The organism is Marinactinospora thermotolerans DSM 45154 (genome assembly GCF_900167435.1).
Lineage (GTDB): Bacteria > Actinomycetota > Actinomycetes > Streptosporangiales > Streptosporangiaceae > Marinactinospora > Marinactinospora thermotolerans.
The window spans coordinates 1-57,671 of the sequence record NZ_FUWS01000008.1; the positions used below are offsets into that span (position 1 = coordinate 1).

At 72.0% G+C, this 57,671-nt stretch carries 50 protein-coding genes and 1 rRNA gene (1 of these 51 running past the window's edge); 39 read left to right on the forward strand and 12 right to left on the reverse strand.

Going from position 1 to position 57,671, the window contains the following annotated elements:
• Positions 1-44: 44 nt before the first annotated feature.
• The 4 genes from rrf to B5D66_RS14980 all read left to right on the forward strand — a co-directional run bounded on the left by rrf (position 45) and on the right by B5D66_RS14980 (position 3,277).
• A 5S ribosomal RNA gene (gene rrf / locus B5D66_RS14965) occupies positions 45-161 on the forward strand.
• 539 nt (positions 162-700) lie between these two features.
• Positions 701-1,513, forward strand: a complete 813-nt coding sequence (locus tag B5D66_RS14970) for a hypothetical protein (protein ID WP_144390146.1) — start codon at positions 701-703, stop codon at positions 1,511-1,513.
• A complete protein-coding gene (locus tag B5D66_RS14975; RefSeq protein ID WP_235001014.1) occupies positions 1,486-2,424 on the forward strand; it encodes a tetratricopeptide repeat protein in 939 nt (312 codons plus the stop codon). Before B5D66_RS14970 ends, B5D66_RS14975 begins: the two co-directional genes overlap by 28 nt.
• 379 nt (positions 2,425-2,803) lie before the next feature.
• Positions 2,804-3,277: an NUDIX domain-containing protein gene (locus B5D66_RS14980; protein WP_078762368.1), complete on the forward strand. Its 474-nt coding sequence runs from the start codon at positions 2,804-2,806 to the stop codon at positions 3,275-3,277.
• 1,042 nt (positions 3,278-4,319) lie between these two features.
• Here the strand turns inward: B5D66_RS14980 and B5D66_RS14985 are convergent.
• Entirely contained in the window at positions 4,320-5,312 is a 993-nt protein-coding gene (locus B5D66_RS14985) for an MBL fold metallo-hydrolase (RefSeq protein ID WP_394330059.1), read from the reverse strand.
• 213 nt (positions 5,313-5,525) lie between these two features.
• Between B5D66_RS14985 and B5D66_RS14990 the strand changes: the two genes are divergently transcribed.
• Entirely contained in the window at positions 5,526-5,987 is a 462-nt protein-coding gene (locus B5D66_RS14990) for a single-stranded DNA-binding protein (protein ID WP_078762369.1), read from the forward strand.
• Here B5D66_RS14990 and B5D66_RS14995 read toward each other — a convergent pair.
• The 3 genes from B5D66_RS14995 to B5D66_RS15005 all read right to left on the reverse strand — a co-directional run bounded on the left by B5D66_RS14995 (position 5,967) and on the right by B5D66_RS15005 (position 9,090).
• Positions 5,967-6,971, reverse strand: coding sequence for an HAD-IIA family hydrolase (locus B5D66_RS14995; protein ID WP_078762370.1), 1,005 nt, complete (start codon positions 6,969-6,971; stop codon positions 5,967-5,969). The two genes, B5D66_RS14990 and B5D66_RS14995, sit on opposite strands and share 21 nt — an antisense overlap.
• Positions 6,972-7,018: 47 nt before the next feature.
• Positions 7,019-8,341 (reverse strand): DUF1015 family protein, encoded by a 1,323-nt coding sequence (locus B5D66_RS15000; RefSeq protein ID WP_078762371.1) that lies wholly within the window; start codon positions 8,339-8,341, stop codon positions 7,019-7,021.
• Between the two features lie 398 nt (positions 8,342-8,739).
• Positions 8,740-9,090 carry an SCP2 sterol-binding domain-containing protein gene (locus B5D66_RS15005; RefSeq protein ID WP_078762372.1) on the reverse strand — a complete coding sequence of 117 codons (351 nt, stop codon included), beginning with the start codon at positions 9,088-9,090 and terminating at the stop codon, positions 8,740-8,742.
• A 153-nt stretch (positions 9,091-9,243) separates the two neighbouring features.
• Between B5D66_RS15005 and B5D66_RS26475 the strand changes: the two genes are divergently transcribed.
• The 14 genes from B5D66_RS26475 (at position 9,244) to B5D66_RS15075 (ending at position 26,842) form a co-directional block, all read left to right on the forward strand.
• Positions 9,244-10,227 (forward strand): accessory factor UbiK family protein, encoded by a 984-nt coding sequence (locus B5D66_RS26475; protein ID WP_078762373.1) that lies wholly within the window; start codon positions 9,244-9,246, stop codon positions 10,225-10,227.
• Positions 10,224-10,505, forward strand: a complete 282-nt coding sequence (locus tag B5D66_RS15015; RefSeq protein ID WP_078762374.1) for a hypothetical protein — start codon at positions 10,224-10,226, stop codon at positions 10,503-10,505. Before B5D66_RS26475 ends, B5D66_RS15015 begins: the two co-directional genes overlap by 4 nt.
• Before the next feature lie 48 nt (positions 10,506-10,553).
• A complete protein-coding gene (locus B5D66_RS15020) occupies positions 10,554-11,354 on the forward strand; it encodes a TlyA family RNA methyltransferase (protein WP_078762375.1) in 801 nt (266 codons plus the stop codon).
• Between the two features lie 120 nt (positions 11,355-11,474).
• Entirely contained in the window at positions 11,475-12,461 is a 987-nt protein-coding gene (locus B5D66_RS15025) for an NAD kinase (RefSeq protein ID WP_078762376.1), read from the forward strand.
• Positions 12,462-12,527: 66 nt separating this feature from the next.
• On the forward strand, positions 12,528-14,228 hold the full coding sequence (gene recN / locus B5D66_RS15030) for a DNA repair protein RecN (RefSeq protein WP_078762377.1): 1,701 nt from the start codon (positions 12,528-12,530) through the stop codon (positions 14,226-14,228).
• Positions 14,229-14,444: 216 nt separating this feature from the next.
• A complete protein-coding gene (steA, locus tag B5D66_RS15035) occupies positions 14,445-15,650 on the forward strand; it encodes a putative cytokinetic ring protein SteA (protein ID WP_078762378.1) in 1,206 nt (401 codons plus the stop codon).
• Positions 15,647-16,720: a copper transporter gene (locus tag B5D66_RS15040; RefSeq protein ID WP_078762379.1), complete on the forward strand. Its 1,074-nt coding sequence runs from the start codon at positions 15,647-15,649 to the stop codon at positions 16,718-16,720. Before steA ends, B5D66_RS15040 begins: the two co-directional genes overlap by 4 nt.
• Positions 16,717-17,679: a hypothetical protein gene (locus B5D66_RS15045; protein WP_078762380.1), complete on the forward strand. Its 963-nt coding sequence runs from the start codon at positions 16,717-16,719 to the stop codon at positions 17,677-17,679. Before B5D66_RS15040 ends, B5D66_RS15045 begins: the two co-directional genes overlap by 4 nt.
• A 116-nt stretch (positions 17,680-17,795) precedes the next feature.
• Positions 17,796-19,445 carry a murein biosynthesis integral membrane protein MurJ gene (gene murJ, locus B5D66_RS15050; protein ID WP_235001015.1) on the forward strand — a complete coding sequence of 550 codons (1,650 nt, stop codon included), beginning with the start codon at positions 17,796-17,798 and terminating at the stop codon, positions 19,443-19,445.
• 5 nt (positions 19,446-19,450) lie between these two features.
• Entirely contained in the window at positions 19,451-20,545 is a 1,095-nt protein-coding gene (locus B5D66_RS15055) for a glycosyltransferase family 4 protein (RefSeq protein WP_078762576.1), read from the forward strand.
• Between the two features lie 328 nt (positions 20,546-20,873).
• Positions 20,874-21,899 carry a TerC family protein gene (locus B5D66_RS15060; RefSeq protein WP_078762381.1) on the forward strand — a complete coding sequence of 342 codons (1,026 nt, stop codon included), beginning with the start codon at positions 20,874-20,876 and terminating at the stop codon, positions 21,897-21,899.
• A 255-nt stretch (positions 21,900-22,154) separates the two neighbouring features.
• Positions 22,155-24,989 (forward strand): excinuclease ABC subunit UvrA, encoded by a 2,835-nt coding sequence (gene uvrA / locus B5D66_RS15065; RefSeq protein WP_078762382.1) that lies wholly within the window; start codon positions 22,155-22,157, stop codon positions 24,987-24,989.
• Positions 24,990-25,731: 742 nt separating this feature from the next.
• The gene (locus B5D66_RS15070) at positions 25,732-26,319 is read left to right on the forward strand and encodes an RDD family protein (protein WP_144390148.1); all 588 of its coding nucleotides are present in this window, start codon (positions 25,732-25,734) and stop codon (positions 26,317-26,319) included.
• 103 nt (positions 26,320-26,422) lie between these two features.
• Positions 26,423-26,842 (forward strand): Rieske (2Fe-2S) protein, encoded by a 420-nt coding sequence (locus B5D66_RS15075; RefSeq protein ID WP_235001016.1) that lies wholly within the window; start codon positions 26,423-26,425, stop codon positions 26,840-26,842.
• Positions 26,843-26,933: 91 nt separating this feature from the next.
• On the opposite strand, the gene B5D66_RS15080 is transcribed toward B5D66_RS15075, so the two are convergent.
• On the reverse strand, positions 26,934-28,061 hold the full coding sequence (locus B5D66_RS15080; protein WP_078762385.1) for a mechanosensitive ion channel family protein: 1,128 nt from the start codon (positions 28,059-28,061) through the stop codon (positions 26,934-26,936).
• Positions 28,062-28,245: 184 nt separating this feature from the next.
• Between B5D66_RS15080 and uvrC the strand changes: the two genes are divergently transcribed.
• From uvrC to B5D66_RS15125, 9 genes are all read left to right on the forward strand, one after another.
• Positions 28,246-30,285, forward strand: a complete 2,040-nt coding sequence (uvrC, locus tag B5D66_RS15085) for an excinuclease ABC subunit UvrC (RefSeq protein WP_078762577.1) — start codon at positions 28,246-28,248, stop codon at positions 30,283-30,285.
• Between the two features lie 4 nt (positions 30,286-30,289).
• Positions 30,290-31,174, forward strand: a complete 885-nt coding sequence (rapZ, locus tag B5D66_RS15090) for an RNase adapter RapZ (RefSeq protein ID WP_078762578.1) — start codon at positions 30,290-30,292, stop codon at positions 31,172-31,174.
• A 161-nt stretch (positions 31,175-31,335) separates the two neighbouring features.
• Positions 31,336-32,325 carry a gluconeogenesis factor YvcK family protein gene (locus B5D66_RS15095; RefSeq protein ID WP_078762386.1) on the forward strand — a complete coding sequence of 330 codons (990 nt, stop codon included), beginning with the start codon at positions 31,336-31,338 and terminating at the stop codon, positions 32,323-32,325.
• Positions 32,326-32,555: 230 nt separating this feature from the next.
• The gene (whiA, locus tag B5D66_RS15100) at positions 32,556-33,536 is read left to right on the forward strand and encodes a DNA-binding protein WhiA (protein ID WP_078762387.1); all 981 of its coding nucleotides are present in this window, start codon (positions 32,556-32,558) and stop codon (positions 33,534-33,536) included.
• 239 nt (positions 33,537-33,775) lie between these two features.
• On the forward strand, positions 33,776-34,783 hold the full coding sequence (gene gap / locus B5D66_RS15105) for a type I glyceraldehyde-3-phosphate dehydrogenase (RefSeq protein ID WP_078762388.1): 1,008 nt from the start codon (positions 33,776-33,778) through the stop codon (positions 34,781-34,783).
• A gap of 86 nt (positions 34,784-34,869) precedes the next feature.
• The gene (locus tag B5D66_RS15110) at positions 34,870-36,060 is read left to right on the forward strand and encodes a phosphoglycerate kinase (RefSeq protein WP_078762389.1); all 1,191 of its coding nucleotides are present in this window, start codon (positions 34,870-34,872) and stop codon (positions 36,058-36,060) included.
• 9 nt (positions 36,061-36,069) lie between these two features.
• Positions 36,070-36,855 carry a triose-phosphate isomerase gene (gene tpiA / locus B5D66_RS15115; protein ID WP_078762390.1) on the forward strand — a complete coding sequence of 262 codons (786 nt, stop codon included), beginning with the start codon at positions 36,070-36,072 and terminating at the stop codon, positions 36,853-36,855.
• Between the two features lie 200 nt (positions 36,856-37,055).
• Positions 37,056-37,292: a preprotein translocase subunit SecG gene (gene secG, locus B5D66_RS15120; RefSeq protein WP_078762391.1), complete on the forward strand. Its 237-nt coding sequence runs from the start codon at positions 37,056-37,058 to the stop codon at positions 37,290-37,292.
• Positions 37,293-37,410: 118 nt separating this feature from the next.
• The gene (locus tag B5D66_RS15125) at positions 37,411-37,773 is read left to right on the forward strand and encodes an RNA polymerase-binding protein RbpA (protein WP_078762392.1); all 363 of its coding nucleotides are present in this window, start codon (positions 37,411-37,413) and stop codon (positions 37,771-37,773) included.
• A gap of 25 nt (positions 37,774-37,798) precedes the next feature.
• Here the strand turns inward: B5D66_RS15125 and B5D66_RS15130 are convergent, their stop codons facing one another.
• Positions 37,799-38,608: an IclR family transcriptional regulator gene (locus B5D66_RS15130; protein WP_078762393.1), complete on the reverse strand. Its 810-nt coding sequence runs from the start codon at positions 38,606-38,608 to the stop codon at positions 37,799-37,801.
• A 120-nt stretch (positions 38,609-38,728) separates the two neighbouring features.
• Between B5D66_RS15130 and B5D66_RS15135 the strand changes: the two genes are divergently transcribed.
• From B5D66_RS15135 to B5D66_RS15170, 8 genes are all read left to right on the forward strand, one after another.
• Entirely contained in the window at positions 38,729-39,685 is a 957-nt protein-coding gene (locus B5D66_RS15135; protein WP_078762394.1) for a ring-cleaving dioxygenase, read from the forward strand.
• A complete protein-coding gene (locus B5D66_RS15140; protein ID WP_078762395.1) occupies positions 39,682-40,317 on the forward strand; it encodes an alpha/beta hydrolase in 636 nt (211 codons plus the stop codon). The genes B5D66_RS15135 and B5D66_RS15140 overlap by 4 nt, the downstream gene beginning before the upstream one ends.
• A 286-nt stretch (positions 40,318-40,603) precedes the next feature.
• Positions 40,604-42,142: a histidine ammonia-lyase gene (gene hutH / locus B5D66_RS15145; protein ID WP_078762579.1), complete on the forward strand. Its 1,539-nt coding sequence runs from the start codon at positions 40,604-40,606 to the stop codon at positions 42,140-42,142.
• 20 nt (positions 42,143-42,162) lie between these two features.
• Complete coding sequence (hutU, locus tag B5D66_RS15150; protein ID WP_078762396.1) at positions 42,163-43,824, forward strand: urocanate hydratase; 1,662 nt, start codon at positions 42,163-42,165, stop codon at positions 43,822-43,824.
• A 136-nt stretch (positions 43,825-43,960) separates the two neighbouring features.
• A complete protein-coding gene (locus B5D66_RS15155; RefSeq protein ID WP_235001017.1) occupies positions 43,961-45,178 on the forward strand; it encodes an allantoate amidohydrolase in 1,218 nt (405 codons plus the stop codon).
• Positions 45,175-46,584: a formimidoylglutamate deiminase gene (locus tag B5D66_RS15160; protein WP_078762398.1), complete on the forward strand. Its 1,410-nt coding sequence runs from the start codon at positions 45,175-45,177 to the stop codon at positions 46,582-46,584. The genes B5D66_RS15155 and B5D66_RS15160 overlap by 4 nt, the downstream gene beginning before the upstream one ends.
• Entirely contained in the window at positions 46,581-47,789 is a 1,209-nt protein-coding gene (gene hutI, locus B5D66_RS15165) for an imidazolonepropionase (protein WP_078762399.1), read from the forward strand. Before B5D66_RS15160 ends, hutI begins: the two co-directional genes overlap by 4 nt.
• A gap of 158 nt (positions 47,790-47,947) precedes the next feature.
• Positions 47,948-49,060 (forward strand): GNAT family N-acetyltransferase, encoded by a 1,113-nt coding sequence (locus B5D66_RS15170; protein WP_078762400.1) that lies wholly within the window; start codon positions 47,948-47,950, stop codon positions 49,058-49,060.
• 57 nt (positions 49,061-49,117) lie between these two features.
• Here B5D66_RS15170 and B5D66_RS15175 read toward each other — a convergent pair whose 3' ends face one another.
• Both B5D66_RS15175 and B5D66_RS15180 read right to left on the reverse strand, forming a co-directional pair.
• On the reverse strand, positions 49,118-50,602 hold the full coding sequence (locus tag B5D66_RS15175; protein ID WP_078762401.1) for an amino acid permease: 1,485 nt from the start codon (positions 50,600-50,602) through the stop codon (positions 49,118-49,120).
• A 542-nt stretch (positions 50,603-51,144) separates the two neighbouring features.
• Entirely contained in the window at positions 51,145-51,438 is a 294-nt protein-coding gene (locus B5D66_RS15180) for a hypothetical protein (RefSeq protein WP_078762402.1), read from the reverse strand.
• 337 nt (positions 51,439-51,775) lie between these two features.
• Here B5D66_RS15180 and B5D66_RS15185 point away from each other — a divergent pair, with 337 nt between their 5' ends.
• From B5D66_RS15185 to B5D66_RS15195, 3 genes are all read left to right on the forward strand, one after another.
• Positions 51,776-52,204, forward strand: a complete 429-nt coding sequence (locus B5D66_RS15185) for a DoxX family protein (protein ID WP_078762403.1) — start codon at positions 51,776-51,778, stop codon at positions 52,202-52,204.
• A gap of 202 nt (positions 52,205-52,406) precedes the next feature.
• Positions 52,407-54,014, forward strand: a complete 1,608-nt coding sequence (locus B5D66_RS15190) for an alkaline phosphatase D family protein (RefSeq protein ID WP_078762404.1) — start codon at positions 52,407-52,409, stop codon at positions 54,012-54,014.
• Positions 54,011-54,859, forward strand: coding sequence for a polysaccharide lyase family protein (locus tag B5D66_RS15195; RefSeq protein ID WP_078762405.1), 849 nt, complete (start codon positions 54,011-54,013; stop codon positions 54,857-54,859). Before B5D66_RS15190 ends, B5D66_RS15195 begins: the two co-directional genes overlap by 4 nt.
• Positions 54,860-54,921: 62 nt before the next feature.
• Here the strand turns inward: B5D66_RS15195 and B5D66_RS15200 are convergent, their stop codons facing one another.
• The 4 genes from B5D66_RS15200 to B5D66_RS15215 all read right to left on the reverse strand — a co-directional run.
• Entirely contained in the window at positions 54,922-56,016 is a 1,095-nt protein-coding gene (locus tag B5D66_RS15200) for a Gfo/Idh/MocA family protein (RefSeq protein ID WP_078762406.1), read from the reverse strand.
• Positions 56,016-56,777: a sugar phosphate isomerase/epimerase family protein gene (locus tag B5D66_RS15205; RefSeq protein ID WP_078762407.1), complete on the reverse strand. Its 762-nt coding sequence runs from the start codon at positions 56,775-56,777 to the stop codon at positions 56,016-56,018. Before B5D66_RS15205 ends, B5D66_RS15200 begins: the two co-directional genes overlap by 1 nt.
• 365 nt (positions 56,778-57,142) lie before the next feature.
• Entirely contained in the window at positions 57,143-57,436 is a 294-nt protein-coding gene (locus B5D66_RS15210) for a TFIIB-type zinc ribbon-containing protein (RefSeq protein WP_078762408.1), read from the reverse strand.
• Between the two features lie 120 nt (positions 57,437-57,556).
• Positions 57,557-57,671 carry the 3' end of an arginase family protein gene (locus tag B5D66_RS15215; protein ID WP_235001018.1) on the reverse strand. The gene runs 773 nt beyond the window's last position, so 115 of the gene's 888 nt are visible here — the last part of the coding sequence; its start codon lies off the right edge, out of view — the gene reads right to left on this strand; the stop codon is at positions 57,557-57,559.

The following is a 57,671-nucleotide window of genomic DNA, read 5'->3' on the forward strand; positions in this document are numbered from 1 at the left end:
GGCTCTTGGTTTTCCCGCCCCTGTGTGGGGGTTGGGGTGAGGGTTACGGCGGTGATGGCGGGAGGGAAACACCCGGTCCCATTCCGAACCCGGTCGTTAAGCCTCCCAGCGCCGATGGTACTGCCCCCTGGTTGGGGTGGGAGAGTAGGTCGCCGCCGGGCATCTTTTCGGTTGAGGCCGGATCCTCCGTGTGGGGGGTTCGGTCTCCCGTGTGTGTGGGGGGTTCCCGTGCCGGGAACCCCCCTTTTTTTGTTTCTGTTTGAGGGTGGGTCGGGTTGTTTCGAGGAGAGGGGGCGGGCATGGTTTCCTGGCCGGTGACTATAGAGCGGGGTTCCTGCCTCTGGGGTGGGGGCCGAAACAGCGCCGGCAACGTGGCAGGCCCCCGTCTTCGGCCACGGAACCGGCGGGACGCCTGGGATAGGAATTCGCTTCCAAGAGACGTGTAAGCGTCGTGTGACGGTGTTTCCGGGACGGCGGTCGGGAGCGGACATGAGCGCTCCCGGTACCGAACGGGGGTCGGATACCGGTGATCCTTCACGCTTTACCCGACGGGCGGGCGTGACGTGCGTGGACGTGGCCCGAGTTCACATGTCGTAGAGTGAGAGGGATCTGAGAATCACGACGCGCTGCTACGGGACGGTGGCAGCGCTTTTGAATGTTTACGGACGGAACATGACTGACGACAGCCGATCGGGGGGCCGTGACGGCTCCGGAGCCCGCAACAACGGAGGTCACCGATCGGGTGGTCCCGGAGGACGGGGAGCCGGCCGGGGCGACCGTTCCCGGTCCGGCTTCGACCGTGGTGGAGAGCGTGGGGGGTACCGCGGGCGTGAGGACCGTGGTGGCTTCGGGCGTGAGGAGCGGCGTGGTCCGCGTGAGGGATACGGTCGCGGTGAAGGTCGCCGTGACTGGTCCGACCGGCGTGACGACCGAGGTGGGCAGCGTGGCGGTTCTGGCCGAGGAGGCTACCGAGGAGACTCGGACCGCGGCTACCGACGCGACGAGCGAAGCGGAGAGCGGGACGGTTTCGAACGCCGTCGACGCTTCGACGAGGAGGGCGGCCGAGGCGGCCACCGCGCCGACGACCGCGACGGCACTCGTGGATGCGAGGGGTACCGCGGGCGTGAGGACCGTGGTGGCTTCGGGCGTGAGGAGCGGCGTGGTCCGCGTGAGGGATACGGCCGGGGCGAAGGTCGCCGTGACTGGTCCGACCGGCGTGACGACCGGGGTGGGCAGCGTGGCGGTTCTGGCCGAGGAGGCTACCGAGGAGACTCGGACCGCGGCTACCGACGCGACGACCGGGAGGGGTCCCGCGAGGGATACGGCCGTGGTGAAGGTCGCCGCGGCTGGTCCGACCGGCGCGACGACCGCGGCGGCCGGAGGGGAGAACGGCCCTTCCGCTCCGGGGACCGCCGTTCGGGAGGCCGCTTCGACGGCCCTCACCGCGACCGGCGCGATGACCGCGCGCCGCGAGACCCGCGTGACATGGCTCCGGAGCTGCCCGAGGACGTGACAGCGGGTCAGCTGGACGCCGAGGTCCGTGCCGAGTTGAACACGCTGCCGCGCTCGCTCGCCGACATCGTGGCACGGCACCTGGTGGTGGCCGGCGCCCTGTTGGACGAGGACCCGGAACGGGCCTACGAGCACGCGATCTACGCGCGCCGCCGGGCGTCGCGTGTCGGTGCGGTGCGTGAGGCGTCAGGGGTGGCGGCCTACAGCGTCGGCAAGTGGCAGGAGGCGCTGGCGGACCTGCGCGCGGCCCGGCGGCTGAACGGCCGTAACACCTACCTGGCCCTCATGGCCGACTGCGAACGGGGCCTGGGGCGTCCGGAGCGGGCGCTGGAGATCGCGCACGGCCCGGAGAGCAGGGAGCTCGACGTGGCCGAGCGGGTCGAGCTGCGTATCGTCGCCTCTGGCGCCCGCCGGGACATGGGGGATCCGGAGGCGGCCCTGGTCGAGTTGCAGGGACCGGAGCTCAAGGAACGGCGGGCCCGGCCTTGGGTGGCCCGTCTGTTCTACGCCTACGCCGACGTGCTGTTGGAACTGGGCCGTGAAGAGGAGGCCCGGGAGTACTTCTCCCGCGCCTCGGCGGTGGACCGCGACGGTGAGACCGACGCGGACGAGCGCCTTGCCGAGCTGGAGGGCCTGGAGATCACCGACATCGGTGAAGACGTCGTCTGGAGCGACGCCGAGGATCCCGAACCGGCCGACGAGACGCGGGGGGACGAGACGCCGGATGGCGAGGGGTCCCCGGGGACCGAGGCCGTGGAGGACGAGCAGCGGCGGGACGACGAGACCCCCGATGGGTCCGGCTCCGCAGCGGCGCGGACGGAGGACGTCCAAGACGCCGTGGAGGACGCCGGGAACAGTGAGGAAGGCTCCGGGGCGAGCGAGGACGGGCGTCCTCGCGAGGAGACCGACTGATCCGTTGACGTGTTCGGGTCCGGAACCGCAGAGCGGTTCCGGACCCGCCGGTGTTCGCGGTGGAGGATCGAGTCCGTCGAGGATCGGCCGCGGGGTGACGTTCGCCGTCGCCGGACAGGGCCTGCGGCCCGGCGCAGGCGCCTTGGGCGCCGACGGGGAGCGAGGGGCATCGTCCCCGGTGCCGGACGTGGGCGGGTCCGCCTTCCCGGCTTTCCGGTGCGCGATCCCGCGGGGTGCCGTCTGGGACGTCCACTCCGGGAGGGGAAGGCCCCGAGTGCGCCGGCCGGGGCACGGAGCGCGAGGGAAACCCGACGGGGGCGGGTGAGAGTGGGAAGGAACCCGATGGTGGATCGGGCGGGCCGCTGAAGGAGGACGATCGATGACCCGGATGGAGCCGTTGAACGGTGCGGTCGTCCGACTCGGCGGACTGCCCGCCTCGCACGACTCGGTGGTGGTGCTGCTGTTCGACGACGGACGGCCGGTACTCGTGCGTAACCGGTTTCGGGCCTGGGAGTTCCCTGGGGGACACGTGGAACCCGGCGAGGGGGTCGAGGAGACCGCGCGTCGCGAGGCGCGTGAGGAGGCGGGGGCCGAACTGGGGCCCGTCCGGATCGCCGGTTACTACGTGTTGGCGAACGGGCACACCACAGTCGTCACCCACGCCGAGGTCGTCCGGCTGCGGCCGTTGACCGGCCGGTTCGAGACGACCGAGGTCCGGTCCTTCGACGTCCTTCCCCCGGACCTGTCGTGGGACGACGGCCTCTACGCCCATCTGCTGACGGTGCTGGGTCTGCCCGGGGCCCCGGAGGGCGATGAGGCCGACGGCCGGGAAAAGGGACGCGCCCGGCCGTAGCGGGCCGTGCGGAAAACGTCTTCTGGGCGCCGGTCGATACCCGAGTATCGGCGCGTCCGTGGTGGGGCCGCCGCCGTTCCCGGGCCGCGCGCGGCCCGGTGGTCTTGATGTGGACGGCCGGTCCGCGCCCGCGCATCCGGAGCGCGCGGGTGAGCGCCGGACCGCGACGGTCGCGCTCTCTCGACGCTGAAAACCAGACTGAGGTCCCTGCCCAGGAGCGGATCGTCGTCCGGCGCGATGGGGGCGGGCGGCGCAATGCCGGAAGGCCCGTCGAGTATGGCGGTGGTTCCCAGGGCGTGGAGCGGTCGAGAGGCGTCGGCGTGGCCAGCAGCGGTGTGATCGCACGTCCGGCGTTGGAGCGACCCGACGGAGACGCCGCCTCCGTCGGGTCGCGGTGCCGGCCGATCGAACGGGGCCGCTCCGGCCGTGGCCGTGTCGTTCGCCGGACGCGGGAGGGCCGTCGCCGAAGATCCGCGCGCTGCGGAGCAGGGCCGCCGGCCTCCGTCCCGGCCCGCGGGCGATGCCGTGACGTGGAGGAGCGCCTGGCGGGGACCGAACCTCCCGGTCCGGGGCGGCACGCACGGTCCCACGATCACGCCTTCGACCTCGACGACGGGAGGACGGGGTCGTCCCGGGTGGGGGCGTCCGCCCCCCCTAGCGCGGGAGACGAGGCGAAGGGGCGGCCGGGCAGGCGGCGTGGAGTGCGTGCTCGCCGCCGGGATGGAACGGCCGGGCCCGCAGGGGTGGGCCGGTGGCCTGGGCACCGCCCACCACGCCGTCCTCAGGTCCGGGATGTCGCGATCGGTCGATGACCCCCCGTCCACCGGAGTCGTTCGCGCGGTCCGTCACGGGGCGTCGCCGGTCGTGGGCCTGGTTCCCGGCCCTGGGGGCGGGAGCGGGGACGGGGAGAGACACCGTGTGTCATGGGACCGTTTCCCCGGCACGGATCCGGCGTCGCCCGGCTCCGCCAGGCGACGCCGCGTCACACCATCGCGCGGGGGCCGGCCGGACCGCGCGGCTCCTCCCGCCTCGACCGCGTGGGTCAGCGGGCGCTCCGATCGGCGGCCTGGTCGGCCTCGACCTGGTCGAGCCAGTGTGAGATGCCGGCGACGTTGCCCTCCACGCCACTGAGGATCTCCAACACGCGCTGGGAGTCGGCGGGGGCGTCCTCGGGCAGGGGCCGGTAGCGCCGTCGCACCTGCTCGCGCACCATCGCCACCGCGTGGTCGAGGTCTCCCGCGGAACTGGTGCGCGCCTTCCGCACCGCCTCGACCCAGGCCCGCAGTTCGACCACGGCGCGCTCCAACGTCTCCTCCACCTTCTCCACCGCGCCGAAGTGCGAGAACATCAGACGCCGAGGGGAGATGTCGCCGAACAGGCGGAGGGACTCCAGACCGGCGTCCAGGTCGAAGTCGGGCGGGGGAGTGGCCGGACGCACGTCCCCGGTGTGGGGGTTGTACACGCCGACCGCGTCCCCGACATAGAGGTCACCCGTCGCGGAGTCGACCAGGCCCACATGGTGCTTGGCGTGGCCGGGGGAGTAGTAGGCGGTGAGACGGCGCCCACCGCCCAGGTCGATCTCGCCGCCGGTGTCGACGGCGCGGATGCGGGTCGCCTCGGTGGGGCTCATCTCGCCGAACAGGACGTCGAGCCGTTCCCCCCAGACCATGCGGGCGCTGCGCATCAGCCGGGAGGGATCGGCGAGGTGGCGCGCTCCCCGTTCGTGCACGACGATCTCGGCGTTGGGGAAGAGACGGGCGATGTCGCCGGTGCCTCCGGCGTGGTCGAGGTGGATGTGGGTGACCACGACCGTCGCGAGATCCTGAGGGGACACGCCCAACCTGGTCAGCGCGTCGTGCAGGACGGGGGCCGATCCCGCGGTCCCCACCTCGACCACGCAGGGCCGTTCCGTCCGGATCAGGTAGCTGGAGGTGATGCCCTCGTAGCCCGCCATCTTCGTGTCGATCGCGAAGATCTCGTCGCCCAGGGGGGTGATGGTGTCGGGAAGCCCGCCTGGGGTCGTCGCCTCGTGCACTGCCTCGTCTCCCTATCCCCGCTTCGTGCCGGTCGGACCGAATCTAGTTCACCCCGGCTCCACGGGGTCCGGGCGGGGTGAGGACGGGGTTATCCACAGGTGAAGAAGTCGTCCTTCCGGCATGGGCGGCCACGGCGGATGCTGGAGATGGAAACGGCATGCCGCACACGAGACCGCGGGTGCTACCGACCCATCCCCCCAGGGAGGACCAGCATGCACAAGACGTCCACCGCTTCCGTCGCCGTCCGCAGGGGCCCCGCCGCCGACCCGGCGCGTGTCCCGTCCGCCTCACCCACCGACGACCTTGGGGAGCGGGCCGGTGCCGACCGCCTGGGACACCGCAACGAGGTGCTGTTGGCCGGACGGGTCACCGCCGAGCCCGCGGTACGGGAACTTCCCAGCGGTGACCACCTGGTCACCTGGCGTGTTTCAGTGGTCCGGCCGCCCCAGGAGCAGCGTCCCAACCAACCCGCCGACCCGATCACCTGCGTCAGCTTCCACCCGTCCATGGAAGAGGCGACACGAGGTTGGCGGATCGGCGATCTGGTCCAGGTCACCGGGGCCCTGCGGCGCCGTTTCTGGCGTTCGCCCAGTGGGGCGGCCAGCGTGTTCGAGGTCGAGGCTCGGACCGCCCGGCGGATCGAGCCGCCCGGCTCACCAGCCCAGCTGGGCTAGCGGCGCCGCGGCGGCCGCCGGGGTCACCCCTTCGGGGTGGGCCCAGGCGGCCCCGCACAGCGCGCGCAGCGCGTCCAGGCGGTCCCCGTGGCCCGAGAGCTCCAGGCCGCCCTGGTGCGCGGTGGCCTGCCAGGCGCCGCAGCGCGCCTCCGTTCCGTGTGTCCGCACCTCGGGGTGGGGCAGGTTCAGCCCGCTCAGGTCATAGGCCAGATAGGAGGGACGGTGCCGTGGTGGTGCCAGGAGCAGTTCGGCGGGGGTGGTCACCCCCGACAACACCAGGAGCGCGTCCGCACCCCGGTTGGTGGCGCCTTCGATGTCGGTGTCCAGGCGATCGCCGACGACGAGCGGGTTGGTGGCCCCGGTGCGTCGCACCCCTTCTTCGTGGAGTGGCCGCTCGGGTTTGCCCGCGACGATCGGCTCGGTCCGCGATGCGTGGGCGATCACCCGGGCGAAGGAGCCGTTACCCGGGAGCACGCCACGTCCCAATGGCGCGGTGGCGTCGCCGTTGGTGGCCACGAACAGCGCGCCGGCCATCACCGCCAGGGCCCCTTCGGCCAACAGGTCATAGCCCAGCCTGGGCGAGTACCCCTGGACCACGGCCACGGGCCGTTCGGCGGCCACCGTCACGGGGCGCATCCCCTGCTGCCGAAGCGCCTGGCGCAGCCCGGTGTCGCCCACGACGAGGACCGCCGAACCGGCGGGGAAACGCTCGGCGATCAACCGCGCCGCCGCCTGCGCCGAGGTCACCACCTCCTCGGGACGGGCGGGGATCCCCATCCCACAGAGCCGTTCGGCGATCGCCGCGGGGGTGCGTGCGGCGTTGTTGGTCACGAACGCCACGCGCATGCCCGCGGCCCTGGCCTTCTCGATGGCCTCGGGGGCGGCTGGAACGGGGCCGGAGCCGATGTAGACGACCCCGTCCAGGTCCAGCAGCGCGGCGTCGTGGACGGTCGAAAGCGGTTCGGTGGAGGATTTCAGAGTCATCGCGCCTGTAACTGTCTCGATGGTGGTGGGACGAGCGGGGTCCACGGTCAGGGAAAGGCACGCAGGACGAGCCCCGTGCGTGGCTTGGGACCGAACGATGTCGATTTGCGTGGGGTCAGTTCTCCGCGGGCGGTCACCGCGTAGACGTCGGAGACCTCCAGCGGGGGCAGGATCACCGCGCTGCCATCTGGACGGGCCGCGGCCAGCGCGCCATCGGCCTCGTCGTGGACGAGTCTCACCGAGGTGTCGGCGACGCCCCACAACGGCAGCAGCACCCGTTCCAGGACCGAGGTGGGCAGTCTCCGCCACTGGTGGGAGCGGTCGGGCATCGCCGCGCGGAGCCGGTCGCGGTCGAAACCGTGGAGCAGGAAACAGGTGCCGGAGTCGGCGAGGAGGAGGGCGGGTCCCCGCCCAGCGGCGTCCCGCAGCCGCGCGAGAGCGCTCCGCAGGTCCCCTCCGGAAAGCTCCTCCACCACCGCCACCTCCCGCGCGGTGCGGGCGGCCCATCCGGCCTCCACCTTCGGCAGGACGCGGTGGATCGCGCCGAGCCGTGGCGGCCAGGCGTCGGAGTCGACGAGGAAGGCCAGTCCATGGTCCCAGGGGCCCGGTCCGTCCCGTTCGGCTCGTAGCCGTTGGTAGGCGGCATAGCGGTGGTGGCCGTCGGCGATGAGGGCGGTGCGAGCGGCCAGGTCGGTTGCCACGGCCCGCAGCGTGGCGGTGTCGCTGATGGCCCAGAGCCGGTGTGTCACGCCGTCTCCGGTGACGGTGTCCACCAGCGCCTCCGTCGAGGACTGCGCGATGGCGTCGACCGTCAGCGTCGCGGCGCCCCGCACGGGGTTCCCGCCCTGGTAGAGCAGGAAGATCGGCTCCAGATTGGCCCTGGTCGCGGCCATCAGCCGTGCCCGATCCGCGACCGGGCCGGCCAAGACGGCCTCGTGCGGTCGTACCACCGGGCTGTCGGGCGGGGGAAGACGCAGCGCGCCGATGAGGCCCCGCTGGCGGTGTCCGGTGGGCGAGGTCTGCTCATAGACGTAGAGCGCGGGCGTGGGGTCGCGCACCAGCACCCCCTCGGCGACCCAGCGGCGCAGGGTCAGGGCGGCGCGCTGGTAGCGATCCGGGCCGCACAGTTCCCAGGGAGGGTCGCCGGCCTCCCGGGCGGCCGGGGGGAGCGTGAGCCGCACGGCGTTGTGCGGGTCGCCGCGCACCAGGTCGGTCGCTGTCTGGGCGTCGACCACGTCGTAGGGCGGGGCCAGGGCCAGGGCCAGATCGAGCGTGGGGGAGTCGATGAGGGCACGGGCGTCAGCCGTGGCGTAGCGCAGCCCCTGGAACGGGGCCAGCTCCAATACGTCCTCGGGGGTCGCTCTCCGCACCCTCGCACGATACCGGCACCGTCGTGGGAGGCCCTCCACGGCCCTGGCCTTCCGTTATGCCGTCCGGGCCCCGTTCCCGCGGGCGGTGCGGGGGCCTGGGGCCGTCTCGGCGGCCGGGTTCGCCACGGATCTTCGGCCGCCCCGAACCGGGCCGCAAGGGCCAGGACGGGACGAGCGTCGTGTCCCGCGGCCGGCCGCGTCCGGATCGGCCGGTCCGAGGGACCGCGTGCGAGACATCCCCTGGTCCTGGCGGCGCGGTGGCGAGCACTGCGGACCGTTCCCGAGCCGGTCGGGAGAGGGACAGGCGTCGTGAACACGCGGCCGGGAGGGCAAGGGGCGAAACGGTGCCACGCGGAGGACGGGCTTTCCCGGCGCCGTGCCGGAACAGCCCCGGGGCCTCACAGCAGCTTGCGCATCCGCATCATGTCGCTCAGGCTCGCGTCGAGCTTCACCCGGCCCGAGAACAGCGCCTTGGCGAAGTCGAGCCGGCCCTCGGCCAGCTCGATCAGGTCGTCGCTGGTGGTGGTGATGCGTACCTGGGCCCGCTCACCGGGGTCGGCCGCCGGCCGGTCGGTGACGCCGACCAGTCCGTCCATGCTCAGGCGCATGACGAACATGGTGTCCAGGTCGCTGACGAGCACGCTCACCGTACGGTCCACGATGTGCTTGCGTCGACGCGCCTCGTCGACCTCCATGATCCGGTCGGACACCTTGCCGATCGCCGTACGACATTCCTCAACGCTGGCCATGCGTCCATGATGCCTTAGCGCGCGACGGGGCGCGCACGGCGCCTATCCTCCCCGCCGACCTGGACGCTCCCGTCACATTCCTACGTCGATGCCGGTAGCGTTTTGTGGGGTCTTCCCGGAGTCGCATCCAGATTTCACGAGGAGCACGTTCACATGGTCGTCGACGCGGTACGTACCTACCTCGATGCCGCCAGCGGCTTCACCGAGCTGACACGTAAGCGCGCCGTCGCCGCGGCCAAGACCCTCCTCAGGGAGGAGGAGGGGCGCTCGGCCGTCGCCAAGGGGGCCGACACGGCCCGGGGCGCCGTGGACGGCGTGGAGGGTGCGGTGCGCGCGACCCGGGTGGGGCACACGATCCAGACCCTGGCCGCCGATCTCATCGAGACCAGCAAGGCCAACCGGGCGGCGCTGGACGACCTGATCGAGGCCGAGGTCCGACGGGTCCTCGACCGTCTCGACCTCGTCCGGCGGGACGAGTACGACCGGCTCGCGCGCCGTGTCGCCGAGCTGGAGCGCCGGCTGGCCTCCCGCACCGCCGTGCGGCCCGTTCCCCCCGCCGGGGGAGCCACGCCCCCTCTGGTTCCGTCCCCTTCCGCGCCCGTCGCCGTCGAGAGTCCGGAAGCGCGGGAGGACGGGGTCATGGTCGGCCACGTCAAGGACTCCGAGCCGGGGGGCCGCGGTGACACCGCCGGTGTCGAGGAGGCGGAGACGGCCTCCCCCACGGGCGTCGCGGCGGAGGGGGACGGACCGACGGTCACGCAGACCTCGACCACGGAGCTCCCCGACTCCTCGGCCGTCCCTCCGCAGGCCGAGGTGCTACCGGGGATGGAGGCGACACCGACCGCGCCCACCGGTCCCGGCCGCGCGGGTGAGGAGGGGACGGCCGAGAACGAGGACGGCGCCCGCCCCTCCAAGGAGCGAGACGGGGAGGCGTCCACCGACGAGGACCCCGACCCGCAGACGGCCGGTGACGGCGAGGAGGACAAACCGGCCGCCGCCGAGACCTCCGCCACGAAGAAGCCGGCCGGCCGCGCCAAGGCCAAGTCCACGACCACGCGCTCCCGGGCCGGGGGGAAGGGCGCCACCAAGCGCTCGGGCGGCGCTCGGGCGCGTGGCGCCAAGGACGGCGGAAAGTGACCCCGGGCAACGGCGAGGAGTCCCGCGAGGGGAGGCGCCCCGTTCCTCGTCCGCTCCCCGGACCACCGGGGGCGACCGTCGGCGAGGCGGGGCTCGCCGAGCGCACCCGGACCGGCGTCCGCGACCGGCTGGCCGGCCTCGACGGGCTGCCCGTCGCCGAGCACGTCGCCGTGTTCGACGCGATCCATCGAGACCTCTCGGCCGTGCTCTCCGGCCTCGACCAGGAACGCCCCGGCGAGCCACGGGGCGATCGGCCCGGCGGGCCGCGGCCGAGCTGAGGGCCGTCCTTCCATCACTCGTTTCGTTCAGATAGGCACTTCCACACCATGCCCAAACGCAGCCGACTGGACGCCGAACTCGTCCGGCGCGGCCACGCCCGGTCCCGCGGTCACGCGGCCGAGCTCATCGACGCGGGACAGGTCCGTGTCGCAGGCGTCGTCGCCACCAAGGCCGCAACCCAGGTCGGGACCGACCAGGCGATCGTCGTCAGCGAGGGCGAGGCGCAGCCCGTCTACGTCTCGCGTGGTGCCCACAAGCTCATCGGCGCGCTCGACGCCTTCGGACTCGATCCGGCGGGCCGCCGCTGTCTGGACGCCGGGGCCTCCACCGGCGGATTCACCGATGTCCTGCTGCGCCGGGGGGCCGCGCACGTCGTCGCGGTGGACGTCGGCTACGGGCAGCTCGCCTGGAAACTGCGCGGCGATGAGCGTGTCACCGTCCGGGAGCGCTGCAACGTCCGCGACCTGACCCCCGACCAGGTCGGTGAACCACTGCCGGACCTGGTGGTCGGGGACCTGTCGTTCATCTCGCTGACCCTGGTGCTGCCGGCCCTGGTGCGTTGCGCGCGGCCCGGCGCCGACTTCGCGATGATGGTCAAGCCGCAGTTCGAGGTGGGGCGCGACCGGGTCGGGGCCGGTGGCGTGGTGCGCGAGCCCCAGTCGCGGGCCGACGCGGTGCGGGCGGTCGCCGACCACGCGATGACCTTGGGGCTGGGGACGGTCGACGTCGCGGCGAGCCCGCTGCCGGGCCCTTCGGGCAATGTCGAGTACTTCCTGTGGATGCGCGCCGGGGCCCCGGCCCTGGAAGAGGAGCGGTTGTGGCGGGCCATCGAGGAGGGGCCCCGCTAACGCCTCCCACGCCTGGGCACGGCGCCGTTGGGGGTGCCGGTTCGGGTAACGTGACCCGGCCGGGTGACGACAGCGTCGTCCCCGGAGGGGCGACGGGGACTCAGCGAGGAGGACGTTTCGATGACCAGCGCGGGCACGGCCGATGGCGTCGTGACCAGTTCGGAGCGGCCGGACCGGCGCAGCGTGCTGCTGCTGACCCACACGGGCAGGCCCGCCGCGGTCCGTAGTGCCCGGTTGGTCCACGAGTGCCTCACCGCCGCCGGGATGGGCGTGCGCATGTTGGAGTCGGAGGCCGACGACCTCAAGCGGAGCGGATGCGGGCTCGATCCCGTCGAGATCGTGCCGGCCGGTCCCGATGCGGCCCTGGGCGTCGAGATCGTCATGGTGCTCGGCGGAGACGGGACCCTGTTGCGGGCGGCCGAGCTGGCCCGTCCGGCCGGAGCCCCCCTGCTCGGTGTCAACCTCGGCCATGTCGGGTTCCTGGCCGAGGCCGAGCGAGAGGACCTCACCGCCACGGTGCGCAGCGTCGTCGAACGCGACTACTCCGTCGAGGAGCGGATGACGTTGGACGTCGCCGTCTACAACGGGGGGCGTGGTGACGGCCTGCCCCCGGTCCGCACGTGGGCGCTGAACGAGGCGACGCTGGAGAAGGCCTCGGCGCGCCGGATGCTGGAGACGGTCCTGGAGATCGACGGGCGTCCCCTGTCGCGTTGGGGGTGTGACGGAGTGGTCTGCGCCACGCCCACGGGGTCGACCGCGCACGCCTTCTCGGCGGGGGGTCCCATCGTCTGGCCCGAGGTCGAGGCGCTCCTGGTCGTCCCGATCAGCGCCCACGCGCTGTTCGCCCGGCCGCTCGTCGTCTCCCCCAAGGCGACGGTGGCGCTGGAAGTGCTTCCCGACACCACTGCCGGCGTGCTCTGGTGCGATGGACGCCGTATGGTCGAATTGCCGGCCGGCGCGCGGATCGAGATCTCGTGTGCGGACGTGCCGGTACGGTTGGCCCGGTTGCAGCGGGCGCCGTTCACCGACCGGCTGGTCGCCAAGTTCGGCCTGCCCGTGGCCGGATGGCGTGGACGCGCCGAACTCGCCGACCCCGAGGGGCGGTGAATCCGCGCGTCCCGGGCAGGGGACGTGGCGCACTGCACGCCTGTGGCGGTAACAGGAGAGGTTCCGTTGCTCGAAGAAGTCCGAATCCAGGGGCTCGGGGTCATCGACGACGCCGTGTTGGAGCTGTCGCCGGGGTTCACCGTCGTCACGGGTGAGACCGGTGCCGGCAAGACGATGGTCGTCACCGGGCTCGGCCTGCTGTTCGGCGGGCGGGCCGACCCGCAGCGCGTCCGGCCGGGGGCCGACCGCGCGGTCGTCGAGGGACGGCTGCGTGTCGCCCCCGACGGCAGGGTGGCCGAGCGGGTGGCCGAGGCGGGGGGAGACCTCGACGAGGACGTCTTGATCCTCACCCGGACCGTGTCGGCCGAAGGGCGCTCCCGGGCGACGCTGGGCGGCCGCTCCGCCCCGGTCAGCCTGCTCGCCTATCTCGCCGACGACCTCGTCGCCGTGCACGGGCAGTCCGACCAGCAGCGGCTGTTGCGTCCCGAACGCCAGCGCGCGGCTTTGGACCGTTACGCGGGTGAGGAGCTGGCCAAGGTCGCCAGCGCCTACTCGGCGGCCTACCGACGTCACCGTGAGGTCGCCGACACGTTGGAGGAGCTCACGACCCGGGCGCGGGAACGCGCCCAGGAGGCCGACCTGCTCCGGTTCGGTCTGGAGGAGATCGCCGCGGCCGACCCCAAGAGCGGGGAGGACGAGGAGCTGCTGGCCGAGGAGTCCCGGCTGGGGCACGCCGACGCGCTGCGGATCGGGGCGACCACCGCGCACGAGGCGCTTGTCGGGGATCCGGCCGTCGCGGAGGTCCAGGCCGACGTCATCAGCCTGCTCGCCGCGGCCCGTCAGGCGCTCGCCGGTGTGCGCGAGCACGACGCCGACCTCGCCGCGGTCGCCGACCGCCTCGACGAGGCGAGCTACATCCTCAGCGACGCCGCGACGGAGCTCGCCTCCTACGCCGAGTCGGTCGAGGCCGATCCGGCCAGGCTCGCCGCGGTCCAGGAGCGGCGCGCGCTGCTCACCCAGCTCGCCCGCAAGTACGGCGAGACCACCGCTGACGTGCTGGCCTGGGCCGAGAACGCGGCCAAGCGGTTGGCCGAGCTGGACGGCGACGACGAGCGCATCGACGCGCTGCGCGTCGAGGAGACGGAGCTGCGCGAGGCCATGACCGGCCTCGCCGACCGGTTGACCGAGATCCGGACGAGGGCCGCCGAACGTTTCGGCGCCGCGGTGACCGAGGAGCTCACCGCGCTGGCCATGCCGCACGCGCGGGTGAGCGTCCGGGTCACCACGGGGGAGGAGTTCGGCCAGCACGGCCGCGACGACATCGAGCTGTTGCTCGCCCCTCATCCCAGCGCCCCGCCCCTGCCTTTGAACAAGGGGGCGTCGGGGGGTGAGCTGTCCCGGGTGATGCTCGCCATCGAGGTGGTCTTCGCCGGCGCCGACCCGGTGCCGACCTTCGTGTTCGACGAGGTCGACGCCGGGGTCGGGGGCAAGGCCGCGGTGGAGATCGGCCGCAGACTGGCCCGGTTGGCCCGCCGCGCCCAGGTCATCGTCGTCACCCACCTTCCCCAGGTGGCCGCCTTCGCCGACGCCCACCTGCTCGTGGAGAAGTCCAACGACGGCATGGTGACCGAGAGCGGGGTGACCCGTCTGGATCGTCAGGGGCGGGTGCGGGAGCTCTCGCGTATGCTGGCCGGGATGGAGGACTCCGAACTCGGCCGCGCCCACGCCGAGGAGCTGCTCACGATCGCGGCTGCCGACCGGGACTGAACCGTCCCTGTGTTGGCCGCTTCGGGCCATCAGGGGCCGCCGGGGAGGCGCCCGGCCGGCCCGCCCGGCCTGTGTCCAGGTGGCGAGTGCGCATGGTGCGGCCCTGAACACCCCACATGGGTGTGGCAGGAGGAGGTCGTCGATGCCTTTGGGTGAACACGCCGTCACCCCTCGTGTTATGCCGGAAGGCGGGACCGCTCTGGCAAGATGCAACCGATGAAGGTCCCGACGGCGCTCGCCGCCAGATTCCCGAAACTCCGTCGCGGCAAGACCGACGGTCCTGTCGGTGTTACCGCTCCCGTGCGCGCGGACCGCCGCACCAAGAACCTGACCAAGCGGTTGAAGCCCGGTGACATCGCGGTCATCGACCATGTCGACATCGACCGTGTCAGCGCCGAGGCGCTGGTGGCCTGCGGTGTCTCCGCGGTCCTCAACGTCGCCAGCAGCATCAGCGGGCGCTACCCCAACCTGGGCCCCCAGCTTCTTGTCGAGGCGGGCATTCCCCTGGTCGACGATGTCGATCCCGAGGTGTTCACCCGCGTCCAGGAGGGCGAGGTGCTGCGCCTGGAGAACGGCGTGCTGCTGCGCGGTGACGAGGTCGTGGCCAAGGGGGTGGAACAGGACGCCCAGTCGATCGAAGCGGCCATGATCGAGGCGCGCGCCGGTCTGTCGGTGCAGCTGGAGGCCTTCGCCGCCAACACCATGGAGTACCTCAAGCGGGAGCGCGAACTCCTCATCGACGGTGTCGGCGTCCCCGACATCGCGACCGAGATCGAGGGCCGGCACGTGCTGATCGTCGTGCGCGGCTACCACTACCGCGAGGACATCGCCGCCCTGCGCTCCTACATCCGCGAGTACCGGCCCGTGATGATCGGCGTGGACGGCGGCGCCGACGCGCTGCTCGAAGCCGGTTATCGGCCCGACATCATCGTCGGTGACTTCGACTCGGTGTCGGACAAGGCGCTGGCCTGTGGTGCCGAGCTCGTCGTCCACGCCTACCGGGACGGTCGCGCGCCGGGGCTCAAACGCCTCTCCGACCTGGGGCACGAGGCCATCGTCTTTCCCGCGACCGGCACCAGCGAGGACGTCGCGATGATGCTCGCCGACGACGCCGGGGCCAGCCTCATCGTCGCTGTCGGCACGCACGCCACCCTGGAGGAGTTCCTCGACAAGGGACGCGCCGGGATGGCCAGCACGTTCCTGACACGTCTGCGGGTCGGGAGCAAGCTCATCGACGCCAAGGGCGTCAGCCGTCTCTACCGCAGCCGCATCTCGCCCTGGACCCTGTTGGCGCTGGTCGCGGCATCCCTGCTCACCATCGTGGTCGCGGCCTACAGCTCACCGGTGGGCCAGGTCTACCTGACCTTCCTCGCCGCTCGCTGGGAAAACTTCCTCTACTCGCTGACCGGACTGTTCTCGTGATCGATTTCCGCTATCACCTGGTTTCCATCGTCGCGATCTTCCTCGCGCTGACGGTGGGCATCGTGCTGGGCACGACCATGCTCCAGGACCCCCTGCTCAACACGTTGCAATCGGAGACCTCGCGGCTGCGCGAGGAGAGCGAGGAACTGCGGGCGGAGAAGGACGTCGCCGAGCAGCTCAGCACGGGCAACGACCAGCTGGTCGACGCCTACGCCGAGCAGATGCTCGCCGACCAGCTCACCGGTACCCGCGTCGTGATCGTCGAGACCCCCGGGGTCGACGAGGCCATGCGCGACGGTCTGGTCAACCGCGTCCAGCAGGCCGGGGGGACGGTTCCGGGCCGCCTGGTCTTCGCCGAGGAGTACGGCGATCCCGAACAGGCCACCTTCGTCGACGAGCTCGTGGATCAGCTCGCCCAGGGCGAGACCGCCGCTCAGGGGGGCGCTTACGAGCGGGCGGGCATGGAGCTCGCGCGGGCCCTGATCGCTCCCACCGAAGAGGAGCGCGAGGAGACGGGGGAACAGCCCGAGGAGGAGGCGGAGAACGGCTACGACGCGGCCGCCGTCCTCGCCGGATTCAGCGAGGCGGGGCTGCTCACCGTGCACGGTGACCCCGCGGGCAAGTCCGACATCGCGCTGGTGCTCGCGCCGGCCGAGCCCTTCACGGTTCCCTCCTCCACCGACCCGCCACAAGATGACGTGGCGTCCCCGGCCAACACCGCCTACATCGCGCTGACCCGGGCGCTGCGCGACGCGGCGGAGGGTGCGGTACTGGTCGGCGGCGCGACCTCGGTCGAGCCGGGAGGGATCATCTCCCAGGCCAGGAGCGAGGAGTCCAGGTTCGCCACGGTCGACACCGCGGGCACCGTGGCGGGGGACGTGGTCGCCGCCCTGGCCCTGGCGATCAGCACCGAGGGGCGCAGCGGCAACTACGGTGTCGGGGAGGGCGTCGACGCCTTCCTGCCCGACCCGTTGCCCCGTCCCAACGAGTCCGAGGAGAACACGACGGGTACCGAACCCGCCGCGGGCGAGGAGAACGCGAAGGACGACGGAGAGGAGCGGGGACGGTGACCTCCCCACCGCGCCCTTCCCGGCGGGCACGCATCGGGCGGACGGTCGCCAGGGCGATCGCGGGGGCGGCGCTGGGCGCGGGAGCGGCCCGGACCTCCTACGCCGCGCTGACCCGGTCGCGGCCACGCGAGGACGGCGGCGGTGTGTTCGCCGCCGCGGGTCGTCCCGGAAGCACGTGGATCCGCACGAACTTCAGGGGGGAGCAGGTCACCCTGCTGGAGGGACCGGCGCTGGCCGCCGGAACGTGCGCGGCGGCCCTGGTGGCCCCTGGGCCGACACCGCGGCTGCGCGCCGCGACGGTGGTCGCCGCGGCGGGAGCGGGCCTGTTCGGCGCCTATGACGACCTGTCCGGATCCGGGGACTCCCGGGGCTTCAAGGGGCACATCGGGGCCCTGGCGCGCGGCGAGGTCACCACCGGTGCCGTGAAGATCCTCGGTATCGGCGCGGTCGGCCTGACCGCCGCCGCCGTGGCGCGTCCCCGGCCGGCCGACCTGCTCATCGACGGCGCGCTCATCGCCGGGGCGGCGAACCTGGTCAACCTGTTCGACCTGCGTCCCGGGCGGGCGATCAAGGCGGGACTGCTCGCCGGCGCGCCGGCCCTGGCCCATCCGGTCGCCGCCGCCGTCGCCGGTCCCGCGCTGGGAGCCGCGGCCGGGCTGCTCTCCGAGGACCTGGGCGAACGCGCGATGCTCGGCGACGCCGGTGCCAACGCGCTGGGCGCGGTCCTGGGGGTGGCAGCGACGGCGGTCTCGTCCCGGCGTACCCGGTTGGGCCTGCTGGCCGGCGTGGTCGCCCTCACCGCCGCCAGCGAGGTCGTCAGCTTCTCCCGCGTCATCGCGGCGACCCCCCCACTGCGCTGGGCCGACGAACTGGGACGGCGCCCGGCGCCCGGCCCCGTGCCCGCCGCGCCTGAGAGTCCTCCCGTCCCCGAACCGGCCCCACAACCCAAGCCGGCCTGAACGGCCCGCCCGGACCACGCGGGCTTCGAGACCCCCGTCCCCGAAGCCGCGCCTCGCGGGCCTTCACGCACCCCCGCGCGTGACCGCACCAACCAACGACCTGGAGTTCCCACCCCGTGTCCTGGGATCGGATCCGGCGCCTGAGCGCCGGTGTCGCCGGCGCGGCCCTGCTCATCGCCGTGGTCACCGCCTTCGCCCGTGTCGCCGGATTCGGCCGCACCGTGGTGTTCTCCCAGACCGTCGGCACCAACTGCCTGAGCACCGCCTACGTCACCGCCAACCAGGTGCCCAACGTCCTGTTCGAGGTCGTCATCGGCGGCGCGCTGTCGGGGATGGTGGTCCCGGTGCTCGCCGCGGCGGCCGAGCGCGGCGACCGCGAGCACGTGCGCCGCACCGCCTCGGCCCTCGTCACCTGGGTGCTGCTCGCCGCGGTCCCACTGGCGCTCGTCCTGGCCGCCGTGGCGACACCGGCGATGACCCTGATGCTGGGGCACCCGCGGGGGTGCGACCACGACGCGGTGCTCGCGTTGACCGTGCGGTTCCTGCTGGTGTTCGCCCCGCAGATCGTCTTCTACGGTCTCGCCGCGGTGTTCTACGGCATCCTCCAGGCGCATCGCCGGTTCCTGGCTCCGGCGCTGGCCCCGCTGCTCTCCAGTCTCGTCGTCATCACCGCCTACCTCGCCTTCGTTCCCCTCGGCGCGGCCTACCGCGACGACATCGCGGGTCTGCCGGCCGCCGCGGAGCTGACCCTGTCGTTGGGCACGACGGCCGGCGTCGTCGCGTTGTTCCTCACCGCGCTGGTGCCGCTCCTGCGCCTGCGGCTGGGGTTGCGCCCCACGCTGAGGTTCCCGCCCGGTGTCGCCCGCACGGCCCGCTCCCTGGGCCTTGCGGCGCTGCTGCCGCTGATCGCGATGCAGCTGAGCATGCTGGTCGCGATCATGCTGGCCAACAGGGGCGGTGGCGCGGGGGCGGCGGCGCTGTACAACTACGCCTGGGCGTTGTTCACGCTGCCCTACGGGGTCGTGGCGGTCCCGATCGCCACGAGCGCCTTCACCACGCTGTCGGTCCGCCACGCCGAGGGCGACCAGGAGGGGTACAACGCGATCCTGTCGGTCGGCGCGCGGGCCACGCTGGTCATCACGGCGGGGCTGGCCACGGCGCTGGCCGCCGCGGCGCGTCCGGTGGCCGAGGTCTTCGCCCCGGGTGAGCCGGCCCCCCTCGAACTGGCGCTGCTCACCTACGCTCCCGGCATCGTGGGGTTCGGTCTGGTCGCGCTGCTCAGCAGGGCGCTCTATGCTGCCCACCACGGTCGTTCGGCCGCCGCGGCGCAGGTCATGGGCTGGTTGGTGGTCTCGACGGCGGGCGCCGCGCTCGTCCTGGTCGCGCCCGAGCGGGGGGCGGTCGCGGCCCTGGGCGCCGGTACCTCCCTGGGACTGTCCCTGACCGCGGTCCTGCTCGCCGTCGCCGTCGCCCGGGTCAACGGGCGTGCCGCCTTCGCGGGCCTGGGGCGGGGGCTCCCCGCCGCGCTGCTCGGCGCCGGTGTCGGCTACCTGGCCGGCGCGTCGTTGACCGGGGCGCTGGACGCCGATGGCCTGTGGGGCAACGTCGGTGTGGCCGCACTCGGCGGTGTGGCGGCGCTCGCCGGTTTCGGCGCGGTCGCCATGCTGATCGATCGCCGCGCGGTCCGTGCGGCGATCACCCGGCGGGTGGCCCCGCCGGGCAAGGAGTCCCCAGACACCCAAGACACAGGAGACGAGAAGGCATGACCCGGATGAGGATCGCGATGGTCATCGCGACCAGCGGCGGTGGTGTCGGCAACCATGTCCGTTCGCTGAGCGCGGGACTCGTCACGCGCGGCCATCGGGTCGCCGTCATAGGTCCGCAGGCGACCGAGGAGCGCTTCGGCTTCACCGCGAACGGCTGCCGCTTCGTTCCGGTGGACGTCGGTACGCGGCCTCGCCCGGCGGGTGACCTCGCCGCGATCGGGCGTCTGCGCGGGCTCCTGGCCGACGCCGACATGGTGCACGCCCACGGCATCCGGGCGGGCGGGCTGTGCGCGCTGGCCCAGGCCCGCCCGCTCGTCGTCACGCTCCACAACGCCCCGCCCGCCGTGTCGGGGCCGCTCGGGCTGGTCTTTCCCGCCCTGGAGCGGCTCGTCGCCCGCCGCGCCGACATCGTCCTCGGGGTCTCGGGGGACCTGGTGGCCCGGATGCGGGCCAAGGGGGCGCGGGAGGTCGAACGCGCCCTGGTGACCGCTCCGCCGATGGGGCCGCCCCAGCGCACGGCCGAGGACGTCCGCGCCGAACTGGGCGTGGCGCCGGACCGGCCGCTCGCGCTGGTGGTGGCCAGGCTCGCCCCGCAGAAGGGCCTGGACGTGCTGTTGGACGCGGCCCGGCGGCTCAAGCAGCGCGATCCGGCCCCCGTGTTCGTGGTGGCCGGGGACGGCCCCCTCGACCGGGAGCTGAACGCGCGCATCGACGCCGAGGAGCTCCCGGTGCGGTTGTTGGGGCACCGTACCGATATCCCCGACCTCCTCGCCGCCGCTGACCTGTTCGTGCTCCCCTCCCTGTGGGAGGGGCCGTCGTTGGTGATCATGGAGGCGCTGCGGGCCGGACTGCCGGTGGTCGCGACCCGCGTGGGCGGCATCCCCGACCTGTACTCGGGGGTCGCGCTGCTGGTCCCGCCCAGCGACGCCTCGGCCCTGGCCCACGGGGTCGCCCAGGTCCTGGACGAGCCGAGCCGTGTCGAGGCCATGCGTGACGCCGCCAGGCTGACCGCGGCGGCCCTGCCGACCGAGGACGACACCGTGGAACAGGTCCTCAGCCTCTACCGTCGGCTCGCCGCGAACCGCGGCATGGTGGCCTGAGGGGGTCCCGGCCGCGCCCCCGCGTTTCACCACGGTGAGGTAAGACACACCTCCCCAAACCCTTTAACGGCGTGGAGCATGGTTCCGACTGGGCGTAGTCGATGGCATCATTGAGCCCGGCCCAGGGAAAGATGGAATAGATCCATGTTCCCGGGTCATTCAACAGGTGAGGGGAGTATCCCTTTCGCGGCGGTGTCGTCATCACGGAACGCAATGACGGTGCGGGCCCGGTGCCGTCGATCCATGGTTCATGGATGGGAGAGACCTCCGGTTAGTACGCATGCCCGTACCCCGAAAGCGGGCACCACACGACCGGAGGAGGGTCTCCATGGACGTGCCCATGTGGGTTTGGTTCGCCACGATCGGCGCCATGATCGCCATCTTGGTCGTCGATCTCGCGATCGTCGACCACCCTTGGAGCAAGAAGAGCGGCCCCAAGGAGTTCGGCATGAAGCAGGCCGCCTGGTGGGCGGCCTTCTACATCGGCATCGCCATCCTCTTCGGTTTCGGCCTGTGGTACTTCGGCGGTGGCACCGTCGCGGGTGAGTACTTCGCCGGCTTCGTCACCGAGAAGAGCCTGAGCGTCGACAACCTCTTCGTCTTCTACCTCATCATGGGCAGCTTCGCGGTGCCCAAGAAGTACCAGCACGAGGTGCTGCTGGTCGGCATCGTCATCGCCCTGGTGATGCGCGGTATCTTCATCGCGATCGGCGCGCAGGCGATCAACGCCTGGAGCGAGGTCTTCTACCTCTTCGGCGCGTTCCTCATCTACACCGCCATCAAGATCGTCCGCGACCAGGTCAAGGGCGACAGCCACGAGGAGTCCGACTACACCGACAGCTTCGCGGTGCGGATGGTCAAGAAGGTCTGGCCGGTCACCGACGACTACCACGGCGCCCGCCTGACCGTGAAGCTCGACGGTCGCCGCCACGTCACCCCCATGCTGATGGTCATCGTCGCGATCGGCGTCACCGACCTGGTGTTCGCGGTCGACTCCATCCCGGCCATCTTCGGTCTCACCCAGGACCCCTACATCGTCTTCACCGCCAACGCGTTCGCCCTGCTGGGTCTGCGCCAGCTCTACTTCCTCCTCGCCGGTCTCATGGACAAGCTGTCCTACATCAGCTGGGGCCTCGCGGCGATCATGGTGTTCATCGGTATCAAGATGTTCCTGCACGCGCTGCACGAGAACGGCGTCCACGTCCCCGAGGTCACGACCGGCCTGTCCCTCACCGTCATCCTCGGCATCATGACGATCACGATCGTCGCCAGCCTCTGGAAGGCCTCCGCCGACAAGAAGAAGCTGGCCGCCGGCTCCGAGACCGAAGGAGAGGACGCGATCTCGCGCAAGTGAGCCATCCTCGAACAGTTGTTCGGCTATAGTGAGGGCGTCCGCCGGCTCTGGTGGGCGCCCTCACGTGCGTCCGCTGGAAGTTTCCGCGGCGCCGAGTCGTTTCCGTAAGAAGCCGAACGCCGTGCGGCGGCCGACGTGGGTGCGCCCAACCCCCGAGCCGCCCGGCGCAGGCGCCTCATCCGCGCGCCGCCGCGGTGGGTCTCCCGACCGCCGCAGGCCATCGCGCGCCGCCGTTGCCGAAGGGGCTAATCATCCATGGCCGAACAGCTCGTCATTCGAGGGGCCCGGGAACACAACCTCAAGGACGTCTCGCTGGACCTCCCGCGTGACGCCATGATCGTGTTCACCGGGCTGTCGGGGTCGGGGAAGTCCTCCCTGGCCTTCGACACGATCTTCGCCGAGGGACAGCGACGCTACGTCGAGTCGCTGTCGGCCTACGCTCGGCAGTTCCTCGGCCAGATGGACAAGCCCGACGTCGACTTCATCGAGGGGCTGTCCCCCGCGGTCTCCATCGACCAGAAGTCCACCAACCGCAACCCCCGGTCCACGGTCGGCACCATCACCGAGGTCTACGACTACCTGCGCCTCCTGTGGTCGCGCATCGGGCAGCCGCACTGCCCCGAGTGCGGCCGGATGATCGCGCGACAGACCCCCCAGCAGATCGTCGACCGGGTCCTCGAACTGCCCGAGGGGACACGCTTCCAGGTGCTCGCGCCGGTCGTCCGCGGGCGCAAGGGCGAGTACGTCGAACTGTTCAAGGACCTCCAGACCAAGGGCTACACCCGGGCCAGGGTCGACGGCACCGCGGTGCGCCTGGACGAGGCCCCGAAGCTGAAGAAGTACGAGAAGCACGACATCGAGGTCGTCGTCGACCGGCTCACCGTCAAGGAGTCGGCCAAGAAGCGGCTCACCGACTCCGTCGAGACCGCGCTCCGGCTCGCCGCCGGGACGATCCTGCTGGAGTTCGTCGACCTGCCCGAGGACGATCCCGAACGCGAACGGGTCTACTCCGAGCACCTGTTCTGCCCCTACGACGACCTGTCGTTCGAGGAGCTGGAGCCGCGCTCGTTCTCGTTCAACTCTCCCTACGGCGCCTGTACCGAGTGCACCGGCCTGGGCACCCGCCTGGAGGTCGACCCCGAGCTGATCGTCCCCGACCCGGCCAAGACCCTCAACGAGGGCGCCATCGCCCCGTGGTCCAGCGGGCACGCCGGCGAGTACTTCGGCCGCCTCATGCAGGCGGTCGGCGACGCCATGGGGTTCGACCTGGACACCCCGTGGGAGAAGCTGCCCAAGGCCGCGCGCAAGGCACTGCTCCACGGGCACGAGACCCAGGTCCACGTGAGTTACCGCAACCGCTACGGGCGCACCCGCTCCTACTACACCGAGTACGAGGGGGTCATCCCCTGGGTGCACCGGCGACACGCCGAGAGCGAGAGCGACTTCAGCCGTGAGCGTCTCGAAGGGTTCATGCGGGTCGTCCCCTGTCCGGCCTGCCAGGGGGCGCGCCTCAAGCCGGTCATCCTCGCGGTCACCGTCGGAGGCCGCTCCATCGCCGACGTCAGCGCGCTGCCGCTGAGCGAGTGCGCGGAGTTCCTGCGCGACCTCGAACTGAGCGAGCGCGAGCAGGTCATCGCCGCCCAGGTGCTCAAGGAGATCAACGCCCGCCTCGGCTTCCTGCTGGACGTCGGGTTGGACTACCTGAGCCTGGAGCGGCCGGCCGCCTCGCTGTCGGGCGGCGAGGCCCAGCGGATCAGGCTGGCCACCCAGATCGGTTCCGGTCTGGTCGGCGTGCTCTACGTGCTCGACGAGCCCTCGATCGGTCTGCACCAGCGCGACAACTTCCGGCTGCTCGAGACGTTGCAGCGGTTGCGCGACATCGGTAACACCCTCATCGTGGTCGAGCACGACGAGGACACCATCCGCGCGGCCGACTGGGTCGTCGACATCGGCCCGGGCGCGGGAGAGCACGGTGGCAACGTCGTGGTCTCGGGCACCGTCGACGATCTGCTCAACAGCCCCGACTCCACCACCGGCGACTACCTCGCCGGCCGGCGCAGGATCGAGGTTCCCGCCACGCGCCGGCCGCTGGTCAAGGGACGCGAGCTCGTCGTGAAGGGCGCTCGCGAGAACAACCTGAAGAACATCGACGTCACCTTCCCGCTCGGCGTGCTCACCGCCGTCACCGGCGTGTCCGGCTCCGGCAAGTCCACGCTGGTCAACGAGATCCTCTACAAGTCCCTGGCCAAGGAGCTCAACGGGGCGCGTTCGGTTCCGGGGCGCCACACCCGCGTCAACGGGATGAAGCAGCTCGACAAGGTCGTGCACGTCGACCAGAGCCCGATCGGTCGGACCCCGCGCTCCAATCCGGCGACCTACACCGGGGTGTTCGACCACATCCGCAAGCTGTTCGCCCAGACCACCGAGGCGAAGGTACGCGGTTACCAGCCCGGGCGTTTCTCCTTCAACGTCAAGGGCGGGCGCTGCGAGGCGTGCGCGGGCGACGGCACGATCAAGATCGAGATGCAGTTCCTGCCCGACGTCTACGTCCCCTGCGAGGTCTGCCACGGCGCCCGCTACAACCGCGAGACGCTGGACGTCCACTACAAGGGCAAGACCATCGCCGACGTGCTCGACATGCCCATCGAGGAGGCGCTGGAGTTCTTCGAGCCGATCTCCGCGATCCGACGGCACATGCAGACCCTCAACGACGTCGGACTGGGGTACGTGCGGCTGGGGCAGCCGGCGACCACGCTCTCCGGCGGCGAGGCCCAGCGGGTCAAGCTCGCCACGGAACTGCAGCGCCGTTCCACCGGACGGACCGTCTACGTCCTGGACGAGCCGACCACGGGCCTGCACTTCGAGGACATCCGTAAGCTGCTCGGAGTGCTCGGACGGCTCGTGGACGGCGGCAACAGCGTCATCGTCATCGAGCACAACCTCGACGTCATCAAGACCGCCGACCACATCATCGACATGGGGCCCGAAGGCGGGTCGCGAGGCGGGACGGTCGTCGCCACGGGGACGCCCGAGCAGGTGGCCCAGGTCGAGGAGAGCTTCACCGGGCGGTTCCTGCGCGGCGTGTTGTGAGACGGGGCGCCTGCCCCCCGCCCCGCCCGTGGTCGCGGGGACCCCGAAGCGGGTCACCCCATGGTGTGGATCCGTGGGAACGGGTAGTGGGGCGGCAGGCGATCCCGTGGCGCGCGCCTGCGTGACCGATCCGACGCGCGAGCTGCCGAACACGGTGCGTGCCGCAGAGCGGGCGCCTGACGGTGGCGCGCGTCCGACGTAGCGGGGAGTGCAGGCGCTCATGAACCATCCATCGCCACCGCCGCCGAACGACCCGTCCGAGGGCGAGGGCGGTCGCCCGCGGGGGGCTCCGGACGAGGAACCGGCCCCGCCCGAGCGGCCGCCGGGTTCGACGGGCGCGCACGCCCGGCCCGGAGAGGAACAGCGACCGCCGGGGTCTGGTGCGGGTCCTGGGGGGCCGGGTGAGGTGCCTGGGGGTGCGGGGTATCCGGGGGCCGGTGGGCCGCCGGGTCCGGAGCGGCCGATGGGGCCGCCCGGTTCTGTGCCGCCGTCGGGTCCGGCCGGTGGGCCGCCCCCGGGCGGTCATCCGCGTGGTGGCCCGCCCGGCTCCGAATCCCGGACGCCGTCGGGGTCTGGTGCGGGTCCTGGGGGGCCGGGTGAGGTGCCTGGGGGTGCGGGGTATCCGGGGGCCGGTGGGCCGCCGGGTCCGGAGCGGCCGATGGGGCCGCCTGGTTCTGTGCCGCCGTCGGGTCCGGCCGGTGGGCCGCCCCCGGGTGGTCATCCGCCCGGCTCCGAGACCTGGATGCCGCCGGGGCCCCACCCTCACCAGGGACCGGCGCAGGGCCATGCCCAGAGCGGCTACGGGGGATACGGCGCGCCGCCCACGGGCGGGATCGCCGAGTGGTGGCAGCGGCTGGTCGCCCGCATCATCGACGCGGTGATCGTGTTCGTCCCGGTCTTCCTGGTCAACCTCCTGCTCGGCAGCGTCCTGCTCTCGGCGCGTCCGATCCTGATCGATCCGGAGACCAACCAGGTCGTCCCATCGGGATCACTGGTGGCCATGACGCTGCTGATGCTGGTCATCTCGACCGTCATCGTGCTGCTCTACGAAGGACTGTGCCTGATGAAGTGGGGGGCCACGGTCGGCAAACGGGCGCTGGGCCTGCGGGTCGTCCCGCAACGGGGACCCCGGGGAGTCGGGCTGCCGCCGGGAACCTCTTTCCTGCGCGCGCTCGCCTGGTGGATCTACGTTCCGCTGAACTTCGTTCCGGTGGTCAGCTGGTTCAGCTGGTTGTGGCCGATCATCAACGGTCTGTGGCCCTTGTGGGACCGTCCGGACCGGCAGTCGTTGAACGACAAGATCGCTCGCACGGTCGTGGTGCGCGGCTGATTCCGCGAGGAATCACATCCCCGGCGAGATCACCCGGGACGAACGGCTCCGCTCAGGTACTACATTTTGTAGTAGTTCTCGTGAGAGCGAAAGGAGCCTCGTCATGGCAACGGGGGCGTCGTGCGCCTGTGGGATGAGCCGACGGAGACTGCTGGGCGCCGCCGGAGTGGCGGGAGTCGCCGCCGTGGGAGCGAGCGGATGCGGAGGGCCCGAGCCCACGCCGCACGACAACCTGCACGGCCAGGTGATCGCGCAGACCGGTGACGTCCCCGTGGGCGGCGGCATGATCAGCATGTCCGACAAACTGGTCATCACCCAGCCCGAGGAGGGCCGGTTCAAGGCGTTCAGCGCGGTGTGCGCGCACGCGGGGTGCACCGTGCAGGAGATCACCGACCACATCCGCTGCCTGTGCCACGGCAGCCGGTTCGACATCGCGACGGGCGAGGTCCTCGCCGGCCCCGCGACCGAGCCGTTGGAGGCCTTCGAGGTGAGCGTGGACGGCACCGACATCACGCTGGTGTGAAGGAGCCGGTCCGGGTCGTGGCAGGGGCCGCGCGCCGCGACCGGAAACGGGGTGGGCGCGGGGTGCGATCGCACCCCGCGCCCACCCCGTTTCACTCCTCCGGCTCCTCCGCGTCGCGGTCCTGGCGCGCGGCCTGGTCGCGCAGCCGGGAGGAAGGCCACAGGGAGGCGTAGGGCTCCCCCCGCTCGCGGCCGATGAACTGGGTCCGGTTGCGCGGCAGGGACTCCGGAAAGTTGGTGCGGATGTAGGTGACCAGGTGCTCGCGCAGGTCGCAGCACAGGTCCCAGCGGGCGTCGGCGTCGGCCGTGGTGACCACCGCGCGCAACTCGATCAGTCCGCTCTCCAGCACGTCGGTGGCCTGGAGCGACCAGCGGCGGCCGTCCCACAGCGGGTGGGCCGAGACGAACGAGCCGACCTCGGCGCGGATCTTGTCGATCGGCACCTCCCAGTCGACGCGCAACAGGACGGCCCCGGTGATGGGGGTTCCCTGCTTGGTCCAGTTCTCGAAGGGGTTGGTGGTGAAGTGCGACACCGGTAGCACCAGCCGGCGTTCGTCCCACAACCGCAGCGTCACGTTGGTGAGGCTGAGCTCCTCGACCCGGCCCCACTCTCCCTGGAACACGACGATGTCGTTGATGCGCAGCGCGTCGCTGAAGGCGAGCTGTAGCCCGGCGAACAGGTTGCCCAGGGTGGACTGGGCGGCGACACCGGCGACGATGCCGATGAGGCCGGCGGAGGCCAAGAGCCCGGCGCCCAGCGCCCTGACCGCGGGGAAGGTGAACAGGATCGCGGCCACGGCCAGGACGCCGATGATCGTGGCGATCACCCGGCGCAGCAGCTTGACCTGCGTCTGCAGGCGCCGGGCACGCCGGTCGGCGTCACCGTTGTGGACGGCCAGCCGGTCCAAGACGATGTCGGTGATCGCGTAGGCGATGCTGAGCGCGAGCCAGGTGATCGAGGCGACCATCGCGATCTGCATGCCGTGCTCGAACGCGAGGTACCAGCTGCGCTCGTCGAAGGCGGAGCGCCCGGGCAGGGCGATGTTGGCGCCGATCACCACCGCGCTGGCGTAGGCCGGGTAGCGGCAGCGCTGCACGAGCGGCCGGACGTTGCCCCAGACCTTCGAGAGCTGGTGGGTCAGGAGCCAGTGCACGGCGGAGACCAGCCCTACCGCCACGGCGATGCAGACACCCAGGGCGATCCAGGATTCAAGCGGCACGGGAACAAAGCCCCCTCATGTCTAGGAGAATGCCCGGTATCGAACACAACCTAGACCATCCGGATACTCAATCGTGACGTTGTGAAGCGTGGTCATCGGCACGTGGGGCGCCGGGCAGGGCGATCCGGACGTGCTCACGCCGGTGGGGGTGCGAGATGTCACCGCCGCCCAGCACAATGGGGGTATGGCAGCGCAACCCCAACTGCGGCCCGCGCCCGGCTCCATCCCGACCGATCCCGGCGTCTACCGCTTCCGCGACGCGCACGGCAGGGTCATCTACGTCGGCAAGGCCAAGAACCTGCGCGCCCGCCTGTCGTCGTACTTCCAGGACTTCGCGGGCCTGCACCCGCGTACCCAGAACATGGTCTCCACCGCCGTGGACGTCGACTGGACGGTGGTGGCCACCGAGGTCGAGGCCCTCCAACTGGAGTACTCCTGGATCAAGGAGTACGAGCCGCGGTTCAACGTCCGTTACCGCGACGACAAGAGCTATCCCTACCTCGCGGTCACCCTCAACGAGGAGTTCCCCCGGGTCCAGGTCATGCGCGGGGCCAAGCGCAAGGGGGTCCGCTACTTCGGGCCCTACGGCCACGTGTGGGCCATCCGCGAGACCGTGGACCTGCTGCTGCGCGTCTTCCCGGTGCGGACCTGTTCGGCGGGGGTGTTCCGGCGGGCCCGCTCCAGCGGGCGTCCCTGCCTGCTCGGCTACATCGACAAGTGCTCGGCCCCCTGCGTCGGGCGCGTCGACGAGGCCGAGCACCGCGCGCTCGCGGAGGACTTCTGCTCCTTCCTCGCCGGCGACACCGGCCGCTTCATCAAGGAGCTGGAGGGACGGATGCGCGCCGCGGCGGCCGAGCAGGAGTACGAGCGCGCCGCCCGCATCCGTGACGACATCCAGGCGCTGACCACGGCCCTGGAGAAGCAGGCCGTCGTCCTTCCCGACAGCACCGACTGCGACGTCATCGCCTTCGCCGAGGATCCGTTGGAGGCGGCCGTCCAGGTGTTCTACGTGCGCGGCGGGCGTATCCGGGGCCAGCGCGGCTGGGTGGTCGACAAGGTCGAGGACGTGGGCACCGGAGCCCTCGTCGAGCGTTTCCTGGCCCAGACCTACGGCGGCGCGGATCCCGCCGGAGCCGGCGAGGACGCCCCTGACGGGCCGGCCGCGGTGATCCCGCGCGAGGTGCTGGTCTCGCAGCCCCCCGCCGACCTCGAAGCGGTCACCGCCTGGCTCGCCGAACGCCGCGGGGGCCGGGTCGACCTTCGGGTCCCGCAGCGCGGTGACAAGAAGGCGCTGCTGGACACGGTCGCCAAGAACGCCGAACAGACCCTGGCCCGCCACAAGACGCAGCGGGCCGGCGACCTGACCACGCGCAGCAAGGCCCTCGGCGAGATCCGCGACGCGCTCGGGCTGGACGAGGCCCCACTGCGCATCGAGTGCTACGACGTGGCCAACCTCCAGGGCACCCACGTCGTCGCCTCGATGGTGGTGTTCGAGGACGGACTGCCCCGCAAGTCGGAGTACCGCCGTTTCAGCGTCCGCGGCAGCGGCTCGGGCGGGGCCGAGCAGAACGACGTCGCCGCCATGCACGAGGTCATCCACCGCAGGTTCAGCCGCTACCTGGAGGAGAGCCAGCGCGCCGGCGAACTCGCCACCCTCGGCGACCCCGAGGCGGCGCACACGGCGGGCGGGAACGCCGGCGACTCCCGGGAACGCCCCGCGAAGTTCGCCTATCCCCCTAACCTGGTGGTGGTGGACGGGGGCAGACCCCAGGTCCAGGCCGCCCAGCGGGCGCTGGAGGAGCTGGGGATCGAGGACGTGGCGGTGTGCGGCCTGGCCAAGCGTCTGGAGGAGGTGTGGGTTCCCGACGACGAGGACCCCATCATCCTCCCGCGCGCGAGTGAGGGACTATACCTGTTCCAGCGGGTGCGCGACGAGGCGCACCGCTTCGCCAACACCTACCACCGCCAGAAGCGGGCCAAGGCGCTCACCACGAGCGCCCTTGACGAGGTTCCGGGGCTGGGGCCGGCCCGGCGCAACGCGCTGCTGCGGCACTTCGGGTCGCTGCGCAGGCTCGCCGCGGCCTCGACCGAGCAGATCGCCGAGGTTCCCGGCATCGGGGAGCGGACCGCCGCGGTGATCGCGGCGGCGTTGGCGGGTACCGGAGGCGGGCAGAGGACCGTGCAGGACGCATCAGACGAGGGCGAGCGTGAACATGGGGGATGACCAGGTGACGGAGAACCTCGGCGGAGAGCTCCCGCCGGAAATCGTCATCGTCACGGGGATGTCGGGGGCGGGACGCAGCACGGCGGCCAGGGCGTTGGAGGACCTCGACTGGTTCGTCGTCGACAACCTCCCGCCGGGGTTGCTGTTCACCATGATCGACCTCGCCGGACGGACCCAGGGCGCGGTGCCCAGGGTCGCGGCGGTCGTCGACGTGCGCAGCCTGGCCTTCACCGAGGACCTCCTGTCGACGGTCGAGGAGCTGCGCCGGCGTGGGATCGCGGCGCGGGTGCTGTTCCTGGAGGCCGGCGACGAGGCGTTGGTGCGCAGGTTCGAGGGGGTGCGCCGGCCCCACCCGCTCCAAGGCGACGGACGCCTCACCGACGGGATCACACGCGAACGCGAGCTGCTGCAGGCCATCAGGGGCGAGGCCGATCTCGTCATCGACACCTCGCAGCTCAACGTCCACCAGCTCAAGGCCAAGGTCATCGGGTTCTTCGGGGCGGCCCAGGAGGCCCACCTGCGCGCGAACGTGGTGTCCTTCGGGTACAAGTACGGCCTGCCGGTCGACGCCGACCTCGTCATCGACTGCCGTTTCCTGCCCAACCCGCACTGGGTGCCCGAGTTGCGCCCGATGACCGGCCAGGACACGCCGGTCAGCGAGTACGTGCTCTCCCAGCGCGGGGCCAAGGAACTGCTCGACGCCTACACCGAGGTGTTGCGCCTGCTCGTCGCCGGCTACCTGCGCGAGGGCAAGCACTACATGACGCTCGCGGTGGGGTGCACCGGGGGCAAGCACCGCAGCGTCGCCATGGCGGAGCGGTTCAGCGAGCGGCTGCGCGAGGAAGGGCTCGAGGTCCACGTCGTCCACCGAGATCTGGGACGCGAGTAGCGTGGAGCCCGCCGCCACCCGGATGGGCGGTGGGCGAGTGGCCGGGGCGCGTGGCGGTTCGTAGCATTGCCTTCACCCCTCAGGGCCGCCGGCGCCGGTGCGCGGCCCGCACAGCGGGCCCGTGGCCCGCGAACGGATCGGACAGAGGTACGCACACTCAGATGTCGGGCTACGAGGACGCGAACGCGGACGCCGGATACGCGGATGGGGCGCTGCCGCCACGGGTGGTGGCGCTCGGGGGCGGGCACGGTCTGTACGCCTCGCTGTCGGCGCTGCGCAGGGTCACCACCGATGTCACCGCGGTGGTGACGGTCGCGGACGACGGCGGTTCCAGCGGTCGGCTTCGACGGGAACTGGGTGTGCTGCCACCGGGTGACCTGCGCATGGCGCTGGCGGCGCTGTGCGGGGACGACGAGTGGGGGCACACCTGGAGCGAGGTGATCCAGCACCGATTCCGCTCCGAGGGCGAGCTGCACGGTCACGCGGTCGGCAACCTCCTCATCGTCGCGCTGTGGGAGCTGCTCGGCGACTCGGTCGCCGGCCTGGACTGGGTCGGCCAGCTGCTGGGGGCCCATGGCCGGGTGCTGCCGATGTCCTCGGTGCCGTTGGACATCGTCGCCGAGGTCGAGGGGGTCGACCCCGCCCGGCCACACGAGGTGACGACCGTGCGCGGCCAGGTCGCCTGCGCCAGCACCCGTGGCCGGGTGCGTTCCATCTCGCTGGTGCCCGACACCCCTCCCGCGTCGCCGCAGGCGCTCAAGGCGGTCCGCGAGGCCGACTGGGTGGTGTTCGGCCCGGGCTCGTGGTTCACCAGCGTCCTGCCCCATCTGCTGGTGCCCGACCTGGCCGAGGCGCTGGTGTCCACGCGGGCCCGCCGGGTCGTGGCGTTGAACCTGTCCCCCCAGCGGGGCGAGACCGACGACTTCGCGGCGCACACCTATCTCGAGGTGCTGGCCGCGCACGCCCCGAGGTTGCGCATCGACGTGGTGCTGGCCGACCGGGGGGTGGTCGAGGACCCCGCGGAGCTGAGCCGGGCGGTGGAGAAGCTCGGGGGGCGCCTGGTGCTGGCCGACGTGGCCGCGGCCGACGGCACGCCCCGCCACGATCCGGACCTGCTCGCCGCGGCCTTCGACGAGATCTTCCACGCGTGAGCGGATGACGCTCCGCCACGTCCGGCGATCCGGTCCGCGCGGGCGATATCGGGAATCTCTCCAACGTCGGTCACCGTCGTGAATGCGGCTCACCGCGGTGACCAGCGATGCCGGACACGCCCGCGAGGGCGTGGCGCATCTGCGATGGGCCAGTAGTCTGCCACGAAGGGCGCTCCGTTCTTCTTTCGGCGTCCGGCGTGAGCAGAATTCCAGGGGGAGGGACCGCATCCATGGCGATGACCGGCGTGGTGAAGGACGAGTTGAGCCGGCTGACCGTTCTCAAACCATGCTGCCGCAAGGCCGAGGTCTCCACGATCCTGCGCTTCACGGGTGGACTGCACCTCGTGAGCGGGCGGATCGTCATCGAGGCCGAGCTCGACACGGGGGCGGCGGCCCGGAGGCTGCGCAAGGACATCTCCGAGGTGTTCGGCCACGAGTCCGAGGTCGTCGTCCTGGCGCCGAGCGGGCTGCGCAAGGGGAACCGCTACGTGGTGCGGGTGATCAAGGACGGTGAGAGCCTGGCCCGGCAGACCGGGCTCATCGACAACAACGGCCGTCCGGTGCGCGGACTGCCCCGCCACGTCGTCGCCGGGGGCGCCTGTGACGCCGAGTCGGCGTGGCGTGGCGCCTTCATCGCGCACGGGTCGCTGACCGAACCGGGGCGGTCCATGTCCCTGGAGGTCACCTGCCCGGGCCCCGAGGCCGCGCTGGCCCTGGTGGGCGCGGCACGGCGGCTCAAGGTCCACGCCAAGGCCCGTGAGGTGCGCGGGGTGGACCGCGTGGTCGTGCGTGACGGCGACTCCATCGGCGCCCTGTTGACGCTGTTGGGCGCCCACCAGAGCGTGCTGGCCTGGGAGGAGCGCCGGATGCGGCGCGAGGTGCGGGCGACCGCCAACCGGCTGGCCAACTTCGACGACGCCAACCTCCGGCGCAGCGCGCGCGCCGCGGTGGCCGCGGGGGCCAGGGTGGAGCGCGCGTTGGAGATCCTGGGCGACGACGCCCCCGACCACCTGGTCGCGGCGGGGCGGCTGCGCCTGTCGCACAAGCAGGCGTCGCTGGAGGAGCTGGGGCAGCTCTCCGACCCGCCGTTGACCAAGGACGCCATCGCCGGTCGTATCCGAAGGCTGCTCGCGATGGCGGACAAGCGGGCGGCAGACCTGGGGATCCCCGGCACCGAGGCCAACCTGACGCCCGACATGCTGGTTCCCTGAACACGGTGGCGCGCGCGGCCGGGATGGGGCAAAATTTCGCCGAAATGGTCTAGACCCTTTTCGGGGCGGGTGCAAGGATGGTCCCCCGGCACCCGGCGTCGCCGTGACGGGCGGGCCCACCGCCTCTGCCTGCCGGGATTCCGATAGGGTCGGTAACGACCCCAGACGCACGTCCCCGCACGCGAGGGACGCGCCGGGCCGCGATCAGCGACTCATCGATACGTGAGGAGATTGGTTCCGTGACCATCCGTGTAGGCGTGAACGGCTTCGGTCGGATCGGCCGCAACTTCTGGCGTGCGGTCCAGGCCGCCGGGGGCAGCGATGTCGAAATCGTCGCGGTCAACGACCTCACCGACAACGCCACGCTCGCGCACCTGCTCAAGTACGACACCGTCCTCGGCACCCTGGACGGCGAGGTCGAGGTCGGCGAGGACAGCATCAGCGTCGGCGGCAAGAGCATCAAGGCCCTCGCCGAGCGCGACCCCGCCGCCCTGCCCTGGGGCGACCTGGGCGTCGACGTCGTCATCGAGTCGACCGGCCGCTTCACCAAGGCCGAGGACGCCAAGAAGCACATCGAGGCCGGCGCCAAGAAGGTCATCATCTCCGCCCCGGCCAAGGGCGAGGACCTGACCGTCGTCATGGGCGTCAACGACGACAAGTACGACCCCGCCAAGCACCACGTGGTGTCCAACGCCTCCTGCACCACCAACTGCGTGGCGCCGATGGCCAAGACGCTGCTGGACAACTTCGGCATCGTCAAGGGCCTGATGACCACGGTCCACGCCTACACCAACGACCAGGTCATCCTCGACTTCCCGCACAAGGACCTGCGTCGCGCCCGCGCCGCCGCGCAGAACATCATCCCCACCACCACCGGTGCCGCCAAGGCCACCGCGCTGGTGCTGCCCGAGCTCAAGGGCAAGCTCGACGGTCTGGCGATGCGCGTTCCGGTGCCGGACGGCTCGGTCACCGACCTCGTGGTCACCCTGGAGCGCGAGGTCACCAAGGAGGAGGTCAACGCGGCGTTCAAGGCCGCCGCTGAGGGCCCGCTCAAGGACGTCCTGCGCTACACCGAGGACCAGATCGTCTCCTCCGACATCGTCGGCACCTCGCCCTCCTGCACGTTCGACGCGAGCCTGACCATGGCCTTCGGCAACCAGGTCAAGATCGTGGGCTGGTACGACAACGAGTGGGGTTACTCCAACCGTCTCGTCGACGTCGTCAAGCTCGTCGGCGCCGGTCTGTAGACGCCGTCCACGGCATCCGGTGACGCCCTTCCCCGCGGGGAAGGGCGTCACCGCCCATGTACACGCCTTCTCAGGAGGGAAGCAGCATGCGGACGATCGAGGACCTCGACGTCACGGGCCGCGGCGTCTTCGTCCGGGCCGACCTGAACGTGCCGTTGGACGGTGACCGCATCACCGACGACGGCCGTATCCGGGCGAGCCTGCCCACCATCAACGCGCTGCGCGAGCGCGGCGCGCGCGTCATCGTCGGAGCGCACCTGGGCCGCCCCAAGGGCCAGGTCAAGCCCGAGTTCTCGCTGCGCCCGGTCGCCGCGCGCCTGGGCGAGCTGCTCGGTGCCGAGGTGCGCTTCGCCACCGACACCGCGGGCGAGTCCGCTCGTGAGGTCGCCGGCGCGCTCGCCGACGGCGAGGTCGCGCTGGTGGAGAACCTGCGTTTCGAGCCCGGCGAGACCAGCAAGGACGACGCCGAGCGCGGGGAGTTCGCCGACCGGCTGGCCGCGCTGGCCGATCTCTACGTGGGCGACGGTTTCGGCGCCGTGCACCGCAAGCACGCCAGCGTCTTCGACCTGCCGCGCCGCCTGCCGCACGCCGCGGGCCGCCTGGTCTTCACCGAGATCGACGTGCTGCGCCGGCTCACGGAGTCTCCGCAGCGTCCCTACGCGGTGGTGCTCGGCGGCTCCAAGGTCTCCGACAAGCTCGGGGTGATCGAGAACCTGCTCGGCACCGCCGACCGCATCCTCATCGGCGGTGGCATGGCCTACACCTTCCTCGCGGCCCAGGGGCACGAGGTCGGCACCAGCCTGCTGGAGCGCGACCAGATCGACACGGTCCAGGAGTACCTGCGCCGGGCGGCCGACAAGGGCGTGGAGTTCGTCCTGCCCGTGGACGTCGTGACCGCGGACCGCTTCGCCGCCGACGCCGACCGCCAGATCGTCGACGCCGACTCCATCCCGGCCGACCGGATGGGCCTGGACATCGGTCCGCGCTCCGCCGAGCTGTTCGCGGCCAAGCTCGCCGACGCTCAGACGGTCTTCTGGAACGGGCCGATGGGCGTGTTCGAAATGGAGCCGTTCGCCGGCGGGACCCGGGCGGTGGCCCAGGGCCTCATCGACTCCGGCGCCTTCACCGTGGTCGGTGGCGGGGACTCCGCCGCCGCGGTGCGTTCGCTCGGTTTCGACGAGAAGGCCTTCGGTCACATCTCCACCGGTGGTGGAGCCAGCCTGGAGTACCTCGAAGGCAAGACGCTGCCCGGTATCGCGGCACTGGAAGACGAGTAGGAAACCCCCATGGCCAACGCCAAGCGCAAGCCGCTGATCGCGGGCAACTGGAAGCTGAACAACAACCACTTCGAGTCGATCAAGCTGGTTCAGCAGCTCGCGTTCTCCCTCAACGACGCCGACTTCGACGCCACCGAGGTCGTGGTGCTCCCGCCCTTCACCAGCCTGCGCAGCGTGCAGACGCTGGTCGACGGCGACAAGCTGAACATCGGGTACGGGGCCCAGGACATCTCCCAGCATGAGAAGGGCGCCTACACCGGTGAGATCTCCGGTGGGATGCTCGCCAAGCTCGGCTGCTCCTACGTGCTGGTCGGTCACTCCGAGCGGCGCCAGTACCACCGGGAGGACGACGCGATCGTCAACGCCAAGGCCAAGGCGGCGCTGGCGTCCGACATCACCCCGATCCTGTGCCTGGGCGAGGGGCTGGACGTGCGCAAGGCCGGCGACCAGGTCGCCTACACCCTCGCCCAGCTGGAGGCCGGGGTGAAGGACCTCACCGAGGAGCAGGTCCGTCGTCTGGTGATCGCCTACGAGCCCGTCTGGGCGATCGGTACCGGCGAGGTGGCCACGCCCGAGGACGCCCAGGAGGTGTGCGGGGCGCTGCGCGTGCGTCTGGGCGAGCTGTACACGCCTGAGGCGTCGCGCGAGACCCGCATCCTCTACGGCGGATCGGTCAAGGCCGACAACATCGCCGGCATCATGGCCAAGAGCGACGTGGACGGTGCCCTGGTGGGCGGCGCCTCCCTCAAGGCCGAGGAGTTCGTCAAGCTGGTCCGCTTCCGCGACCAGGGATGACGTGGCGCGGTGGGGCGGGTGGAGCACCCGTCCCACCGCCATCCGACGGGAACCGGCCCGCGCCGCCGCGGGCCGGGGTAAAATCGAGTATTGTCCCGGGCCCCTACGCCGGGCCTCCGGTCGAACCGGGCGGCGCACCAAGGTCGCGGGGCCCTCAGGTCGTCGATCCCCCTGGTGGGGCTTGAGTTACGGGTGAGCACGTGATCCTGGGTCTGTCCATCGTCGTGATGCTCTGCAGCGTCTTGCTGATCATGCTGGTGCTGCTCCACAAGGGCAAGGGCGGCGGCCTCTCCGACCTGTTCGGCGGCGGTGTCACCTCCTCCCTGGGCGGATCGTCCGTGGTCGAGCGCAATCTCGACCGCCTGACGATCGTCACCGCGCTGTTGTGGATCGTGTGCGTCGTCGTGCTCGGCCTGTTGATCAACCGGGGGGCTTGATCCCTCTTACGTAATCGTGCCCGCGCGGCCCGGGCGCGCGCCCGGCACTGACGCGACCGTGCGGAGCGCGCATCGAGTTTCCCCTCGCGGGGGGCTTGTTCGCCGAAGGAGTTTTTTCGTGGGTAGTGGCAGCGCCATTCGTGGCAGCCGCGTTGGTGCAGGACCGATGGGCGAGGCCGAGCGCGGCGAGTCCGCGCCGCGCATCCGGGTCCCCTTCTACTGCGCCAACAAGCATGAGGTCGTGCCGAGCTTCTCGCACGAGGCGCAGGTCCCCGACGAATGGGACTGCCCCCGGTGTGGTTTCCCCGCTGGCAAGGACCCGGACAACCCGCCCGCTCCGCCGCGCACCGAGCCCTACAAGACGCACCTGGCCTACGTGAAGGAGCGCCGCAGCGACGCCGACGGCCAGGCCATCCTGGAGGAGGCGCTGGCCAAGCTCCGCGCCGACCGTGCCGCCGTCGAGGCCGCGATGCGGGGGTGACCCCGCCTTACGACGCGCCCGCCCCTCATGTCCGGGTGGGCGCGTCGTCGTTTTCACGGGGTCCCTCGACGGGCGGGGTCGGTGTCCGTCCGCCCAGCCGGCGGGTCAGCTCGGCCGCCGCGTCGCGGACCCGTCCGGCCAGTGCCGTGTCCGTGACCGGCCGGGCCTGGGGAACGGTCAGGCTGATCGCGGCGACCGGTGTCCCGTTGTGGTCGAAGGCCGCCGCGGCGACCGACCGGAACCCCTCGGTGACCTGGCCCTCCTCGGCGGACCAGCCGCGGCGGCGTTCCAGCGCCAACGTGTCGCGCAGCTCGCCGGGGGAGCCTGGACCGAGTCCGGTGCGGCTGACGAAGCGCGCGGTGTCGGGATACAGGGCGCGGACCTGTGCGCGGGGCAGGTGGGCGAGGAGCGCGCGGCCGGATGCGGTCAGGTGGGCCGGAAGCCGCACCCCCACCCCGGTGATCAGCGCCGGGGCGTGTGCCGGGCGCTCCTTGAGCAGGTAGAGGGTGTCGCGGCCGTGCAGGACACCGAGATGGGCGGTCGCGCCGGTCTCCTGGGGCAGCCGGGCGAGGAGGGGGCGGGCCAGCCGCTCCAACGGGTCGTGGCGCAGGTAGGCCGATCCGACCTCGAAGGCGGCGACGCCCAGGCCCCAACGGCGTTCCTCGGGAAGGTGCGTGACGAACCCCTCCGCCGCCATGGCCTGGAGGAGCTGATAGGCGCTCGACCGGGGGAGTTCCAGGGCGCGGGCAACGGCCCCGGCCGTCACGGGCCCGGGCCGGGCGGCGAGAAAGCGCAGGACGCGTAGGGCGCGGGTGGCCGAGGGGACGTGGGACATGGGGGAATTGTCGCCGCTGGGGGAGCGGTCGGGAAGCCCGGGGGAGAGGACCGGGAATTTAGTTTAAGATTCAACTGTTTACCAGGGTGGGAAACAGAGAAGCGACCAGGGAGCCCGAACATGAGCGTGCAACCGGCGGGAATCCACCACGTCACCGCGATCGCCGGCGACCCCCAGGCCAACGCCGACTTCTACCTCAACGCACTGGGGATGCGCCTGGTCAAGCGGACCGTCAACTTCGACTCTCCCGACACCTACCACCTCTACTACGGCGACCGAGCGGGCAACCCCGGGACGATCATGACCTTCTTCCCGTGGCCGGGCGCGCCCAAGGGACGCCTGGGCGCCGGACAGGCGACGGTCACCTCCTTCTCCGTGCCCGAGGGATCGATCGGCTGGTGGCAGCGTCATCTCGCCGCGCTGGGGGTGGAGGCCACCCGCCCGACCGAACGGTTGACGGAGGACGTGCTGAGCCTGCGCGATCCCGACGGACTCGTCCTCGAACTGGTCGCCGGCCCCGACCACCACGACACCGACCCCTGGGACGGCGGGGCCGTACCGGTCGAACACGCCATCCGGGGCATCCGCTCGGTGACGCTGACCGAGCACGACCACGAGCGCACCGCCGACATGCTGGCCGGGCGGCTCGGATTCACCCTGGCCGGCGAGGAGGAGGGCCGTCTGCGCTTCCGCACCGCCGGCGCGGCCGACGGCGTCGGCACCCTCCTCGACGTGGTCGCCGCGCCAAAGGCCCCCCGCGGCCACGTCGCGGCGGGCACCGTCCACCACGTCGCCTACCGGGCCCCCGACCAGGAGGCCCAGAGCGCGTGGCGCAGCGCCCTGCTGGAGGACGGCGTCGACGTCACCGAGATCCGCGACCGCTCCTACTTCACCTCGATCTACTTCCGCGAGCCCGGTGGGGTGCTGCTGGAGATCGCCACCGACGGCCCCGGGTTCGACTACGACGAGCCCCTGCTGGAGCTGGGACGCCGGCTGAAGCTTCCGCCGTGGCTGGAGCCCAACCGCGCCCAGATCGAGAAGTCCCTGCCCGCCGTCACGTTCGGGGAGGAGGGGTGAGCGCCCTCGGCTTCGTCCACCTCTTCGAACCCGCCACACGGCCGGACGCCGACACCCTCCTCCTGCTGCACGGGACCGGGGGCGACGAACACGACCTGCTCGGGCTCGGCCGGACGCTGGCGCCGGGCGCCGCGTTGCTGTCGCCACGGGGCAAGGTCGACGAGAACGGCGCGGGCCGCTGGTTCCGCAGGGTGCGGGAGGGTGTGTTCGACGTGGACGACGTCATCCGCCGCGCCCACGAACTCGGTGACTTCGTCGAGGAGGCGGCCGGTGCGTACGGCGTCGACCCGTCCGGGCTGACCGCCGTCGGTTTCTCCAACGGCGCCAACATCGCGGCCGCGTTGCTCCTGCTGCGTCCGGGGCTGCTGCGCGCGGCCGTCCTCCTGGCGCCGGCGGCCCCGTTGCAGGGACGCCGGCCCGAACCGGTGGACCTGACGGGGACCCGGGTGTTCGTCGGGGCGGGAACCAGCGACCCGATCACCCCGTTGGACCAGGCGGAGCTGCTCGTGGAGCAGCTTCGCGAGCGCGGCGCGGACGTGTGGTTGCGGACGCACGCCGGCGGCCACGCTCCCTCCCCCGAGGTGGTGGCCGACGCGCGGACCTGGCTGGCGGGTCCGCGGCCGGCCTCCTGACAACGACGTCTCCCCAGCCGCGCGTCCGTCCCGCGCGGATCGGAAGGGCGCCCCACAAGGGCGCCCTTCCCCGTCCCGCCCACCGGCACGGTCCGCCAGGACCGGCGAGGGACCCCGCGGCCGGCCCGTCGCCGTGACGAGAGGCCGGTACCGGCCGGACCTTCCGGCCCGGGACTCCACGGCACGGCCCGCCCACGGGGCCGCGTCCCCCGGGGCGTCTGAAATACCGGACACGATCGCCGTGCCGCTTCCCCGCGCGCGGCCCTTCCTGTCGTCCAATGGGGGCATGTCCGCCTTCGTCTCCATCAGCCCCACCCCCCTGGCCCCACGGCACGTCGTCGAGGTCGCCCGACACGACACACCGGTACGTCTCAGCGACGAGGCGCGCACGGCGCTGGCCCGGGGACGCGAGCATGTCGACGCGCTGGCCGGCAGGGACCAGCCCGCCTACGGCGTGAGCACCGGATTCGGGGCGCTGGCCACGCGCTTCATCACCCCGGGTCTCAGGGCCCGGCTCCAACGCTCGTTGATCCGCTCGCACGCCGCCAGCACCGGCCCCGAAGTCGAGCGCGAGGTCGTGCGCGCCCTGATGCTGCTGCGGCTGCGCACCCTGGCCTCCGGACGTACCGGCGTGCGCCCACGGACCGCCGAAACGCTCGCCGCCCTGCTCAACAGCGGGATCACCCCGGTCGTCTACGAGTACGGCAGCCTGGGATGCTCGGGGGACCTCGCGCCCCTGGCCCACGTGGCGCTGGCCCTCACCGGCGAGGGGGAGGTGCGCGACAGGGAGGGGCGGATACGCCCGGCCGCGGAGGCGCTGCGCGAGGCGGGACTGGAGCCGGTCGAGCTCGTCGCGAAGGAGGGGCTCGCGCTCATCAACGGGACCGACGGCATGCTGGGCATGCTCGTCCTGGCCTGCCACGACCTGCGCGCCCTCCTGGGCGTCGCCGACGTCAGCGCGGCGATGAGCGTGGAGGCGCTGCTCGGTACGGACCGGGTGTTCGCCGCCGACCTCCAGGAACTGCGCCCCCACCCCGGCCAAGGGGTCGCGGCGGCCAACATGCGCGCGCTGCTCGCCGACTCGCCGATCGTCGCCTCCCATCGGGGCCCCGACTGCACGCGCGTCCAAGACGCCTATTCGCTGCGCTGCGCGCCGCAGGTCGCCGGCGCGGCCCGCGACACGCTGGCGCACGCCGAGACGGTGGCGGCGCGCGAACTCGCCTCGGTCATCGACAACCCGGTCGTCCTGGCCGACGGAAGGGTCGAGTCCAACGGCAACTTCCACGGCGCGCCGCTGGCCTACGTGCTGGACTTCCTGGCGATCGCCGTCGCCGACGTGGCCTCGATCGCCGAACGGCGTACCGACCGGATGCTCGATGTCGCCCGCTCCCACGGCCTGCCCGCCTTCCTCGCCGACGACCCCGGGGTGGACTCGGGGTACATGATCGCCCAGTACACCCAGTCGGCGATCGTCGCCGAGCTCAAACGGCTCGCGGTTCCCGCCTCCGTCGACTCCATCCCCGGGTCGGCCATGCAGGAGGACCACGTCTCCATGGGCTGGTCCGCCGCCCGCAAACTACGCCGGGCCCTCGACGGGCTCACCGACGTGCTGGCCGTCGAACTGTTGACCGCCGCCCGAGCGCTGGACCTGCGCGCCCCCTTGGCGCCGGCCCCCGCCACCGCCGCCGTCGTCTCCGCGGTGCGCGCCCACGTCCCGGGGCCCGGTCCCGACCGGCACCTGGCCCCCGAGATCGCCGCCGTCGCCCGCCTTGTACGCGACGGCACCATCCTCGCCGCGGCCCGTTCCGCGGCCCGGATCGACTGAACCGGCAGGAAGGAACCGGCATGGACAACGGAGCACCCCGCACCGTGCGCGCGCCCCGCGGCGCCACCCTGACCGCCAAGGGCTGGCAACAGGAGGCGGCGCTGCGGATGCTGCACAACAACCTCGACCCGGAGGTCGCCGAACGCCCCGACGACCTCGTCGTCTACGGCGGGACCGGGCGGGCCGCGCGCGACTGGCGCAGCTTCGACCGGATCACCGCCTCCCTGCGCGAGCTGGCCGACGACGAGACGCTGCTCGTACAGTCCGGACGCCCGGCGGGGATCCTGCGCACCTCCGAATGGGCGCCGCGGGTGCTCATCGCCAACGCCAACCTCGTCCCCGACTGGGCCAACTGGGAGGAGTTCCGCCGCCTCGACGCGCTGGGCCTGACCATGTACGGGCAGATGACCGCGGGCTCGTGGGTCTACATCGGTACCCAGGGCATCCTCCAGGGCACCTACGAGACCTTCGCCGCGGTCGCCGCCAAGAGGTACGGCGGCAGCCTGGCCGGAACGCTCACGGTCACCGCGGGGCTGGGAGGCATGGGGGGCGCGCAGCCGCTCGCCGTCACGATGAACGGGGGCGTCGCGATCGTCGTGGAGTGCGACGAGGAGCGGATCCGACGCCGCCTGCGCACCGGCTACCTCGACGTACGCGCCGACGACGTCGACGAGGCGGTGCGCCTGGCCGAGGCGGCGCGCGCCGACCGCCGCCCCTTGTCCGTCGCCGTTCCCGGCAACGCCGCCCTGGTCCTGCCGGAGCTGTTGCGCCGCGGCGTCCCCGTCGACGTCGTCACCGACCAGACGTCGGCGCACGACCCGCTCAGCTACCTGCCGGCCGACGTCGCCTTCGAGGAGTGGCACTCCCGCGCCGACGCCGACCCCGAGGGGTTCACCCGCCGGGCCCGCGAGTCGATGGCCGCGCACGTCGAGGCGATGGTCGGCTTCCGCGACGCGGGGGCGGAGGTGTTCGACTACGGCAACTCCATCCGCGACGAGGCCCGGCGCGCCGGCTACGACCGGGCGTTCGAGATCCCCGGCTTCGTCCCCGCCTACATCCGGCCGCTGTTTTGCGAGGGGAAGGGACCGTTCCGGTGGGTGGCCCTGTCGGGGGACCCGGCCGACATCGCGCGGACCGACCAGGCCGTGCTCGACCTGTTCCCCGACAACGAGCCGCTCGCCCGGTGGATCCGCCTGGCCAGGGAGAAGGTCGCCTTCCAGGGGCTTCCCGCCCGCATCTGCTGGCTCGGCCAGGGCGAGCGGGCCGCCGCCGGCCTGCGCTTCAACGAGCTCGTCGCCGCCGGCGAGGTGGGCGCGCCCCTGGCGATCGGCCGCGACCACCTCGACACGGGATCGGTCGCCTCGCCCTACCGCGAGACCGAGGCGATGCTGGACGGCTCCGACGCGATCGCCGACTGGCCGCTGCTCAACGCGCTGGTCAACACCGCCTCGGGGGCGTCGTGGGTGTCGATCCACCATGGCGGCGGGGTGGGCATGGGCCGCTCCGTCCACGCCGGCCAGGTCAGCGTCGCGGACGGGACCGCGCTCGCCGCGGCCAAGCTCGAACGGGTCCTCACCAACGACCCGGCGACCGGGGTGTTGCGCCACGTCGACGCGGGCTACCCCCAGGCGGAGGAGACCGCGCGGCGGCATGGGCTACGGGCACCGATGCGCGAGGGGTGAGCGGCTCGTCCAACGGCGCGCGACCCGGCCGACCGGCGGAGAGGGCGACACCACCCCCGCCGGTCGGACCGCGGCGGTTCCGACGCGGGACACTGCCAGAGCAACCCCGTGGGGAAGACGACGAGGAGACACCCGAGTGAGCACGACCTTCGACGAACTGTGGAGCGGACTGCACCCCATCGGCCGGAACCGCGCGGGGGGCGGCTACCGGCGTTTCTCCTGGACCCCCGCCGACGCCGAGGCCCGCGCCTGGTTCACCGCCGAGGCCCGCGCGCGCGGGCTGAGGGTGGAGACCGACCGCAACGGCAACCTGTGGGCCTGGTGGGGCGAGCCCGCTCCCGGCGCCGTCGTCACCGGCTCCCACCTCGACTCGGTGCCCGACGGGGGCCCCTTCGACGGGCCCCTTGGAGTGGCCGGTGCCCTGGCGGCCGTCGACCTGCTCAAGGAACGGGGGTTCACCCCCTCCCGGCCCATCGCCGTCACCGTCTTCGTCGAGGAGGAGGGGGCCCGCTTCGGGGTCCCCTGCCTGGGAAGCCGGCTGCTGACCGGTGCCATCGCGCCCGAGCGCGCCCGCGGCCTCGCCGACGCCGACGGCGTCACCTGGGCCTCGGCGGCGGCCAGAGCCGGGGTCGACCCGGAACGGATCGGCGCCGACCCCGAGCGTCTCGCGCTGATCGGGACGTTCGTGGAACTCCACATCGAACAGGGCCGCGCGCTGGCGGGACTGGACGCGCCCGTCGGGGTCGCCGGCGCGGTGTGGCCGCACGGACGCTGGCGGCTGGACTTCACCGGGCAGGCCGACCACGCCGGGACCACGCGGCTGGCCGACCGCAACGACCCCATGCTGCCGTTCGCCGAAACCGTGCTCGCCGCCCGTTCGGGCGCCGAGGCCTACGACGCGGTCGCGACGATCGGACGGGTCCAGGTGACCCCCAACGGGACCAACGCCATCCCCTCCCGGGTGCGCGCCTGGCTGGACGCCCGGGCGCCCGAGGACGTGACGTTGCGCGCGCTCGTCGAACACGTCAACGAGGTCGCGCGGCGCAGCTCGGTCCAGCACGGTGTCGCGCTGGCCAGCTACCAGGAGTCGTTGACCCCCATCGTGAAGTTCCAGACCGATCTGCGGGACCGCGTCGCCGCGATCGTCGGGGGCGCCCGACCGGCTCCGGTGCTGGCCACCGGGGCCGGCCACGACGCGGGCGTGCTCGCCGCCGCCGTGCCCACGGCGATGCTGTTCGTGCGCAATCCCACCGGGGTCTCCCACGCCCCCGAGGAGAGCGCGGAACGGGCCGACGTGCACGCCGGGGTGGTGGCGCTGGCCGACGTCCTCGCCGACCTGGCCGGTACGGGATGACCGGCCGCGCGGGCCCCGGCGCCCGCTACTGGTGCGCGTGGGCGTGGAGCGGGCAGGGGGAGAACCCGATCGAGTCGGCCGTGCTCGTCGACGTCGGAGCCGACGGCCTGATCGCCGACGTCACCACGGGGGTGCCCGCCCCGCCCGGTGTCCCACGGCTGGCCGGCCTGACGCTTCCGGGCATGGCCGACGTCCACTCGCACGCCTTCCACCGGGCGTTGCGCGGACGCACCCATGGGGGCACCGGGTCGTTTTGGACCTGGCGCGAGCAGATGTACCGGGTCGCCGCCCGGCTCACCCCGGACTCCTACCATCGGCTCGCCCGCGCGGTCTACGCCGAAATGGCCCTGGCCGGGATCACCTGCGTGGGGGAGTTCCACTACCTGCACCATGGACCCGACCGGACCCGCTACGACGACCCCAACGCGATGGCGCTCGCGCTCGTCGCCGCGGCGGGTGACGCCGGCATCCGCATCACCCTGCTCGACACCTGTTACCTGACCGGCGGCCTGGGGCCCGACGGACGCCACCTGCCCTTGGCGGGGCCCCAGGAGCGGTTCGGCGACGGTGACGCCCACGCCTGGGCCGAACGGGTCTCCCGGCTGCGTCCCGAGGGCGGCCACGCCCGCGTGGGGGCCGCGGTGCACTCGGTGCGCGCGGTCCCCCGCGCCCAGATCCCCGTCGTGGTCGAATGGGCGCGCGCGGCCGACGCGCCGCTGCACGTCCACCTCTCGGAACAGCCGGCCGAGAACGAGGCGTGCCGGGCCGCCACCGGCCTCACCCCCGCGGGAGTGCTCGCCGACGCCGGCGCGCTGGGGCCCGCCACCACCCTGGTGCACGCCACCCATCTCACCGACAGCGACGTGGGAGCGATCCGGGCCTCGGGGACGACGGTGTGCCTGTGCCCGACGACCGAACGCGACCTGGCCGACGGCCTGCCGCGCACGGCGGACCTCGTCGCCGGGGCCGGCGGCGACCCCGGGGTCCGTCTCACGCTGGGCACCGACGCCCACGCCCAGATCGACATGTTCGAGGAGATGCGCGCGGTGGAGCTGCACGAGCGGCTGCGCACCGGACGGCGCGGGACGCTGCGCGCCGCAGAGCTGGGCCGGGCGGCCATGGCCTCCGGGCACGCCGCGCTGGGCTGGACGCGGCACGGGGAGCCGCCGGCCGGCGTGATCCGGCCGGGGGCGCGAGCCGACCTCGTCGTCCTCGACCTCGACGGCGTCCGGCTGGCCGGGACGGATCCCGCGCGCGCCGCCGAGGCCGCCGTGTTCGCCGCGACCTCGGCCGACGTCCGCCACGTCATGGCGGACGGGCGCTGGATCGTCCGAGACGGCCGGCACACGATGATCCCCGACGCCGCCGAGCTTCTGGACGCCGCGATCAAGGAGGTACACGCATGACCACCACGTCGACCCCTGTCCCCCGATCGTTGCTCGTCGACCGGATCGGCGTGCTCGTCACCAACGACCCCGGGGCGGGGGAGGGGCGGCTGGGGCGGATCCTTGACGCCGCGCTGGTCGTCGAGGAGGGGCGGGTGGCCTGGACGGGGCCGGCCGGCCGCGCTCCGGCCGCCGATGCGCGGGTGGACGCGGCCGGGCGCTGCGTCGTGCCGGGCTTCGTCGACAGCCACTCCCACATCGTGTTCGCGGGCGACCGCGGCGCGGAGTTCGCGGCGCGGATGGAGGGGCGCGCCTACGAGGCGGGTGGCATCCGGTCCACGGTGGCCGCCACCCGCGCCGCCTCCGACGACGCCCTTCTCGCCAGGGCCACCGAGCTGCTGGGCGAGGCCCGCGCCCAGGGGACCACGACCCTGGAGATCAAGTCGGGCTACGGGTTGACCGTCGCCGACGAGGAACGCGCGCTGCGCGTGGCGGCGCGCCTCACCGAGGAGGTGACCTTCCTCGGCGCCCACGTCGTGCCCCAGGAGTACGCCGCCGACCCCGCGGGCTACGTCGATCTGGTCACCGGGCCGATGCTGCGGGCCTGCGCGCCACACGCCCGCTGGATCGACGTGTTCTGCGAGCGGGGCGCGTTCGACGAGGAGGCGGCCCGGCGGGTGCTGACCGCCGGGCGCGAACACGGGCTGCTCGCCCGGGTCCACGGCAACCAGCTCGGCCCGGGGCCGGGGGTCGGTCTCGCCGTGGAGCTCGGGGCCGCCTCGGTGGACCACTGCACCTACCTCGACGGCGCCGACATCGCCGCGCTCGCGGATCCGGCCTCCTCGACCGTGGCGACCCTGCTGCCCGGCGTGGACTTCTCCACCCGCGCCCCCTATCCGGACGCGCGGGCCCTGCTGGACGCGGGCGCGACCGTCGCCCTGGCCACCGACTGCAACCCCGGTTCCTGTTTCAGCACGAGCATGGCGCTGTGCATCGCCCTGGCCGTGCGCGAGATGCGCATGACCCCGGACGAGGCGCTGTGGGCCGCCACCGAGGGAGGCGCCCGGGCGCTGCGCCGTGACGACATCGGGCATCTGCGGGTGGGCGCCCGCGCCGACCTGGTGCTGCTGGAGGCCCCCGACCCGCTCTACCTCGCCTACCGGCCGGGAGTCCCCCAGGTCGCGGCGGTCTGGAAGGACGGGGAGCGGGTCGCCGGCCGGGCGTGAGGCCCCGTCCGATCGGCGAACCGACACGGGAAACAGGCCCTAACACCGCCGTAGCGCCGTGGAAACCTTGTCCGCTCATCCTTGGACATGGCACGACGAAAGCCATCGAAAAGGGCGGAAGTCCTCTTCGGGGCGTGGCCACCGACCGAGGGGAAGACATGAGCCTGTGGCGCATCCGGACCGTCGTCGAGGACCGACCCGGCCAACTCGCCGATGTCGTGGACGCCATGGCGGCGCACGGGGGCAACGTCGTGGGCCTGTCGATCCACGCCGACGCGGCCGGCGTCGTCGACGAGTTCGTGGTGGACGTCCGCGACGACCACAGGGCCATGCTGGCCGAGGTGGCCCGGCGCAGCGTCACCGACAGCGTCGTCGCCGTCGCGGCCCACCCGCGCGAGGTGGGCGACGACGTCACCCGGGCCCTGCTGCTCACCGCCCGGCTGCGCTCGACCCCCAACCTGCTCCCCGAAGCGCTGCGCGAACTCCTGCTCGCCGACGAGGCCTCCTGGACCAACCCGGGCCGTCCGGTCGCGGAGTTCCCCGAGGAGCCGGAGACGACGCTGGTCGTCCCTGTGGGGCCGTTGCGCGGGGTGCGGCTCAGGCGCGCCGACCGCCCCTTCACCTGGACCGAGTCGGCCCGGGCCGACGCCCTGGTCCGTTCGGTGCTGCCGCCGACCGGGCCCGCTCCCACCAACGGGTCGATGGTCACCCACCGTGGCATCGAGCTGTTCGTCCACCAAGTGGGCGGCGCCGACGCCGACGCGGTGCAGCGGTTGCACCGCCGTTGCACGCCGGAGACGACCCGGCGCCGCTACTTCTCCAGCCTGCGCGAGCTGGCCCCCCGGATGCTCGACGTCTTCTGCGACCCCGACCGCGGGCTGACCCTGGCCGCCCGCCCGTCGCGGGCCCGGGAACCGGTCGCCCTGGCCCACCTCATGTACACCCTGGACCCGGGGGTGGGCGAGGTCGCCTTCCTCGTGGAGGACTCCTGGCAGGGCAACGGCGTGGGGACCAGCCTGGCCCGGGCGCTCACCGCCATCGCCGCCGACTGGGGCCTGGCGGAGGTGCGGGCCGAGATCGCCGCGGCCAACCTGCCGATGCAGCGGATCATGCGACGCCTCGGCGCGACGCTGCGCCCGCCGGTGGAGGGGGTGGTCCAGGCCCGCCTGCCCGTCGCCGGCACCGTCGTCTCCCGCCGGCCGGGACGCCTCATGACGCTGATGACCCAGGCCGGGGCGGCGGGGCGGAGCACGCCGGACGTCCGGCGCTGAAACCACCGGAGGCCGGCCCGCCAGGGGCGGGGCCGGCCTCCGGGAACGAGGTAGCGGTCAGGCGGTGCCGGCACCGTCCGTGGTGGACTTCTGGTCCGCCTGGGCCAGCAGGCTCTTGCGGCGGCCGTAGGCGAAGTACACGACGACGCCGATCGCCATCCACACGATGAACCGGATCCAGGTGTCCACGGTCAGGTTGAGCATCAGCCAGACACAGGCCAGCGCGGCGATGATCGGCAGGACCGGGACGAACGGGGCCCGGAAGGAGCGCGGCAGGTCCGGACGGGTCCGGCGCAGCACGATCACCCCGATCGACACCACCACGAAGGCGAAGAGCGTCCCGATGTTGACCATCTCCTCCAGGGCGGCGATCGGCACGAAACCGGCCAGGACCGCCACGGCGACGGTGGTGATGATCGTCATGATGTAGGGGGTCCCAAAGCGCGGGTGCGTCTTGGACAGGCCGCGCGGCAGCAGACCGTCACGCGACATCGCGAAGGCCACCCGCGACTGTCCCATCATCAGCACCAGGATGACGGTGGTGATGCCGATGACGCCTCCCAGCGAGATCAGCGTCCCGGCCCAGTCCGCGCCGACCGCGCGGAAGGCCTCCGCCAGCGGGGCGTCGGAGTTCAGCTCGGAGTAGGGGCGCATGCCGGTGACGACGGCGGCGACGGCCATGTACAGGACCGTGACGATGATCAGCGACCCGAAGATGCCGATGGGCATGTCGCGCTTGGGGTTCTTCGTCTCCTCGGCCGTCGTCGCGACGATGTCGAACCCGATGAAGGAGAAGAACACGACCGATGCGGCGGCGATGACGCCCCACAGGCCGAACTGGCTGGGCTCCAGGCCCAGCAGGACCTGGGTGAGCGGGGTGTGGCCGATCGAGTCGGTCTCGGCGGGGGCCGGCTGTGCGGGCGGCACGAACGGGACCCAGTTCGCCGTCTTCACGTAGAACATGCCGACGACGATGATGAACAGGACGATCCCGACCTTGATCGCGACGATCACCGCGGAGATCCGGCCGGACAGCTTGGTCCCGAGCAGCCCCAGCACACCCAGGAGGATGACGATGAACATCGCCCCGAAGTTGACGGAGTAGCCGTTGTCCAGTGTCAGGGAAGTGGGGACGCCCAGAAGGTCTCCGGCGTAGCCCGACCAGCCGACCGCGACGACCGAGGCCGCCAGGGTGAACTCCAGGACCAGGTCCCAGCCGATGATCCAGGCGACGAACTCGCCCAGGCTGGCGTAACCGAAGGTGTAGGCGCTCCCCGCGACGGGGACGGTCGAGGCGAACTCCGCGTAGCACATGGCGGCCAGGGCACAGACCAGGCCGGCGATCAGGAACGACACCACGATCGCGGGTCCGGCGTTCACCGCCGCCTGTCGTCCGGTGACGACGAAGATGCCCGTGCCGATGATGACGCCGATACCGAAGACGATGAGGTCGAATCCGGTGAGGTCCTTACGGAGCCGGTGCCCCGGTTCGTCGGTGTCCCTGATGGACTGCTCGATGCTTTTCGTGCGCCAGATGCTCAATGACAGACTCCAGCCCCCGTTGCCGGCCCTCGTGAGGCCGTGTAGCGAGATCGATGTGCCGCGCGAGCATACTCCCATCCGAAAGGTTTACTAAAGTCCGACGTGAAGCACTGTTGCCGCAAAATCAACCTGTTGACCGAAAATATCAGTACAACATGTGATCACTCACTTGCGTAGCGTCGCGGCCGTGGTCCGGTCGAACCCGGGCGTATCGGCGCCATCGCCTGTCGGACAGGGGATGGGGAGGCGGGGGTGGAGGAGGTGCGGACGGCGGGGAATCCTCGCGGGAAAGACGGCCGAACGCGGGGAAGATCACGTGCCCCGATTAGGTGAGGTGAAGACCGCGCCGGGGGCTCGCCCACGCGAAACGGCCGGCGCCCCGGTGGGGCGCCGGCCGTGGGGTCTCATCCGCGCGTCGGTGTGGCGGAGGCGTGGCGCGGTGGCACCGCGGTCACGTCCGCGTCACGGGATCATCGCCGGTCGAGGGCGGGCGGTCGAGGCCGCGCCGGATCCCGTGCTGAGGTCGCCGGTGAGGGCGATGCTCAGGCGTCGGCCGGCTCGGCGGCGGGGCTCTCCTCGGAGGAGGCGGGGGAGTCGGCCTTGGGGGCGCTGTCCTCGGTCTTGGGCTTGGTCGTCGCGCGGCGCTTCTTCACCGGGCGGGAGTAGTCGAACAGCGGCTCGAAGCGGGTGTCGTACTCCTTCTTGCAGTCGCTGCAAGCGTCGACCTCGCGCACGGCGCCGTCCCAGGCGAACTGGATGACCTCAGTCGCCTCGACCTTCTCGTCCCGGACGGCGTGCGGATCGCAGTATTTGCGCGTGAAGACCTCGGTGACCACGGCAGTGGCTTCCCTTCGGTAGTCGGGGTGGATACTGGCGCCAAAATCATACACGCGTTCGAATGGGCGGCGCGGGACCGAAAAGGGTGCACGGTGCATGAACGGCCGTGGTCGTCTGGGTGAGCCTAGCGAAAGCGGGGCGTGTTCATGGTGGGAAGGACGTGAGGTGAAGGCGTTCCGTGTCACATTCGTTTATTCGTGAATGCGAGGCGTGGCCGGCGGGTCGCTCATAGGTTATATTTTTCCAGGAAGATACTTCCTGCTTCTCGGTTGGGTGGACGCCGCACACTCCTGTTCCCGCCGGGATCGCTCCAGTCAACCTCGGAGGGTTCAGACGATGAACGAACGGAACACGCTCGCCGACGTCGCGCTGCTCATCGGACGGGTCGCCGTCGGCCTGGTCTTCGCCGCCCACGGATGGCAGAAGATCGCCACCGGTCCCGATGGTGTCGCCCAGATGTTCGCCGGAATGGGGATTCCGCTTCCGGAGGTGGCGGCGCTGGTCGCCATCCTGATCGAGTTCGCCGGAGGGATCGCCCTGGTCGTCGGCTTCGCGTTGCCGGTGGTGGGGGTCCTCCTCGCGGCCCAGATGGCGGCCGCCTACGTCTTCGCCCACGTCGGCGACCCGCTGCTCGGCGGGTACGAACTGCCGCTCGTCCTGGGCGCCGCGGGCCTGGCGCTCGGTTTCGCGGGAGGCTCCCTCACCCTTGACCGGCTGCTGCCCTGGGGGCGCAAGCGTCATGCCCCCGCCGGGGCGGCCGCCTGACGAGCGCCGACGTCCAAGAGCGCCTGCGTCCACCGGGACGCAGGCGCTTCATGTTTCTTCATGTTTTTTCGTGACGAAAGGGGTGGTGTTCGCGGGAGTTGTCGGAGAGAGTCCACCTGTGCAACATCTGGCCGCAATTCGGAGTCAAACCGGGACTCTGAGTATCGAGGCCGCCGCATCCCCGAGTGGACGGAAACGATGCATGGCTCCACACACCTCTCCCATCCCGCCATCCCGACGTACCTTTCTCACCCTCACCGGGATCAGCACGGCAGCCTTCGCTCTGGGAACAGGCGCCCCGACACACGCAGCCCCGCTCTCCTCCCGTGTCCCCGCCGACCCCTTCCGGCTCGGGGTCGCCTCGGGTGACCCCACCCCGGACGGTTTCGTCCTGTGGACCCGCCTGGCGCCCGAACCACTCGCGGAGGACGGGCACGGTGGCATGCCCCAAAGGAACATCACCGTCGAGTACGAGGTGGCCGAGGACGCGTCCTTCCGCAGGATCGTCCGTCGCGGGCGGGCGGTCGCCTCCGCCGAACTCGCCCACTCCGTACACCCCGAGGTGAACGGTCTGGACCCCGACCGGGAGTACTTCTACCGGTTCCGCGCGGGGCGCGAGATCAGCCCGGTCGGACGCACCAGGACCACCCCCTCCCGCAGGGGGCGCACCGGATCGATCACCTTCGCCATGGCCTCCTGCCAGGCCTGGTACCACGGCCACTACACGGCCTACCGCGACATGGCCGAGCAGGACCTCGACCTCGTCCTCTTCCTCGGCGACTACATCTACGAGTACGGCATCACCCCGGCCAACCTGTGGCGGCAGGGAACGGGGGAGCTCGGTACCGCGCACGCGGCGGCGACCATCACGCTCGAGCAGTACCGGCTCCGCTACGCCCTCACCAAATCCGACCCCCACCTCCAGGCGGCGCACGCCCGCGCGCCGTGGCTGGTCACCACCGACGACCACGAGGTGGAGAACAACTACGCCGACGAGGTCTCCCAGTACGGCGTCGGCCCGCAGGACTTCCTGCGCCGCCGCGCCGTCGCCTACCGCGCCTGGTACGAGAACCAGCCGCTGAGCAAGACCTCCCTGCCCAGCGGCCCCGACATGCGGCTGTACCGCCGGGTCAGGTACGGACGGCTCGCCGAGTTCAACGTGCTCGACACCCGCCAGTACCGCGACGATGTCCCCTCGGACGGCGGAACGCCGGGAGGCGAACACACCGACCCGCAGCGCTCCATCCTGGGCACCGAGCAGGAGGAGTGGCTCTACCAGGGGCTCCGCCGCAGCGACGCCACCTGGAACGTCATGGCCCAGCAGGTCGTCATGGCCTCCATCGACCGCAACACCGGCGCCGGTGTCACCTACAGCATGGACCAGTGGGACGGGTTCAGCGCCAACCGGCAGCGCCTGTTCGACACGCTTACCCGGCACAAGGTCGCCAACCCGCTCGTGCTCACCGGTGACATCCATCGGCACGCCGCGGCCGAACTCAAGGCCGACTTCACCGACCCGGACTCCGCGACGATCGGCACCGAGCTGGTGACGACCTCCATCGCCTCCGACGGGGACGGCGCCGACAGCGACAACCTGGCCCCCATCTGGCTGGGCAACCCCCACGTCCGGCTCTACAACGCCCGGCGCGGCTACGTCCAGGTCGAGATGACGAGGGAAGCGGTGACGTCGGACTTCAAGGTCATCGACCACATCGAATCGGACGACAACGGAAAGGTCAGCACGGCCGCCCGGTTCGTCACGGAGGCCGGCCGTCCCGGTCTGGAGCAGGTGGTGGGAGGAGCACAGTGAGCCGTAAGCCCCCGACCGTCGACGGTCTCAGCACCCAGGGCCGGATCGGCGCGATCGACCTGACGTGGGAGCTCACCGACTGGGAGCCCCTGGTCGACCACTACGCGATCCACGCCTCGCACAGCGCCGAGGTGGACCTCTCCGCGGAGACGCTGATCGGTAAGACCGTCTACGGCAGGTTCACCCACGACACCCTCGGCCCCGAGGCGGTGACGAGGTACTACAGCATCGTCACCGTGGACGCGGCGGGGCGGCGCAGTCGTCCCTCCAGGGCGGTGGCGGGCACCTCGACCGCCTCCATGGTGGTGACGGGGACACCCATCGCGCAGGTCGGGGAGTTCGACTCCAAGAGCCTGGAACTGGCCCTGGCCCCCTCGGGGGGACAGAGCGGCTACCGCACCGCCTTCCCCAACGGCGTGGACTTCACCTACGGCACGAGCGACCCCGCCCGTGACTGGAGCTACCTCCACCCGGGCCCCTCCGACGCGTGGGGCGGGCGGACGCGGCACACCTTCCGGCTGCGTTTCTCGCTGGAGGAGGAGGCGCGCCGGCTGGGACTGGCCATCTGGCTCATCGACACCCACGCCTCCCTGGCCGGCACGGCGACGATCTCGGTCAACGGCACCGAGGTCACCGAGGTGGAGTTCCGCGGCGGCGGCACCCGCGGGTCCCTGGAGGGCGACGCCACCGTGCCCGGAACCGCGCTGCGCCCCTCGTTCGTGGAGCTGGAACTGCCGGCGGAGGAGTTCGCGGTCGGCGAGAACGCCGTCGCGATCACCAAGAACTCCGGATCCTGGCACGCCTATGACGCCGTTGGCGTGTTCGCGCTCGACCAGGGGAGATGAGGCCGGCCCGCCGTCCCCTCAGGTGGGGGGACGGCGGGCCGGGCGCACCGGGGAGCCGGTTCTCACAGCGTCCGGGCGAAGGGGTCCCAGTCCTCGGGCAACGGAGTGGGAGCGGAGAACCCGCTCTCCACGGTGACGAACTCGCCGCTGTCGATGGAGGTGTGGATCGCGTGCATCGTCTCCAGCACGTGCAGCGCCACCTCCCCCGAGGCGCGCGGGGACGCGCCGGCGCGGACCGCGCGGGCCAGCTCCAGCACGCCGATGCCGCGGGTGGCGGTGGTGCCGGTGCTGGGCAACGCGCTCCAGTCGTCGCTGAACGGGGGACGCAGCCGCAGCGTCCCGTCGAACCGGTTGGGGTCGGGCACCTCCAAGGTCGCCTCGCTCCCCGTCACCTCGACGAAGCCGGCCCGCAACAGGGGGGAGTCGAAGGAGATCACCATGGTGGCGGCCGGGCCGTCCCGGTACTCCACGAGCGCCGACACGTGCGTGGGCACCTCGACCTCGAAGACGCTTCCGGCCCGCGGTCCCGACCCGATCGTGCGGTGGGTCCGGCTCCTGCGGCCCACGGCCGCCACCCGTGTCACCGGGCCGAACAGCCAGGCCAGCAGGGTCAGGTAGTAGGGACCCATGTCGAACAGGGGGCCGGCCCCGCGCCGGAACAGGAACTCCGGGTCGGGGTGCCACGACTCCGGTCCGGGGGTCTGCATCAGCGTCAGCGCGGTCGCGGGGACGCCGATCCGCCCGTCGGCGACCAGGCGCGCCGCGCTCTGGGCGCCGGCGCCCAGAACGGTGTCGGGGGCGCATCCCACGGCGACGCCCGCCTCCGCGGCGCGGAGCAGCAGGGTCCGGGCCGACTCGGGGTCGGTGGTCAGGGGTTTCTCGCTCCACACGTGCCGTCCCGCGGCGATCGCGGCGTGGGACACCTCGGCGTGGGCCGCGGGAATGGTCAGGTTGACGACGATCTCGACGTCGGGGTGGGTGTAGGCGGTCTCGGGCGGGCCCCACACGGGCACGCCGTGCTCCTCGGCGCGGGCGCGCGCCCGCTCGGGATCGAGGTCGGCGCAGACGAGCACGTCGAGATCGGGAAACGAGGTGAGGTTGCGCAGGTACTCCACGCTGATGGTGCCGCAGCCGACCACGGCGACGCCGACGCCCATCACGCCTCTCCCACGCCGGCGAGGTCGTTGCGGACCAGCCAGTCCAGGCTGTCACCGACGGCGGTGAGAACGTCCCCGGCGCAGTGGTCGAGTTCGACGATGTGCCACTCGGCCCGTGAGGCGGCCAGGACCCGGGCGATCGGCATGCGGCCGGAGCCCACCGCCGTCATCGGCTCCTCCCTGTTGACGGGGCCGTCCTTGACGTGCAGGTAGCGTGCCCGGTCACCGAGCCGTTCGAGCAGGGGAGGCGCCGCCACGCCGCCCACGGCCGCCCAGTAGACGTCCACCTCCAACAGGACGTCCGGGTCGAGCAGGTCGACGAGCGCCTCCAGCGCGGGCCGGCCGTCGATCCGGGTGGAGAGCTCGAAGTCGTGGTTGTGGTATCCGAGCCGCAGACCGCGCCGGCGCGCCGCGGCGGCGGCCGCGTTGAGGTCGGCGGCCAGGTCCCGCAGGGCGGCGGCGTCGAGGAAGCGCTCGGGGGGCTGGAAGGGGACGATGACGGTGTCGGCTCCGACCGTGGTCGCGCCGGCGAACGCCGCGTCGCGCGTGTCGGGGTCCAGTGCCGGGGCGTGGACCGAGCACACGGTCAGTCCGGCGGCGTCGAGGTCGGCGCGGAGTCCGGCGGGGTCGGTGACGACGTCGAAGGGTTCGACGGCGCGGTAGCCGAGGCCGGCCACGGCGCGCAGGGTCGCGGCCCGGTCCTGGGCGAGGCGATCGCGGAGCGTGTAGAGCTGGACGGCGGGCGGATTGGGAGCGGTCACGTCGGTGTCCCCTGTTCTCGCGGCCTTACGGTCCGTTGACGAGTGTGCGGGAGCGCTCCCGAACGAGCAAGGAAGAAAACCGCCTCCGGCCGCTGCCGGCGGGGATCTCCGTGCGCACCGAATTCCGGCCGGATACCGAGACGGGTTGCCGATCAGCTGGAAACCGGTACCGCGAGACAGGGGCCGGCGGCGTGGTGGACCCTCCGGCGCGGGGCGGGGGAAGGGGCGGACGAGCGCGGCCGCCGGCCGGTGCCGGAGGCCGGGAGGCGCGGCCCGCTTCCCGCGCCGCGGGACCTCGGCGGCCTCCCCGCGCCGTCCGCGGGGAGGTGAGCGTCGGGCGCCGCGCGGCGCCCGACGTGAGGGGGTCAGTCGAAGATCTCGTCCAGGAAGCTCTTCTGGCGCCTACGACGTTCGCCCTGGTAGTCGTCGTCCTGGGCGTAGGCGATCTCGGGGGCCTCCTCGCGGCGGCGCCGGCCGCCCCGGTACTCGGCGCCGGTCTCGTAGCCGCGGCTCCAGCGGTGCTCGGCCTCCAGGAGCTGTTCCAGCTCGCCGCGGTCGAGGAAGATGCCGCGGCACTTCTGGCACTGGTCCACGGTCACGCCGACGAGGTTCTGCCGGGTGAGGGAACCCGGGCATTTGGGGCAGTTGAGTTCGTTCATGATCAATTGGATAGCGCACCCGTGGGGCGTGGTCCACCGGAATCGGGAACCCGGCGGGGTCGTTCCCCTCACCCTTCCGACCCTTCGGGAGGGGCGCGGCGATCGCCGGGGGACGACGCCTCATCCCCGGGAGAGCGCCCGCGCGAGGACGTCGACCAGCGCGCGAGCCCCCTGCGCCGACGGGTCGAGGTCGGGGTCGTAGATGGTCAGGTCCAGGCCGGTCGCCCCCGGCGCG

Coding starts and splice junctions, on each gene's coding strand:
- B5D66_RS14975 (WP_235001014.1), top strand. CDS start 1,486: ATGGCTCCGGAGCTGCCCGAGGACGTGACAGCGGGTCAGCTGGACGCC.
- B5D66_RS14980 (WP_078762368.1), top strand. CDS start 2,804: ATGACCCGGATGGAGCCGTTGAACGGTGCGGTCGTCCGACTCGGCGGA.
- B5D66_RS14990 (WP_078762369.1), top strand. CDS start 5,526: ATGCACAAGACGTCCACCGCTTCCGTCGCCGTCCGCAGGGGCCCCGCC.
- B5D66_RS14995 (WP_078762370.1), bottom strand. CDS start 6,971: ATGACTCTGAAATCCTCCACCGAACCGCTTTCGACCGTCCACGACGCC.
- B5D66_RS15005 (WP_078762372.1), bottom strand. CDS start 9,090: ATGGCCAGCGTTGAGGAATGTCGTACGGCGATCGGCAAGGTGTCCGAC.
- B5D66_RS26475 (WP_078762373.1), top strand. CDS start 9,244: ATGGTCGTCGACGCGGTACGTACCTACCTCGATGCCGCCAGCGGCTTC.
- B5D66_RS15020 (WP_078762375.1), top strand. CDS start 10,554: ATGCCCAAACGCAGCCGACTGGACGCCGAACTCGTCCGGCGCGGCCAC.
- B5D66_RS15025 (WP_078762376.1), top strand. CDS start 11,475: ATGACCAGCGCGGGCACGGCCGATGGCGTCGTGACCAGTTCGGAGCGG.
- steA (WP_078762378.1), top strand. CDS start 14,445: ATGAAGGTCCCGACGGCGCTCGCCGCCAGATTCCCGAAACTCCGTCGC.
- B5D66_RS15055 (WP_078762576.1), top strand. CDS start 19,451: ATGAGGATCGCGATGGTCATCGCGACCAGCGGCGGTGGTGTCGGCAAC.
- B5D66_RS15060 (WP_078762381.1), top strand. CDS start 20,874: ATGGACGTGCCCATGTGGGTTTGGTTCGCCACGATCGGCGCCATGATC.
- uvrA (WP_078762382.1), top strand. CDS start 22,155: ATGGCCGAACAGCTCGTCATTCGAGGGGCCCGGGAACACAACCTCAAG.
- B5D66_RS15070 (WP_144390148.1), top strand. CDS start 25,732: ATGCCGCCGGGGCCCCACCCTCACCAGGGACCGGCGCAGGGCCATGCC.
- B5D66_RS15075 (WP_235001016.1), top strand. CDS start 26,423: ATGGCAACGGGGGCGTCGTGCGCCTGTGGGATGAGCCGACGGAGACTG.
- uvrC (WP_078762577.1), top strand. CDS start 28,246: ATGGCAGCGCAACCCCAACTGCGGCCCGCGCCCGGCTCCATCCCGACC.
- B5D66_RS15095 (WP_078762386.1), top strand. CDS start 31,336: ATGTCGGGCTACGAGGACGCGAACGCGGACGCCGGATACGCGGATGGG.
- whiA (WP_078762387.1), top strand. CDS start 32,556: ATGGCGATGACCGGCGTGGTGAAGGACGAGTTGAGCCGGCTGACCGTT.
- B5D66_RS15110 (WP_078762389.1), top strand. CDS start 34,870: ATGCGGACGATCGAGGACCTCGACGTCACGGGCCGCGGCGTCTTCGTC.
- tpiA (WP_078762390.1), top strand. CDS start 36,070: ATGGCCAACGCCAAGCGCAAGCCGCTGATCGCGGGCAACTGGAAGCTG.
- B5D66_RS15130 (WP_078762393.1), bottom strand. CDS start 38,608: ATGTCCCACGTCCCCTCGGCCACCCGCGCCCTACGCGTCCTGCGCTTT.
- B5D66_RS15135 (WP_078762394.1), top strand. CDS start 38,729: ATGAGCGTGCAACCGGCGGGAATCCACCACGTCACCGCGATCGCCGGC.
- hutH (WP_078762579.1), top strand. CDS start 40,604: ATGTCCGCCTTCGTCTCCATCAGCCCCACCCCCCTGGCCCCACGGCAC.
- hutU (WP_078762396.1), top strand. CDS start 42,163: ATGGACAACGGAGCACCCCGCACCGTGCGCGCGCCCCGCGGCGCCACC.
- B5D66_RS15160 (WP_078762398.1), top strand. CDS start 45,175: ATGACCGGCCGCGCGGGCCCCGGCGCCCGCTACTGGTGCGCGTGGGCG.
- hutI (WP_078762399.1), top strand. CDS start 46,581: ATGACCACCACGTCGACCCCTGTCCCCCGATCGTTGCTCGTCGACCGG.
- B5D66_RS15170 (WP_078762400.1), top strand. CDS start 47,948: ATGAGCCTGTGGCGCATCCGGACCGTCGTCGAGGACCGACCCGGCCAA.
- B5D66_RS15185 (WP_078762403.1), top strand. CDS start 51,776: ATGAACGAACGGAACACGCTCGCCGACGTCGCGCTGCTCATCGGACGG.
- B5D66_RS15190 (WP_078762404.1), top strand. CDS start 52,407: ATGGCTCCACACACCTCTCCCATCCCGCCATCCCGACGTACCTTTCTC.
- B5D66_RS15200 (WP_078762406.1), bottom strand. CDS start 56,016: ATGGGCGTCGGCGTCGCCGTGGTCGGCTGCGGCACCATCAGCGTGGAG.
- B5D66_RS15210 (WP_078762408.1), bottom strand. CDS start 57,436: ATGAACGAACTCAACTGCCCCAAATGCCCGGGTTCCCTCACCCGGCAG.